49 protein-coding genes and 1 pseudogene (2 of these 50 running past the window's edge) are annotated in these 56,246 nt (G+C 70.3%); 10 read left to right on the plus strand and 40 right to left on the minus strand.

All coding sequences use genetic code 11. The features are described from left to right. From ACFYXH_RS29635 to ACFYXH_RS29645, 3 genes are all read left to right on the plus strand, one after another. Positions 1-3,224: the 3' portion of an SAV_2336 N-terminal domain-related protein gene (locus ACFYXH_RS29635; RefSeq protein WP_389569162.1), read on the plus strand. Its footprint begins 595 nt before the window's first position; 3,224 of the gene's 3,819 nt are visible here — the last part of the coding sequence; the start codon falls outside the window, past its left edge; its stop codon occupies positions 3,222-3,224. Positions 3,225-3,251: 27 nt separating this feature from the next. After that, the gene (locus ACFYXH_RS29640; protein WP_389569165.1) at positions 3,252-3,743 is read left to right on the plus strand and encodes an NUDIX domain-containing protein; all 492 of its coding nucleotides are present in this window, start codon (positions 3,252-3,254) and stop codon (positions 3,741-3,743) included. A 79-nt stretch (positions 3,744-3,822) separates the two neighbouring features. Then, the gene (locus ACFYXH_RS29645; RefSeq protein WP_389569167.1) at positions 3,823-4,560 is read left to right on the plus strand and encodes an NAD-dependent deacetylase; all 738 of its coding nucleotides are present in this window, start codon (positions 3,823-3,825) and stop codon (positions 4,558-4,560) included. A gap of 48 nt (positions 4,561-4,608) precedes the next feature. On the opposite strand, the gene ACFYXH_RS29650 is transcribed toward ACFYXH_RS29645, so the two are convergent. From ACFYXH_RS29650 to ACFYXH_RS29705, 12 genes are all read right to left on the minus strand, one after another. After that, the gene (locus ACFYXH_RS29650; RefSeq protein WP_389569169.1) at positions 4,609-5,103 is read right to left on the minus strand and encodes a methylated-DNA--[protein]-cysteine S-methyltransferase; all 495 of its coding nucleotides are present in this window, start codon (positions 5,101-5,103) and stop codon (positions 4,609-4,611) included. Between the two features lie 12 nt (positions 5,104-5,115). Then, a complete protein-coding gene (locus ACFYXH_RS29655; protein WP_389569172.1) occupies positions 5,116-6,591 on the minus strand; it encodes an AlkA N-terminal domain-containing protein in 1,476 nt (491 codons plus the stop codon). Between the two features lie 50 nt (positions 6,592-6,641). Continuing rightward, positions 6,642-7,175, minus strand: a complete 534-nt coding sequence (locus tag ACFYXH_RS29660; RefSeq protein WP_389569174.1) for an O-acetyl-ADP-ribose deacetylase — start codon at positions 7,173-7,175, stop codon at positions 6,642-6,644. Between the two features lie 19 nt (positions 7,176-7,194). Next, positions 7,195-8,613, minus strand: coding sequence for a phytoene desaturase family protein (locus ACFYXH_RS29665; protein ID WP_389569176.1), 1,419 nt, complete (start codon positions 8,611-8,613; stop codon positions 7,195-7,197). Positions 8,614-9,410: 797 nt separating this feature from the next. Then, positions 9,411-10,232, minus strand: coding sequence for an inositol monophosphatase family protein (locus ACFYXH_RS29670; RefSeq protein ID WP_389569179.1), 822 nt, complete (start codon positions 10,230-10,232; stop codon positions 9,411-9,413). A 41-nt stretch (positions 10,233-10,273) separates the two neighbouring features. Further along, positions 10,274-12,055, minus strand: a complete 1,782-nt coding sequence (locus tag ACFYXH_RS29675; protein WP_389569182.1) for a gamma-glutamyltransferase family protein — start codon at positions 12,053-12,055, stop codon at positions 10,274-10,276. Between the two features lie 337 nt (positions 12,056-12,392). After that, positions 12,393-14,780 (minus strand): glycoside hydrolase family 65 protein, encoded by a 2,388-nt coding sequence (locus ACFYXH_RS29680; RefSeq protein WP_389569185.1) that lies wholly within the window; start codon positions 14,778-14,780, stop codon positions 12,393-12,395. Next, positions 14,777-15,520, minus strand: a complete 744-nt coding sequence (locus tag ACFYXH_RS29685) for an HAD family hydrolase (RefSeq protein WP_389569187.1) — start codon at positions 15,518-15,520, stop codon at positions 14,777-14,779. Before ACFYXH_RS29685 ends, ACFYXH_RS29680 begins: the two co-directional genes overlap by 4 nt. A gap of 156 nt (positions 15,521-15,676) precedes the next feature. Further along, a complete protein-coding gene (gene zwf, locus ACFYXH_RS29690; protein ID WP_389569190.1) occupies positions 15,677-17,134 on the minus strand; it encodes a glucose-6-phosphate dehydrogenase in 1,458 nt (485 codons plus the stop codon). 3 nt (positions 17,135-17,137) lie between these two features. Further along, the gene (gene gnd, locus ACFYXH_RS29695; protein WP_389569193.1) at positions 17,138-18,169 is read right to left on the minus strand and encodes a phosphogluconate dehydrogenase (NAD(+)-dependent, decarboxylating); all 1,032 of its coding nucleotides are present in this window, start codon (positions 18,167-18,169) and stop codon (positions 17,138-17,140) included. An 80-nt stretch (positions 18,170-18,249) separates the two neighbouring features. After that, entirely contained in the window at positions 18,250-20,313 is a 2,064-nt protein-coding gene (tkt, locus tag ACFYXH_RS29700) for a transketolase (RefSeq protein WP_389569196.1), read from the minus strand. A gap of 159 nt (positions 20,314-20,472) precedes the next feature. Further along, positions 20,473-21,351, minus strand: a complete 879-nt coding sequence (locus tag ACFYXH_RS29705; RefSeq protein WP_389569199.1) for a universal stress protein — start codon at positions 21,349-21,351, stop codon at positions 20,473-20,475. 397 nt (positions 21,352-21,748) lie between these two features. Between ACFYXH_RS29705 and ACFYXH_RS29710 the strand changes: the two genes are divergently transcribed. Continuing rightward, positions 21,749-23,053, plus strand: coding sequence for a WD40/YVTN/BNR-like repeat-containing protein (locus tag ACFYXH_RS29710; RefSeq protein ID WP_389569201.1), 1,305 nt, complete (start codon positions 21,749-21,751; stop codon positions 23,051-23,053). An 80-nt stretch (positions 23,054-23,133) separates the two neighbouring features. Here ACFYXH_RS29710 and ACFYXH_RS29715 read toward each other — a convergent pair whose 3' ends face one another. Then, the gene (locus ACFYXH_RS29715) at positions 23,134-24,531 is read right to left on the minus strand and encodes an FAD-binding oxidoreductase (RefSeq protein WP_389569204.1); all 1,398 of its coding nucleotides are present in this window, start codon (positions 24,529-24,531) and stop codon (positions 23,134-23,136) included. Between the two features lie 25 nt (positions 24,532-24,556). Continuing rightward, entirely contained in the window at positions 24,557-25,534 is a 978-nt protein-coding gene (locus ACFYXH_RS29720; protein ID WP_389569206.1) for an antibiotic biosynthesis monooxygenase, read from the minus strand. An 80-nt stretch (positions 25,535-25,614) separates the two neighbouring features. Here ACFYXH_RS29720 and ACFYXH_RS29725 point away from each other — a divergent pair, with 80 nt between their 5' ends. Further along, the gene (locus tag ACFYXH_RS29725; protein WP_385307206.1) at positions 25,615-26,181 is read left to right on the plus strand and encodes a nucleoside deaminase; all 567 of its coding nucleotides are present in this window, start codon (positions 25,615-25,617) and stop codon (positions 26,179-26,181) included. Positions 26,182-26,200: 19 nt separating this feature from the next. On the opposite strand, the gene ACFYXH_RS29730 is transcribed toward ACFYXH_RS29725, so the two are convergent. Continuing rightward, positions 26,201-26,656 (minus strand): N-acetyltransferase, encoded by a 456-nt coding sequence (locus tag ACFYXH_RS29730; RefSeq protein WP_389569209.1) that lies wholly within the window; start codon positions 26,654-26,656, stop codon positions 26,201-26,203. A 32-nt stretch (positions 26,657-26,688) separates the two neighbouring features. On the opposite strand from ACFYXH_RS29730, the gene ACFYXH_RS29735 reads away from it, so the two are divergent. Next, positions 26,689-27,480: a TIGR02569 family protein gene (locus tag ACFYXH_RS29735; RefSeq protein ID WP_389569212.1), complete on the plus strand. Its 792-nt coding sequence runs from the start codon at positions 26,689-26,691 to the stop codon at positions 27,478-27,480. A gap of 89 nt (positions 27,481-27,569) precedes the next feature. On the opposite strand, the gene ACFYXH_RS29740 is transcribed toward ACFYXH_RS29735, so the two are convergent. Both ACFYXH_RS29740 and ACFYXH_RS29745 read right to left on the minus strand, forming a co-directional pair. Then, positions 27,570-28,157: a TetR/AcrR family transcriptional regulator gene (locus ACFYXH_RS29740; protein WP_389569215.1), complete on the minus strand. Its 588-nt coding sequence runs from the start codon at positions 28,155-28,157 to the stop codon at positions 27,570-27,572. A gap of 5 nt (positions 28,158-28,162) precedes the next feature. Then, positions 28,163-29,593 carry an amidase gene (locus tag ACFYXH_RS29745; protein ID WP_389569218.1) on the minus strand — a complete coding sequence of 477 codons (1,431 nt, stop codon included), beginning with the start codon at positions 29,591-29,593 and terminating at the stop codon, positions 28,163-28,165. 55 nt (positions 29,594-29,648) lie between these two features. On the opposite strand from ACFYXH_RS29745, the gene ACFYXH_RS29750 reads away from it, so the two are divergent. Next, a complete protein-coding gene (locus ACFYXH_RS29750) occupies positions 29,649-30,443 on the plus strand; it encodes an SDR family NAD(P)-dependent oxidoreductase (RefSeq protein WP_389569221.1) in 795 nt (264 codons plus the stop codon). A 244-nt stretch (positions 30,444-30,687) separates the two neighbouring features. Here the strand turns inward: ACFYXH_RS29750 and ACFYXH_RS29755 are convergent, their stop codons facing one another. The 8 genes from ACFYXH_RS29755 to ACFYXH_RS29790 form a co-directional block, all read right to left on the minus strand. Continuing rightward, on the minus strand, positions 30,688-32,235 hold the full coding sequence (locus tag ACFYXH_RS29755; RefSeq protein WP_389569224.1) for an NCS1 family nucleobase:cation symporter-1: 1,548 nt from the start codon (positions 32,233-32,235) through the stop codon (positions 30,688-30,690). Between the two features lie 14 nt (positions 32,236-32,249). Further along, entirely contained in the window at positions 32,250-33,251 is a 1,002-nt protein-coding gene (locus tag ACFYXH_RS29760; RefSeq protein WP_327326919.1) for a TIGR03842 family LLM class F420-dependent oxidoreductase, read from the minus strand. Positions 33,252-33,329: 78 nt separating this feature from the next. Next, a complete protein-coding gene (hydA, locus tag ACFYXH_RS29765) occupies positions 33,330-34,736 on the minus strand; it encodes a dihydropyrimidinase (protein WP_389569228.1) in 1,407 nt (468 codons plus the stop codon). Positions 34,737-34,788: 52 nt separating this feature from the next. Beyond that, the gene (locus ACFYXH_RS29770; RefSeq protein ID WP_389569231.1) at positions 34,789-36,069 is read right to left on the minus strand and encodes an aspartate aminotransferase family protein; all 1,281 of its coding nucleotides are present in this window, start codon (positions 36,067-36,069) and stop codon (positions 34,789-34,791) included. Then, complete coding sequence (locus tag ACFYXH_RS29775) at positions 36,066-36,908, minus strand: nitrilase-related carbon-nitrogen hydrolase (protein WP_389569234.1); 843 nt, start codon at positions 36,906-36,908, stop codon at positions 36,066-36,068. The genes ACFYXH_RS29770 and ACFYXH_RS29775 overlap by 4 nt, the downstream gene beginning before the upstream one ends. Before the next feature lie 158 nt (positions 36,909-37,066). Continuing rightward, positions 37,067-38,959 carry a hypothetical protein gene (locus ACFYXH_RS29780; RefSeq protein ID WP_389569237.1) on the minus strand — a complete coding sequence of 631 codons (1,893 nt, stop codon included), beginning with the start codon at positions 38,957-38,959 and terminating at the stop codon, positions 37,067-37,069. A gap of 84 nt (positions 38,960-39,043) precedes the next feature. After that, positions 39,044-39,424 carry a PPOX class F420-dependent oxidoreductase gene (locus tag ACFYXH_RS29785; protein WP_389569240.1) on the minus strand — a complete coding sequence of 127 codons (381 nt, stop codon included), beginning with the start codon at positions 39,422-39,424 and terminating at the stop codon, positions 39,044-39,046. 52 nt (positions 39,425-39,476) lie between these two features. Further along, the gene (locus tag ACFYXH_RS29790; RefSeq protein ID WP_327326913.1) at positions 39,477-39,731 is read right to left on the minus strand and encodes a helix-turn-helix transcriptional regulator; all 255 of its coding nucleotides are present in this window, start codon (positions 39,729-39,731) and stop codon (positions 39,477-39,479) included. 55 nt (positions 39,732-39,786) lie between these two features. On the opposite strand from ACFYXH_RS29790, the gene map reads away from it, so the two are divergent. Further along, complete coding sequence (gene map / locus ACFYXH_RS29795) at positions 39,787-40,554, plus strand: type I methionyl aminopeptidase (protein ID WP_389569243.1); 768 nt, start codon at positions 39,787-39,789, stop codon at positions 40,552-40,554. Between the two features lie 59 nt (positions 40,555-40,613). Here the strand turns inward: map and ACFYXH_RS29800 are convergent, their stop codons facing one another. Together ACFYXH_RS29800 and ggt are read right to left on the minus strand one after the other, a co-directional pair. Then, on the minus strand, positions 40,614-41,324 hold the full coding sequence (locus ACFYXH_RS29800; RefSeq protein WP_389569246.1) for a glycoside hydrolase family 75 protein: 711 nt from the start codon (positions 41,322-41,324) through the stop codon (positions 40,614-40,616). Positions 41,325-41,472: 148 nt separating this feature from the next. Continuing rightward, entirely contained in the window at positions 41,473-43,290 is a 1,818-nt protein-coding gene (ggt, locus tag ACFYXH_RS29805) for a gamma-glutamyltransferase (protein WP_389569249.1), read from the minus strand. Between the two features lie 104 nt (positions 43,291-43,394). Here ggt and ACFYXH_RS29810 point away from each other — a divergent pair, with 104 nt between their 5' ends. After that, on the plus strand, positions 43,395-44,138 hold the full coding sequence (locus ACFYXH_RS29810; RefSeq protein ID WP_389569251.1) for a hypothetical protein: 744 nt from the start codon (positions 43,395-43,397) through the stop codon (positions 44,136-44,138). Here ACFYXH_RS29810 and ACFYXH_RS29815 read toward each other — a convergent pair. The 5 genes and pseudogenes from ACFYXH_RS29815 to ACFYXH_RS29835 form a co-directional block, all read right to left on the minus strand. After that, positions 44,135-45,400: a cytochrome P450 gene (locus ACFYXH_RS29815; RefSeq protein WP_389569254.1), complete on the minus strand. Its 1,266-nt coding sequence runs from the start codon at positions 45,398-45,400 to the stop codon at positions 44,135-44,137. The two genes, ACFYXH_RS29810 and ACFYXH_RS29815, sit on opposite strands and share 4 nt — an antisense overlap. Before the next feature lie 19 nt (positions 45,401-45,419). Beyond that, positions 45,420-46,196 (minus strand): alpha/beta fold hydrolase, encoded by a 777-nt coding sequence (locus ACFYXH_RS29820; protein ID WP_389569258.1) that lies wholly within the window; start codon positions 46,194-46,196, stop codon positions 45,420-45,422. Between the two features lie 88 nt (positions 46,197-46,284). Beyond that, complete coding sequence (locus ACFYXH_RS29825) at positions 46,285-46,842, minus strand: hypothetical protein (RefSeq protein ID WP_389569260.1); 558 nt, start codon at positions 46,840-46,842, stop codon at positions 46,285-46,287. 148 nt (positions 46,843-46,990) lie between these two features. Further along, positions 46,991-48,631: a murein biosynthesis integral membrane protein MurJ gene (murJ, locus tag ACFYXH_RS29830; RefSeq protein ID WP_389569262.1), complete on the minus strand. Its 1,641-nt coding sequence runs from the start codon at positions 48,629-48,631 to the stop codon at positions 46,991-46,993. Then, a pseudogene (locus tag ACFYXH_RS29835) lies at positions 48,628-48,917 on the minus strand (peptidoglycan bridge formation protein FemAB); the annotation flags it as partial. The pseudogene ACFYXH_RS29835 and the gene murJ, both read right to left, overlap by 4 nt. 114 nt (positions 48,918-49,031) lie before the next feature. Here ACFYXH_RS29835 and ACFYXH_RS29840 point away from each other — a divergent pair. Further along, entirely contained in the window at positions 49,032-50,633 is a 1,602-nt protein-coding gene (locus ACFYXH_RS29840; RefSeq protein WP_389569265.1) for a CocE/NonD family hydrolase, read from the plus strand. A gap of 36 nt (positions 50,634-50,669) precedes the next feature. Here the strand turns inward: ACFYXH_RS29840 and ACFYXH_RS29845 are convergent, their stop codons facing one another. The 8 genes from ACFYXH_RS29845 to pcaC form a co-directional block, all read right to left on the minus strand. Beyond that, on the minus strand, positions 50,670-51,527 hold the full coding sequence (locus ACFYXH_RS29845) for an amino acid ABC transporter permease (protein WP_389569268.1): 858 nt from the start codon (positions 51,525-51,527) through the stop codon (positions 50,670-50,672). Continuing rightward, positions 51,524-52,168, minus strand: a complete 645-nt coding sequence (locus ACFYXH_RS29850) for an amino acid ABC transporter permease (protein ID WP_327326902.1) — start codon at positions 52,166-52,168, stop codon at positions 51,524-51,526. Before ACFYXH_RS29850 ends, ACFYXH_RS29845 begins: the two co-directional genes overlap by 4 nt. Before the next feature lie 7 nt (positions 52,169-52,175). Further along, the gene (locus ACFYXH_RS29855) at positions 52,176-53,081 is read right to left on the minus strand and encodes a glutamate ABC transporter substrate-binding protein (RefSeq protein WP_389569272.1); all 906 of its coding nucleotides are present in this window, start codon (positions 53,079-53,081) and stop codon (positions 52,176-52,178) included. Between the two features lie 32 nt (positions 53,082-53,113). After that, positions 53,114-53,857, minus strand: a complete 744-nt coding sequence (locus ACFYXH_RS29860; RefSeq protein WP_389569274.1) for an amino acid ABC transporter ATP-binding protein — start codon at positions 53,855-53,857, stop codon at positions 53,114-53,116. A gap of 152 nt (positions 53,858-54,009) precedes the next feature. Further along, entirely contained in the window at positions 54,010-54,462 is a 453-nt protein-coding gene (locus ACFYXH_RS29865) for a DUF6278 family protein (RefSeq protein ID WP_327326899.1), read from the minus strand. Positions 54,463-54,520: 58 nt separating this feature from the next. After that, complete coding sequence (locus tag ACFYXH_RS29870; RefSeq protein ID WP_389569276.1) at positions 54,521-55,300, minus strand: exodeoxyribonuclease III; 780 nt, start codon at positions 55,298-55,300, stop codon at positions 54,521-54,523. A 74-nt stretch (positions 55,301-55,374) separates the two neighbouring features. Further along, positions 55,375-56,007, minus strand: a complete 633-nt coding sequence (locus ACFYXH_RS29875; protein WP_389569279.1) for an MBL fold metallo-hydrolase — start codon at positions 56,005-56,007, stop codon at positions 55,375-55,377. Positions 56,008-56,020: 13 nt separating this feature from the next. After that, positions 56,021-56,246, minus strand: the 3' end of a protein-coding gene (pcaC, locus tag ACFYXH_RS29880) for a 4-carboxymuconolactone decarboxylase (protein ID WP_389569281.1). 1,055 nt of this gene lie beyond the right edge of the window; 226 of the gene's 1,281 nt are visible here — the last part of the coding sequence; its start codon lies beyond the right edge, outside the window; it ends in the stop codon at positions 56,021-56,023.

Genomic DNA, 56,246 nt, shown 5'->3' on the forward strand with positions numbered 1-56,246 from the left:
GGCTCGCGACCGAGACGCGGCTGCTGATGGAGCGCAGCGGCGCCTTCCGCGACGTACGGGTGTACGGGCTGGACAGCCGGGGCCCCTCCGCTCCCCTGCTGGGCCGCCGTCCGTACGAGCAGGACACCGCCCCGCTGCCCGCGTCCGCAGTCACGGACCCGGCGGGCCACACACTGCTGCTGGCCATAAGCGACGGCGTGGGCGCGGCCTGGCGGGACGGCCGGATGCACGCCGCGCTGGAACGCGCGGCGCGGATCGGTCCCACAGCCGTGCTGCACGCGCTGCCCGAGCGGCTGTGGGAGGGCTCCGGCATCCGCGCCGAGGAGTGGGAGGTCACCACCCGCAGGCGTGGCGCGCCCAATCACACCTGGCAGGTCGCGGACCCTGTTCTGCCGCCCGAACTCGCTCCGTACGACGGGGTTCCGGTGCCGGTGCTGGCCCCGACCCCCGAATCCCTGGGCGCCTGGGCCCGGTTGGTCGGCTCGCCGGGCACATCGGCGGTGCTGCCACTGCTCGCGTCCCGTAGGCCTGCCCGCCCGTACGCGGCGACGCGCGCGCCCGGCGGGGACGGTCTGCTGCGATTCCGCAGGGCGGCCTCCCCGCAGGCGTACCGTCTTGCTGCCCATCTCGCGGCTGTCGCCCCGGTCTCGGTGCCGGCCATGCGGCTGGTCCAGGACGCGCTGGGCCCCGAGGTCGACACGGGGCATCTCGCGGAGGTGTTCCTGGGCGGGCTGATGCGGCGTACGGGTGGGGAGGATCTGCTGCCGCAGCACCGGGGTTTCGACTTCGCGGAGGACACCCGGCGCATCCTCCTGGACACGCTTCCGGCGGGCGATCTCGTACGCACCACCCGCGCGGTCACCGCACGCCTCGCCGAACTCGCCGACCGCCCGGCGGACTTCCCCGCCTGGCTGCCGCATCCCTCGGGGACGGACCTGCTGCCGGCGGACGGGCGCCCGTTCGGGTGGATGGACGAGCGGCTGCTGCGGCGGCTGGGGGTTCCGCGGATGGTGGAGGGGCCTCCCGCGGTCCCGCTGCCGTCGTTCGTCGACGCTCCCAACTCCAACTGGCAGTCGCTGGCCCCGGGAAACCCTCGGACGCTGGGTCCCTTCCGGCTGCTGGCCCGGAATCGGTACGGCTGGCCGCAGATGGGGCTGTATCTGGGGACCTCCGAGCAGCATTCGGGGATCGCGGTGATCCGTACCCCGGAGATGGCGCGGTCGTGGAGCGCCGCGCTGATCGCGACGGAGGCGGAGGCCCTGTCCCGGATGAACGGCGTGTACGCACCGCGGCTGCTCGACCATGACGCCACCGCTGTGCCCGCCTGGATCGCCGTCTCCTACGCACAGGACAAGCGCTCCTCCGGTCCGGCACCCAATCTGCACTCCCTGGTACGCCGCCAAGGCGCGCTCCAGGGAATGGAGTTCGTGTCGGTGGGGAGGCAGCTGGCGAACGGAATCGCACGAGCACACCGCAAGGGCATCATCCATGGTTCACTGATCCCCGCCTGCGTTCTCGTCGCAGGCCAGGAGGTGGAGATCACCGGGTGGATGACCGCCTCCCTCGACGGTGTGCACAACCCCCACCGGGTCATCCTGCGCCAGCAGCCGGAGTACCAGGCGCCCGAGCTGTGGGGCGACGACGAACCGCCCAGCGAGGCGTCCGACATGTACGCGGTGGGACGGATTCTGCTGGCGGCGGCGGCCGGTGACTGGGCCTACGATCCGGCCCGCGATCCGGCCCTGAGCGCGGCGGAGCCGGACGAGACGGGCAGTGTCCGCGCGCTGCTGCGCCGCTGCGTCGCGGCGGATCCCTCGGGCCGGCCCACCGCGAAGAGGCTCCTGGACGCCCTCGACGCCCGAGCCCACAGGGAGACCCTCCCTCAACTCCGCCCGGCTCAGCTCGGTGTGGGCGAGGACGACGGCCGACCATTGCTCCTGGACCTCAACGAACGGGCGTACGGCGGCGACGGCCCGCACGCGCTGCTGACCAGCTCCGACGTCCGGAAGAGGCATCGGACGCTCGCTACTCTCATCCGCGGCCTGGCGGAGGCGAACCCCGTGGATGCCCTCAGCTTTGTCTGCGCCTGGCACGGCGACTCGGAGCACCTCTCCGCCCTCGCAGCGCTGCCGCAGGTGAAGTGGGCCCAGGACCTGACCTCACGGTCGGACGCGGTGGGTGAACTGCGCGAGCTCCTGCGCGAGCAGCTGGACGAACGAAACTGGCTGCCCGCCCGTCCCCGGCTCGTGGTCGTCGTGGACGATTACGACCGGATCCGGCGCTCCGGCTCGGAGCTGAACATCGTCGGGGCGATCACGGCCGTCAGGTACATGGGCATTCACATCCTCGTCTCTGACCATTCCGGCAGCTCCGAGATCGGCCGGGGGTATCCGACCTGCCGCATCGACCTCGCCGGACCTCACGGCCAAGGTCTCTTCCACGACGGCGTGTCCCAGCCCATCCCATTCCGCACCGCCCCGCTGTCCGCCGACGAGCAGGCGGCCGAACTCGACGCCGAGCACGCCCGCGGGGTTCAGCAGCTGCGGCGGCGTGAGTGGGCGGAAGCGCATGCGGTGCTCAGCAGTGTCGCCTCCGCGCGGCTGGCGCTCCTGGGCCCCGGCCATCCGGCCACGCTCATGTCACAGTACGAAGCGGGCTTCGCGCTGCTCGGGCTCGACCGGTTCAGGGAGGCGCTGGCCCAGTTCCAGAGCGTCGAGCGGGGCAGGTCGGCGGCCTTCGGCCCGCACCACCCCGACACGCTGGACGTACGCCAGCAGGGTGCCTTCACCCTCGGTCTGCTGGGCCGGCACCGGGAAGCCCTGTCGCTCTACAACGAGGTGCTGGCGCGGCGTATGCAGGTACAAGGGGCCCGGCACCCCGACACCTTGCGCTGTCAGCACAAGGTGGCGTTCACCCTGAGCGCGCTCGGTCGGCACCGGGAGGCATACGACCTGGCCGGCAAGGTCCTCACCGCCCGGATCGGGGTGCTCGGCGCCGAGCACCCCGACGCTCTGGTGACCCGCCACGAGATGGCCCACTTCCTGCTCCGCATGGGCGAGCGGATCAGCGCCCTGGAGATGTACGACACCGTGGCCAGGTCCCGCGCGCGAGTCCTGGGAGCCGACGACCCCGACACCCAAGCCGCTCAGCGCGATGCCGACCGGGTCCGTACCCAGCTCGGCACACCACCCTCCGGCGAACGCCCTCCTCGTCCCAAGGGCTGAGCCCTGCATCCCATTACGCTTCCCCGAGTGACTACTCCTGACTACGCCACGTACATCGCCTCCCTGCCCCGCATCCTCGCCGGCGCCGCCGCGCTCATCCGTGACGGCCAGGGGCGGGTACTGATCGTCGAGCCCAACTACCGTGACGGCTGGGCACTGCCGGGCGGGACCATTGAGTCGGACCGGGGCGAGACCCCCCGGCAGGCGGCGCGGCGGGAGACGCTCGAAGAGATCGGGCTCGATGTGGAGCCGGGCGCGCTGCTTGCGGTCGACTGGGTGCCTGGCGAATCGCGGCCACCCATCGCAGCGTATGTGTACGACGGCGGGGTGCTGACCGAGGCGCAGTTCGCGGCGATCCGGCTGCAGGAGGAGGAGCTGATTTCCTGGCGGCTGGTGTCCCGTGACGAGATCGGCGAGCACCTGCTGGGGGCACTGGGGCACCGTGTGCTGGCCGCTCTCGACGCGCTGGAGAGGGGCAGCGGGACGGTGGAGCTGGAGAACGGGCAGCCGCCCGCCTGACCGCGCGGACCGTCGGGCCGGTCCAGGGGCGGGCCAAATCGGCTCGCCGCCGCGGGGGACCGCTGCGTAGGCTCGCCGCATGACTCTCGTCGCAATCCTCAGCGGCGCCGGCATCTCCACGGACTCCGGCATTCCCGACTACCGCGGGCCCAACGGCCTGTGGCGGCGCGATCCGGAAGCCGAGAAGCTCGTCACGTACGACTACTACATGGCCGATCCGGAGATCCGCCGCCGCTCCTGGCTGATGCGGCGCGACAGCACGACCTGGCGCGCCGAGCCGAACCCCGCGCACCGTGCCGTCGCCGAGCTGGACCGGCAGTCCGGGTTCGCCGTGCGGGTGATCACCCAGAACGTCGACGGACTGCACCAGCTGGCCGGTATGCCCGACCGCAAGGTGCTCGAACTGCACGGCACGGCACGGACGGTGGTCTGTACGCGCTGCCATGTCCGCTCGTCGATGGAGGACGCGCTGGTACGGGTCGAGGCGGGCGAGGAGGACCCGCCATGTCTGGCATGCGGTGGGATCCTGAAGTCCGCGACGGTGATGTTCGGGCAACGGCTCGACCCGACGGTGCTGGCCGAGGCGATGGCGATCGCGAAGGCCTGCGAGGTCTTCATCGCAGTCGGTACGAGCCTGCAGGTCCAGCCCGCCGCCTCGCTGGCGGGCATCGCGGCGGAGCACGGGGCGCGGCTCGTCATCGTCAATGCGGAGCCGACGCCGTACGACGAACTGGCGGACGAAATAGTGCGCGAGCCGATCGGCGAGGCGCTCCCGGCACTGCTGAAGCGGCTGATTCCGAGCCCCGCCGGCGATTGAGGCGTGGGGTCCTGGGCGGATCCCCGGTTCCTGGCACAGCGAGTCTCCTCAGAACAGCGCGTCGTCCGGCGTGCCGGACTCGAACGCCAGCAGACGCTGCTTACGGTCGAGCCCGCCGCCGTAGCCGACGAGTCTGCCCGTCGAGCCGATGACCCGGTGGCACGGCACGATGATCCCGATCGGGTTCCTGCCGTTGGCCAGTCCCACCGCGCGGGATGCGGCGGGATTGCCGAGCGACTCCGCCAGCTCGCCGTACGTACGTGTCTCGCCGTACGGGATCTGCCGCAACTGGTCCCAGACAGCTCGCTGGAAGGGCGTACCGTCCAGCCGCATCGGCAGGTCGAACTCCGTCAGCTCGCGGGCGAAGTACTCATCGAGCTGCCGGATCGTCCCGCCGAACGGGGCGGCGTCGGGTTCACCGAACGTCTCCTCGTCCGGGCGGTGGCGCTGCTGGACCATGTAGAGGCCACTCAGCACCCCGTCGGTGGCCACGAGGGTCAGCGGGCCGTAGGGGCTGTCGACGACCGTGTGCTGCCTGGTCATGGGTGAACTTCCTTACGCGGGGAGGCGGTTGATGGCGTGGTCCTCGGTGGCCCAGAGGTACTGGACGGCGTATGCCCGCCAGGGTCGCCAGGCCGCGGCGCGCCCGGTGAGCGCGGCCGGAGTCGAGGGCAGACCGAGTTCGGCTGCGGCGCGCCGCATCCCCAGGTCGCCGGGCAGGAAGGCGTCGGGGTCGCCGAGGGCGCGCATCGCGATCACCTCGACAGTCCAGGGGCCGAATCCGGGCAGCGCGGTCAGCTGGGCGCGCGCCTGCTCCCAGTCGCTGTCCAGGCCGAGCTGCAGCGAGCCGCCGGCGAGCGCGCCGACCAGGGTCGTCAGCGTGGTGCGGCGGCTGCGCGGCAGCGCCAGGGTTTCCGGGTCCAGTGCGGCCAGCGCCTCGGAGGACGGGAAGAGATGGGTGAGGCCGCCCTCGGGGTCGTCGATCGCCCGGCCGTGCGCGGTGACCAGCCGGCCGGCGTGGGTACGGGCGGCGGCCGTCGAGACCTGTTGGCCGAGCACCGCCCGTACCGCGAACTCCGCGGCGTCCACAGTCCTCGGCACCCGCCGGCCGGGGGCCTTGTCGACCAGCGGGGTGAGCAACTCGTCCGTACGCAGCTGGTCGTCGACGGCTACCGGGTCGGCATCGAGGTCGAGCATCCAGCGGCAGCGGCTGATCGCGATGGTGAGGTCGCGCGGATCGGTGAGGGAGAGCCGGCAGGCGATGTGGTCGGGCCGCGGGGTGAGGGCGACGATGCCGTGTCCGTACGGGAGGCTCAGGGTGCGGCGGTACGCGCCGTCGCGCCACTCCTCTACGCCGGGGACCCCGGTCGCGGCGAGATGCCCGAAGAGGTTGCTGGGGTTGAGCGGCACGCGGTACGGCAGGCGCAGTGCGATCACGCCGGGAGTCTGCGGCGGTGCGGACCTGCTGTGCGCGGCGCGGGTGCGCAGTTCGCTCGGGGCCAGCGCGAACACCTCGCGGACGGTGTCGTTGAAGGTGCGGATGGAGGAGAAACCGGCCGCGAAGGCGACCTCGGCCATGGGGAGGCCGGTGGTCTCGATGAGGAGGCGGGCGGTCTGGGCGCGCTGGGCGCGGGCCAGGGCGAGTGGGCCCGCGCCCAGCTCGGCGAGGAGCTGGCGCTCGATCTGGCGGGTGGAGTAGCCGAGGCGGGCGGCGAGGCCCGGCACGCCTTCGCGGTCGACGACCCCGTCACGGATGAGCCGCATGGCGCGGGCGACGGCATCGGCGCGGGCGTTCCACTCCGGCGAGCCGGGGCTGGTGTCCGGGCGGCAGCGCTTGCAGGCCCGGAATCCGGCCTGCTGGCAGGCGGCGGCGCTCGGGTAGAAGGTCATGTTCTCGACCTTCGGCGGCACCACCGGGCAGCTGGGACGGCAGTAGATCCGCGTGGTCAGTACGGCCGTGAAGAACCAGCCGTCGAATCGGGCGTCCTTCGACTGGACGGCGCGTACGCAGCGCTCGGTGTCGGTGTGCATGGCTCAAGCATCAGGGATGCCGAACGGCTGGAGCTAGCGAGAAAACGACATCAGCCTTGCGCTGCCAGGGCCGTCTCGAACTCTGTATACGCCTGCTCGTCGAAGAGCACGAACCGTACCTCGGTGACGGGTGCCGCGGCCGCCTCGCGCACCGTACGGATCGCGATGCGCGCCCCGTCGTCCATCGGCCAGCCGTAGATGCCGGTCGAGATGGCGGGGAAGGCGACGGTCTCGGCTCCCAACTCGGCTGCCACGCGCAACGATTCGCGGTAGCAGGAGGCGAGGAGGGCGGACCGGTCCTCCTGGCGGGACCAGACGGGGCCGACCGTATGGATCACATGGCCGGCATCGAGGTTGCCCGCGGTGGTGGCGACGGCCCGGCCGGTGGGCAGGCCCTTGCCGTAGTGCGAGGCGCGCAGGGCGCGGCACTCGGCCAGGATCTCCGGGCCGCCGCGCCGGTGGATCGCCCCGTCGACGCCACCGCCGCCGAGCAACGAGGAATTGGCGGCGTTGACGATGGCGTCGACCTGCTGCTGGGTGATGTCGCCGCGTACGAGGGTGATGGCCGGGTGGTGCTGTGTCATACGGCCATGATGCGCCGTCTCAGCGGGCGGCGCGGAGGCGGCGCCACACCGCCTTCGCCGCGAGGTGGCCGGACATGCCGTGCACCCCTGGGCCCGGCGGGGTCGCGGAGGAGCAGAGGAAAACGGCGGGGTGCGCGGTCGCGTACGGGACCCGGGCGAGCTTGGGGCGGATCACCGTCTGGAGTCCCGCGTAGGCACCGCAGGCGATGTCACCGCCGATGTAATTGGCGTTGCGCTGGGCGATCTGGGGCGGACCGGCGACGGCGCGGGCCAGCACGAGATCGCGGAAACCGGGCGCGAAGCGCTCCAGCTGCCGCTCGATGACCTCGGTGGCGTCGCCTTCCCAGCCGGCCGGCACATGGCCGTACGCCCACAGGACATGCTTGCCGGCCGGGGCCCTGGAAGGGTCGATCACGCTCGGCTGGGCGGTGATCAGGAAGGGGACCCTGGGGTCGCGCCCCCCGACGGCGGCGGCCAGGGCCGCCTCGATCTCACCGGCCGTGGGGCCGATATGGACGGTGCCTGCAGCGCGGGCCTCCTTCGCGGTCCAGGGCATCGGTCCCGACAGCGCGTAGTCGATCTTGAAAGCGGCGGCGCCGTACCGGTAGTGCTTGTATGCCTGGCCGAGACCGGCGATCCGGGCGAGCGCGGTCGGCGAGGTGTCGAAGATGTACGCGCGGGCCGGAGGCAGCTCGTCCAGCCGCTTCACCTCCGTGCCGGTGTGGATCACGCCGCCCTGTTCTCGCAGATACGAGGCGAGCGCGTCGGAGATCGCCTGCGAACCGCCACGCGGCACCGGCCAGCCCACCTCATGGGCGGCCAGCGCGAACATCAGGGCGATGCCGCCGGTGGCAAGCCCGCTGATGGGGGCGATGGCGTGGGCGGCGAGCCCGGCGAACAGGCCGCGCGCCCGCTCGCCCTCGAAGCGGCGCGAGAGCCAGCTGGCCGGCTGCAGCGCGGTCAGCCCGAAGCGGGCGAAGCGGTACGGGTCTCGGGGCAGCCCGTCCCAGGGCGCGCGCAGCAAATCGGCGGCGAGGGTGTCCCAGTGGCCGATGTAGGGGGCGACGAGGCGTCGGTACGCTCCCGCGTCACCGGCACCGAAGGACATGGCGGTCTCGCCGACCGAGCGGCTCAGCACGGCGGCCGTGCCGTCGGGGAAGGGGTGAGCGAGCGGTAGTTCGGGATGCAACCACTCGAGGCCGTGCCGCGCCAGGGGCATGGCGGAGAAGGCGGGCGAGCCGACGCCGAGCGGGTGGACGGCGGAGCACGGGTCATGGCGGAAGCCGGGGAGGGTGAGCTCTTCGGTCCTCGCTCCCCCACCGACCGTGTCCATGGCCTCGTACACCGCCACCGAGAAGCCACGGCGGGCCAGTTCGACAGCGGCGGTCAGTCCGTTGGGTCCCGCCCCCACGACGACGGCATCGAGCATCGACGGCACCTTCGGACTCCTTTGTCAGCCGATGGCCAAGGTCCCCAGGATATTCCCGGGCACCGACAGCGGGCGCGGCGGTGGGCTCCGCCGTGATGAATTGCACGATCGAATCGATGGCGCAGCAGCTCACCGCGGGTCTTGTTGCCCGGGCCCGGGGTCGTCCGGTCTTGTCGGGTGCGGGTTGCCTCCGGCGAGGCGCGGGTGCTTGTTGCCCGGGCTGCGGGGTGCGGGTTCTTGTCGGATGCGGGCTCCGGTGCCCCTCCGGGCTCGACTCCTCGGGGTCGGCGGCGTACAGGGTCTTGGTGCGTGACCCCGGATTTGCCGCCAATCCCCCCACGGTTCGCCGGAGGAAACCACCCACGAAGAGCAACCACCAACGCCCCCGGCCCACGCTCACCACATGACCGGGCGACTGGCGGGGCCGACACTGCACGGCCCCTCCCCACCCGAACGAGACAAGACCGCTCACCGCGGGGGTACAGCGGTTCGCCGGAGGAAACCACCCACAGACAGCAACCAGCAACGCCCCCGGCCCACCCCGACCACATGACCGGGTGACTCCACCAACGTCCCCGGCCCACCCCGACCACATGACCGGTCGACTGCCACCAACGTCCCCGGCCCACGCTCACCACATGACCGGGTGACTCCGCTCCCGGGGGTGTGGGGGCGTCAGCCCCCACACGACCCTTCCCCCGGCAGGGGTTCTGGGGGCAAAGCCCCCAGTTTCGGGAAGGGGCAGGGAGGGGAATCGCCGCCGGTCACCCCACACCTCTCGGCCGGGGTGGGGGAAAGCACCCCCGTCACCCCAGCAGCAGGCTCCGGACCCGGCGTGCCGTCTCCGCGTCGCGCGCCGCCGTGAACGGGAGCGCATTGCCTCCCCCGATACGGAACCGCTCACCCGCCACCGTCATATGCGCCCCGCCCGCCTCCGTCACCAGAAGGAGCCCCGCCGCGTGGTCCCATGCGTTCTCCCAGGAGAAGGCCACCGCGTCCAGCTCGCCCCGGGCCACGGCCAGATACTCCAGGCCCGCCGAACCGCAGGGACGACCACGCACTCCGGGCACGTCCAGGCCCAGGAGGGCGCGCTTCTGGTCCGGGGTCGTGTAGTCCGGGTGGGACATGGCCACCTCGAGCACCGCCTCGGGCGCGGGCGAACCCGACCGTATCGGCGCGTCGTTGAGCCGGGCGCCACCGCCACGTACCGCGATCGCCATCTCCTCCAGCACCGGCGCGTACGTCCAGGAGGCGAGCACCTCGCCGTGCTGGGCGAGGGCGACCAGCGTGCAGAAGCCCGCCTCGCCGCGGACGAACTGCCGGGTGCCGTCGACCGGGTCGACGATCCACACGGGCGCGTCGCCGTGCAGCGCCTCGTACACGGACGGATCCGCGTGCACCGCTTCCTCGCCGACCACCACGGAGCCGGGGAGCAGCGCCGTCAGGGATTTCGTGAGGTGCTCCTCGGCGAGCCGGTCGGCGATCGTCACCAGGTCGTGCGGGCCGCTCTTCTCGACGATCTCGTGCGCGGCAAGCTGCCGGAAGCGCGGCGTGATCTCGGTGGCGGCCGCCTTGCGGACCGCCTCCTCGACGTCGGAAAGATCACCGTTCAGGAAGTCATCGATCATGTTGCCAGCTAAGCACGGCCCGCTGACATCGGGCTGTCCGCTCAGCGCCCCACCGCGTAACCCTGCATTCCCCTCGGGTTCGCCGCGGCCGACAGCACGCCCGTCCGCGGGTCCCGGGCGACCGCGCACAGCCGGCCCTCCGACCAGCCGTCACCGACCGTCACATCGTGACCACGGAGACGCAGCTCGGTGATCACATCCGGGTCCGTACGGGATTCGACAGTCAGGCTGCCCGGCCGCATACCGCGCGGGTAGAAGGAGCTGGGGAAGCTGTCGTTGTGCCAGCCCGGCGCGTCGATCGCGCCCTGGAGGTCGAGCCCGCCGCGTACCGCCGGGCGCAGCGCCACGGCCAGGAAGAAGTGCAGCTGCCACTGGTCCTGCTGGTCACCGCCGGGCGTTCCGAAGGCCATCACGGGCACGCCGTCGCGCAGCGCGAGCGAGGGCGTGAGGGTGGTGCGGGGCCGGCGGCCCGGCGTGAGGGTGTTGGGCAGGCCGGGGTCGAGCCAGGCCATCTGGAGGCGCGTGCCGAGCGGGAAGCCCAGCTCGGGGACGACGGGGTTGGACTGCAGCCAGCCGCCGCTCGGTGTGGCGGCGATCATGTTGCCCCAGCGGTCGACGATGTCGAGGTGGCAGGTGTCGCCGCGGGTCGCGCCATCCTTGGCGACGGTGGGCTCGCCCACCCCCATGGGGCTGAATTCGGGCTCGTCGTCGGCCACGTCCCCGGCGTGCGTGCTCAGTACGGGCGTGCGGCCGCCGGGGCTGCCGGGGCGCAGTTCGTACGAGGCCCTGTCGCCGATGAGCGCGCGGCGGGCTTCGTTGTACGGCTTCGACAGCAGCGTGTCGAGGGGCACTTCGGCCGCGTCCCCGTACCAGGCCTCCCGATCCGCCATCGCCAACTTGCAGCCCTCGACCAGCAGATGGATGTAGGCGGCCGAGCCGTACTCCGGCAGCTCGTCGGGGAGCAGCGCCAACTGCTGGAGGAAAGCGGAACCTTGGCTCCAGCCGCCCGCCTTGCACAGGGTCCAGCCGTTCCAGTCGTACGTCGCCGGGGCTTCGTAGGATGCGGACCAGTCCGCCAGGTCGGCCGCCGTCAGCGTGCCTGTGTGGCGTTCGCCGCTGGTGTCCAGTGTGGGGCGGGCGGCCTGGCGCACGAGCGCCTCGGCGATGAAGCCCTCGCTCCATACTTTCCGCGCGGCCTCGATCTCGGCGACGCGCCCGCCGCCGGACGTCTCGGCGATCAGCCGCCGCCAGGTCGCGGCGAGCGCCGGATTGCGCAGCAGCCCACCAGGGGCAGGGGTGTTGCCGCCCGGCAGATACACCTCGGCGGACGACGTCCACTCCGTCTCGAACAGCTCGCGGACGCTCTCCACGGTCTCGCCGATCCGCTCGACGGGCGCGTGTCCGTCCTCCGCATATCCGATCGCGTAACGCAGCACGTCGGAGAGGGACTTGGTGCCGTGGTCGCGCAGCAGCACCATCCACGCGTCGAACGCCCCGGGCACGGCGGCGGCCAGCGGTCCCGTGCCGGGCACGAGGTCGAGGCCCAGGGAGCGGTAGTGGTCGACGCTCGCTCCGGCGGGTGCGGGCCCCTGCCCGCACAGCACCCGCACCTCGCCGCCCGCCGGCGCGAGGATGATCGGCACCTCGCCGGCGGGACCGCACAGATGCGGCTCGACGACATGCAGGACGAATCCCGCGGCGACGGCGGCGTCGTAGGCGTTGCCGCCGTCCTCGAGGACAGCCATCGCGCACTGCGAGGCGAGCCAGTGGGTGGAGGACACCATGCCGAAGGTGCCCTGGAGGGTCGGCCGGGTGGTGAACATGCCATGTGCCACCTTGCTGTTGGGGCGAATCCATCGGTCCGGTCAGCCCCAGATCCTCCTCCTGCTCGACGGCAGCGTGGGCGCTGCTCGGCCCCCCGGCACCTTGCTCTTCCTGCCGGACCGGTTCGTGCTCCGCATCCCCCACGGCTCGATCGGGCCACCGACCGCGGCATCGCCACGCCCGGCCGACGACCAATACTCCGCCTGGCCCCCCGTCATCCCCCGAAGGTTTTCCGGAGCCGACCACCAAGCATTACAAGCCCACTGGGGATCGTGCCAGGCTGCCGCGTGGTCGTGTCACATCCCGCCTCTCTGGAGCGGACGGCGGGCTGACAGGTCAGCCGACCGCCTCCCCGCCGATCATCGCCGCGCGGTCGGCAGGGCGATGGCCCCTGGGCTGCTGCGGTTCCGGTTGTACGGGCACCGGTGGCAGGGGACGCTCCACGGGCCGGGACACTCTGACGGTGAGCGGCTCGCCGTGGTGCATGATCTTCAGCGGGTCCCCCTCCACCAGGGTGTAGACGGCTGCGGAGCTGCGGATGTCCACATGCAGCCTGCGCCCCCGCACCAGCACGGTGAACCGAAGGCCGGAGAGACGCTCGGGCAGCCGCGGGGCGAACCCCAGATCGCCCGCACCGCTCTCCCCGTCGTACTGGCGCATTCCTCCGAGCCCGAGCACCAACGCCATCCAGGTGCCCGCAAGGGAGGCGATGTGAAGACCGTCGCGAGTGTTGTGCTCCAGGTTCTCCAGGTCCATCAGGGCCGCCTCGCCCAGATAGGCATAGGCCAGCCGGAGGTGTCCCGTCTCGGCGGCCATGACGGCCTGGCAGCACGCCGACAGCGAGGAGTCCCGTACGGTCAGCTGCTCGTAGTAGGCGAAGTTGCGGGCCTTCTCCTCGGCGGTGAAGGCGTCGCCGCAGGTCAACATGGCGAGGACCAGGTCCGCCTGTTTCACGACCTGCTTGCGGTAGAGGTCGAAGTACGGGAAATGCAGCATCAGCGGGTACTGCTCCGGGGAGGTGTTGTCGAAGTCCCACCGCTGGAAGCCCGTGAACCCGGCCGACTGCTCGTGCACACCGAGCATCTCGTTGTACGGCACGGCGATCCGGGCGGCGGCGTCCCGCCATGCGGCGGTCTCCTCGTCGTCGACCCCCAGTTCCTCCGCGCGTTCGACGTGGCGCACCGCCGCCTCCGCGGCAGCCACCAGATTCCGGCGCGCCATCAGGTTGGTGTAGAGGTTGTCGCGGGCGATGGCGCTGTACTCGTCGGGGCCCGTGACGCCGTCGATATGGAAGACGCCCTCCGCGTCGTGGTGGCCGAGCGAGTGCCAGAGCCGCGCGGTGTGCACCAGCAGTTCCAGTCCCGGCCCCCGCTCGAACGCCTCGTCGCCGGTGGCGGTCACATACCGCAGCACGGCGTCGGCGATGTCGGCGTTGACATGAAACGCGGCCGTGCCCGCCGGCCAGTACGCCGAGCATTCCGCGCCGGTGATGGTCCGCCACGGGAACGCCGCTCCGGCCAGCCCGAGCTGATGGGCGCGGTCCCGGGCCGCGGGCAGGGTCGTGTGCCGCCAGCGCAGGACCGGGGCGACGGACTGGGGGGCCGTGTAGGTGAGCACCGGGAGGACGAAGGACTCCACGTCCCAGAACGAGTGCCCGTCGTAGCCCGTCCCCGTCAGCCCCTTGGCGGGGATCGCCCGTTCCTCGCCGCGGGCCGCGGCCTGCAGCACATGGAACAGCCCGAAGCGCACGGCCTGCTGGATCTCCGCGTCCCCGTCCACCTCTACGTCCGCGCCGGACCAGAAGTTGTCCAGATAGGCCCGCTGCTCGGCGAGCAGCCCGTCCCAGCCGGTGCTGCGGGCGGCGGCGACCGCGCCGTCGACCTGGTCGCGGACGGCGGGCAGCGACCTCTCCGCGGACCACCCGTACGCCACGAACTTCACCAGCCGCAGCCGCTCGCCGGGCGCCAGGGCGGCGGTGACCGTGAGCCTGCTGACGTCGGGCTCGCTCTCGGCCGACCAGGCCGTCCCCTCGGGGCCCTCGACGATGTGGTCGGCCGCGGCCGCCACCCGCTGGGCGCTCCTCGTGGTGCAGTGCACCAGGCGCAGCCGCGTGTCCTGGGCGAAGTCCTCCTCCGCCTCGAGCGGGGACTCGACCGCGGCCGCGACCCGCGGGTCGCCGGTGTCGTGCGGCATCTGCTCGTTGGCGACCAGCTCGGACTGGACGGCCACGGTGGCCCCGGCGTCCAGCGGCTCCACCTCGTACGCGATCGCCGCGATGGCGCGCTGGGTGAACGACACCAGCCGGTACGAGGTGATGCGGACGGCGCGGCCGCCCGGGGAGGTCCACTCCGCGGTGCGGCGGAGGACTCCTGTACGGAAGTCCAGCACCCGCTCGTGTGCCGTGAGTTCGCCGTACCGCAGGTCGTAGGGGTGGTCGTCCACCAGCAGCCGGATGATCTTCCCGTCGGTGATGTTGATCATCGTCTGACCGGACTCCGGATAGCCGTAGCCGCCCTCGGCGTACGGCAGCGGGTGCAGTTCGTGGACACCGTTGAGATAGGCGCCGGGAAGCCCGTGCGGTTCGCCCTCGTCGAGATTGCCGCGCCATCCGATGTGGCCGTTGGCGAGCGCGAACACGGACTCGCTCTGGGCGAGGACGTCGAGGTTCAGCTCGGTCTCGCGCAGGCACCACGGTTCGACCAGATAGCTGGGATGGGTGATCATCGTGACTCCAGCAGTTCGGCGAGATCCTTCACCACGATGTCCGCGCCGTGCCGCCGGAGCTCCGCGGCCTGCCCAGTCCTGTCGATGCCCACGACAAGGCCGAACCTCCCTGCCCGGCCGGCTTCCACGCCCGCCAGGGCGTCCTCGAAGACCGCCGCGGCCCCCGGTTCGACGCCCAGGGCACGGGCGGCGGCCAGATAGGTGTCCGGTTGCGGCTTGCCCCGCAAACGCTGCTCCCTGGCGACGATCCCGTCGATGCGCTCCTCGAAGAGGTCCTCGATGCCCGCCGCGGCCAGCACATCGCGGCAGTTGGCGCTCGAGGAGACCACGGCACGCCGCAGACCCGCGTCCCTGGCGGCGCTCACATACGCCACCGAACCCTCGTAGGCCTCCACACCCTGCTCACGGATCTTACGGAGCACCAGCGCGTTCTTACGGGTGCCCAGGCCGTTCACCGTCTCCGTGTCCGGCCCGTCGTCGGGCGCACCCTCGGGCAGCCGGATCCGCCGCGAGGCGAGGAAGGTGCGCACCCCGTCCTCGCGCGGCCGGCCGTCCACGTACTCGTCGTAGTCGTGCACGGCGTCGAACGGCTCGAAGGGAACGCCTTCACGTTCGGCGCGCCTGCGGAGGTAGTCGTCGAACATCTCCTTCCATGCCGCCGCGTGCACCTTTGCGGTGCGCGTGAGGACGCCGTCGAGGTCGAACAGGCAAGTGCGTACGTGATCCGGAAGCCCGAGCATGCCGTCGAGGCTAGAAGGGTGAGGCGGTCGCCGGGGGCGGCAGATGCCGCCCGCCGCGCCATGCGTAGCCCGTGGGGATGATGTACCGGTGTCATACGGAGCAGCCGCGGGCGCGGCCGGGCACCGGGCCCGGCCGCACGGAGTCACTCGCGGGTGTCAGTGAGCGTCCGGCAGGCTCCACCGGTAGGGCGCGATGAGCCGGTCGACCGACTCCGGGCCCCAGGAGCCCGGTGCGTAGCGCTCGACCGGCTGCGGGTTCTCCAGCAGCGGGGCGGATGCCTCCCAGAGCCGCTCGATCCCGTCGGAGCGGGTGAACAGGGACTGGTCCCCGAGCATCGCGTCCAGGATGAGGCGCTCGTATCCCTCCAGTGCGTACATCGAGTTGACGGAGTCGGCGTAGTTGAAGACCATCTCGGCCTCGCTCAGGCGCATGGCGGGTCCTGGCTCCTTCACCAGGAAACGGGCGGCGATCCGGCCGGGGTCAGCGAAATCAATCACCAGTTCATTGTTCCGGGATTCTGTGCCGCACTGCACGGCCAGGGGGAACATGCGCAGCGCCGGTTCCCGGAAACCGAGCGTCACGACGTGCCGCCCCTGACCGAGCGCCTTTCCCGAGCGCAGGTAGAAGGGCACTCCGGCCCACCGCCAGTTGTCGAGTTCGACGCGCAGCGCGACGAAGGTCTCGGTGTCCGACCGCGGGTCGACGCCCGGCTCGTCGCGATAGCCCTCGTACTGGCCGCGGACGACCTGTGCCGGATCCAGCGGCCGCATGCTCTCGAAAACCTTCTCCTTCTCGTCCCGCAGGGGCTTCGCCGCAAGGGCGGTCGGGGGTTCCATCGCCACGAACCCCATGAGCTGGAAGAGGTGAGTGACGATCATGTCCCGGAAGGTGCCGGTCCCTTCGAAGAACTGTGCGCGGCCCTCGATGCCGATCTTCTCCGGCACGTCGATCTGCACATGGCTGATGTGGTCGCGGTTCCACACGGGCTCGAGGAGGCCGTTGGCGAAGCGGAGGGCGAGGATGTTGTCGACGGACTCCTTGCCGAGGAAGTGGTCAATGCGGAAGACGCGGGACTCGTCGAAGACCGCGTGGATCGTCGCGTTGAGGGCCTGGGCCGAGGGGAGGTCCGTGCCGAAGGGCTTCTCCACGATGACACGGCCGTTGTCGGCGAGGCCGGTCGTGCCGAGCAGCTCCACAACGGAGCCGAAGGCCTTGGGCGGCACGGCGAGGTGGAACAGGCGCCGGGGGTTGCCGCCGACGGCCCGCTCGGCCTCCCGTACGGCCTCCAGGAGCGGCTCGGGGGCGTCGGGGTCGGCCGCGCCGAAGGACAGCGCGTCCTCGAACTCCTGCCACGCCTTGCCCTCGGGCTTGGACCTTCCGAACTCGGCGACCGCCTCCCGGGCCCGCTTGCGGAATTCGTCGTCGCTGAGCGCGACCTGGGAGGGCGCCGAGCCGATGACACGGAAGCGGGGCGGCATCAGCCCCGCCTTGGCCAGGTGGAAAAGCCCCGGCAGGAGCTTGCGCCGGGCCAGGTCGCCGGTCGCGCCGAAGAGCACGATGACGTGGTCCTCCGGGACCGGGGGACGGCTTTCCGGCTGGGAAGGGCCGGCCACGGTTCACCCCGCCTTCTCGGCGTGACCGCCGAACTCGCCGCGCATCGCGGACAGCAGCTTGTCGGTGAACTCGCCCAGCCCGCGCGATTCGTACCGCTGTGTCAGCGCAGAGATGATGACCGGGGCGGGCACGCTCTCGTCGACCGCCGCCAGGACCGTCCAGCGGCCCTCACCCGAGTCCGAGACGCGGCCGGTGAACGTGTCGAGCTCGGGCGAGCGCGCCAGCGCGTCGGCGACGAGGTCGACAAGCCATGAACTGACGACCGAGCCCCGGCGCCACACCTCGGCGACCTCGGCGACGTCGATCTCGTACTGGTAGGCCTCCGGCTCGCGCAGCGGGGCGGTCTCGGCGTCGACGGCCCTGCGGCGCAGGCCCGCGTCCGCGTGCTTGATGATGCTGAGCCCCTCGGCGACGGCGGCCATCATCCCGTACTCGACTCCGTTGTGCACCATCTTCACGAAGTGGCCCGCGCCGCTCGGGCCGCAGTGCAGATAGCCCTCGGGCGCGGTCCCGTCGGCGCGGGTCCTGCCCGGGGTGGGCTCGACGCTCCCGGCGTCGGGGGCGATGGTGCGGAAGATCGGGTTCAGCCGTGCCACCGCGTCGTCCTCGCCGCCGATCATCAGGCAGTAGCCCCTTTCGAGGCCCCAGACGCCGCCCGAGGTCCCGCAGTCGACGTAGTGAATTCCGCGGGGAGCGAGCTGCTGCGCCCGGGCGATGTCGTCCCGGTAGTACGAGTTGCCGCCGTCGACGACGGTGTCATCGGGGTCGAGCAGCGCGGCCAGCTGGTCCAGTGTCGGCTGCACCACCCCGGCGGGGAGCATCTGCCAGACGTTCCTGGGCTTTTCCAGCTTGTCGACGAAGTCATGGAGCGAGGTGGCGGCCGTCGCCCCCTCCTTCTCCAGCTCCTGCACGGCCTCCCGGTCGAGGTCGTAGACGACGCATCGGTGACCGTCACGCATCAGCCGGCGCACGAGATTGGCGCCCATCCGGCCGAGTCCGATCATGCCGAGCTGCATGGGTGTGTCAGTGGTCATGTCCGGCTTCCCCGTTCTTCAGAGCGCGATGATGATGACGGATGAGGGCGTTGGTGGACGGCTCGTGGCCGAGGTCCGGCTCATGTCCTCGCCTCCTGCCGGGACTCCACCAGCTCCCGTGCGACCTCGGCCACCCGCTGCGGGGTGAACCCGAACTTCGTGAGCAGTTGTTTCAGGGGCGCCGAGGCACCGTAGGTGTGCATGCCGACGAGAGCGCCCCCGTCTCCCACGTAGCGGTCCCAGCCGAACGTCGATGCCTGCTCGATGCCGACCCGCGCGGTCACCGCCGGCGGCAGGACCTGGTCGCGGTACTCCCGCGGCTGACGGTCGAACAGCTCCCAGCACGGCATGCTGACCACCCGGGCCCCGATGCCGTCGGCTGCGAGTTCGTCCCGGGCGGCCAGCGCCAGGGACACTTCGGATCCGGTGGCGAGCAGGATCACCTGTGGCTCGCCGGAAGGCGGGTCCGCCAGCACATAGGCACCGCGTGCGACACCCGAGGCGGCGGCCAGCCGCGTTCGGTCGAGCGTGGGCAGCGCCTGGCGGGAGAGGACCAGTGCCGCCGGCTCGTGGCGCAGGCCGGCGACCAGCCGCCAGGTCTCGACGACTTCGCCCGCGTCGCCGGGGCGGAACACCAGCAGTCCCGGCATCGCGCGCAGGCCCGCCAGCTGTTCGACCGGCTGGTGGGTGGGCCCGTCCTCGCCGACGCCGATGGAGTCGTGCGTGAAGATGTGGACGACCGGGATCTCCATCAGCGCGGACAGCCGGATGGCTCCCTTGGCGTAGTCGGAGAAGATGAGGAATCCCGACCAGTACGGCCGCAGCTTGGTCAGGGCCATACCGTTGGCGACGGCCGCCGCGGCGTGTTCCCGGACGCCGAGGTGGAGGTTGCGCCCGGACGGGCTCTCCGGCTGGAAGTCTCCCGCGCCGTCGAAGGTGAGATGGGTCTTGGTCGACGGCGCGAGGTCGGCGGAGCCGCCGAGGAGCCAGGGAATGCTCTGCGCGAGGGCGTTGAGCACCTGGGCCGAGGAGTCCCTGGTGGCCAGGCCCTTGGGGTCGGCGGGGAAGTCGGGAATCTTGCTGTCCCATCCGTCCGGGAGTTCGCGGCGCTGCATGCGCTCCAGCTCGTCGGCGAGTTCGGGCCAGGCGGCGCGGTATGCGTCGAACCGTTTCTCCCAGGCGGTGCGCAGTTGTGAACCGCGCGCACCGATGCCCTGGCCGAACCAGTCACGAACCTCTTCGGGAATCCAGAACTGCTCGTCCTCGGGTATGCCGAGGAAGCGCTTGGTCGCCCGGACGCCGTCAGGTCCGAACGGTGCTCCGTGGGCCTTCGGTGAGTCCTCGACGGGAGAGCCGTAACCGATGTGGCTGTGGACCAGGACCAGGGTGGGGCGCTCGGTCTCGGCCCGGAAGGTGTGGAAGGCGCGGGCGACGGAGTCGAGGTCGTTGGCGTCGGCGACTGTGGTCACGTTCCAGCCGTACGCGAGGAAGCGGGCGGCGACGTCCTCGGTGAAGGTGATGCTGGTGTGGCCCTCGATGGTGACCCGGTTCGAGTCGTAGATCCAGCACAGGTTGGACAGCCGTTGATGCCCTGCGAGCGAGGCGGCCTCCGAGGCGACGCCCTCCATCATGCAGCCGTCCCCGGCGAGCGCGTACACATCGAAGTCGAAGAGGGGGAAGTCCTCCCGGTTGTACCGCGCGGCGAGCCACCTGCCGGCCATCGCCATCCCGACGGAGTTCGCCACCCCCTGGCCGAGCGGCCCGGTCGTGGCCTCGACACCGCTCGTCCAGCGGTACTCGGGGTGACCGGGGCAGCGGGAGCCGAGCTGACGGAACGACTTCAGGTCGTCGAGCGTCACCGCCGGCCGCCCCAGCACCTCGTAGTCCGGGTCGACGGCACGGACGCCGGTCAGATGGAGCAGGGACCACAGCAGCGTCGAGGCGTGCCCCTCGGAGAGCACGAAGCGGTCGCGGTTGGGCCAGATCGGGTCCTGGGGATCGAACCGCAGGAACTGCTGCCAGAGGGTGTAGGCGACGGGAGCGATCCCCATGGGCGTGCCCGGGTGGCCGGACTGGGCCTTCTGGACGGCGTCCATACAGAGACCACGGACAGTGTTCACCGACAGCGTGTCCAGGTCGGTCATGAGCGTTCCCCGATCTCGGTGGGTTCAGGTCGGTCCGCCGCCCGGCGCGCCTGGGCGACGGCAGTCCGGCGCCGGGTGGGCCGCGCAGCGTTGGGGATCCTGCTCGGAGGATGCCGGGAGCTCCCGCTGCGATGCGTCACCCGCGACGGGTGAAATGCGTCAGGCGTGCGGAACGACGGCGACGGGACAGGAAGCGTGGTGGATCACCGCGTGGGTGACCGAACCCATGTGCGCGCCCGACCTGCGTCGGCCGACAACAACAAGTCCCGCATCGGACGCGGCCTGGACGAGGTGGCTGGCCGCCCGCCCGGGAGCGGTCTCCTCGGACACCTTCACGCCCGGGAACCTGTCCCGGTAGGGGCGCACCGCGCCCGACAGCGCCGACTCCCGCTCCGCCTTGGTCCCCGGGTCGGGGCCGCCGTGCCCGGCAGCCGCGGCATGGTGGTGAAGGCCCGGAAAGTGCCAGGTGTGCACGATGTGCAACGGGACGGCGTGTCGTTCCGCGAAGTCGAACGCGAAGTCGAGAAGTTCGTCCTTCACATCGCGTACGTCCAGACCGAGGACCACTTTTCGGCGTCCATCGCCACCGGGGGCGCCGGCGCTTGCCTCGCGGTCGCCGTAATCCGGCCGTACGAGCACCACCGGGTGCTTCGCCTCCGCCACGACCTCCTGCCCCACCGAGCCGACGATGAAGCCGCCGACGGTGCCGAGTCCGGGCGACCCCAGGACGAGCAGGTCCGCGTCGGAGCCTGCGGCCAGCAGCGCCCTGGCGGGGGCGTCCTCGACCTCCTCCGTGGCCATGGCGACCCCCGACTGACGCGCCCGGACGCGCTCCTCCATCGCACCCAGCAGACTCTGCTCCCGGTCGGTCCGGGTCTCGCGGGACGGCTTCACGGCCTGAAGCTGGTGCTCCTGCCACTGCGAGGCGTTCACCAGCCGGAGGCCGGCGCCGCGCGCCGCGGCCTCGTCCGCGGCCCAGTCCACTGCCGCCAGGCTCTCATCGGAGTCGTCCACTCCCACAACGACGGGTCGGGACATGCTCTCTCCTTGCCTTGGGCTCTTGCGTGGACCGTCACGAGGGCCGTCACGAGGGCCGTCACGGGCATCCGCGCAAGAGGGCGCCTGATCAAGAAATTACCCATACACCGGAAATGCCGCTATTCGGGGCATCACAGACAGTGAACCGTGCCCTCCGCGGGCGGCAGGCACCGGTGGCCCGTGCGCGGACAGCCGGCCCGGTCCCGTACGGAGCGGAGCGGCTGGCGGTACGGAGGTTCGCTCGGCTGACTCGCTGAAGGAGTTCACGCGGTTCGGGCTGGAGCGGAACCCGGAGCCGGTTCGCGGTGTATCAGAGGCAGCACGGTCTCCCGTGCGCCGGTTCACCGCGGACCGGTCGGCCGAGGGCAGGAGAAGCTCAATGCGCAGGTGTACGGGGATGACTGCGGGCGTGATCGGGTTACTGACCGCGCTGCTGCTGACGGGCTGTTCGGCGGACGAGCTGTCGCGACCGCCGGACCGCGGGCAGAATCGGGAGCGGGCCGGGGAGTTGGGGCCAGGTGTGGACTTGGGGCCGGGCGGGGAGCGGTCGGTTCCGCTGCCTCGCATACCGTCCGCGCCGGGTCTGCCGGGCTGGGCTCACCAGGTGCGGTTCGCCGCCGACGGGAGCGGCTTCGCGCTGCTCGCCCAGTGTGTGGAGGACGCGGCGACGCCCGACAACAACTTCTGCAGGCAGTATGTCGCGGTACTCGACCGGGGCGGCTCGACCTGGGCCGTGCGCCGATCGCCGCTGCCTGTGGTGCGCGGCAGCGCGGGCATAAGCGCCGACCTCCATGTCCTGGGCCCGGCCCGTGCCTGGATCCGGGAGAACAGCGACAAGCGGCCACGCCGCACCTGGTTCACGGTGGACGGGGGCAGGTCCTGGCGGGCGGGTGACTGGAAGGCGCGCGGCACGGTGGCGGCGATAACGAAGGGCGCTGTGCTGTCCACCGAGTGCGTGTCTTCGCTCGACCCCGAGGAGCAGGAGTGCACCCAGTACCGAATCGCGGTGCTCTCGCCGGAGGACGGTCGGCGCCGGTTCCTCAGGCAGGGGCCGTCGCTGCTATGGGGCCTGCCCGCGAAGGCACCGATCGGGCAGGTACCACCAACTGCCCCTGGCCCACGGCAACCACGGACCGGGGTGACTCCCGTCCCGGTGCCCGCGAGTGTGGCCGAGCCGGACGGTTCCTGGTGGGTGTCGGGCAGCGATCCGGTCTCGGGCGCGGTGGCGGTCGCCGTATCCGGTGACGCGGGCCGCCATTGGTCGGTCAGCAAGCTGCCGAGCCCCACGAAGAAGCCCGGGCGCCATGTTGCGGTTTCAGTCGGCCGCGACGCGGTCTACGCGGCGGAGATGGGCGAGCTGGAGGGTGGCGAGCCCGTGAAGAACCCGATGCGTGCCCTGCACCGCTCGCGCGATGGCGGCCGCACCTGGGAGCGGATGTGGACGACGGGCCCCAAGGCGGAGCCCCGGACGCTGCTCGGCCAGGTGGTGCCCAGTCGCGGCGGCGAGCTCGTACTGCACGGGGAGAAGGGCGCCTATGCGAGCAAGGACGGCGGTCGCACCTTCACGCGAACGGACCCCGGCCTGTTGTACGCCCAGCGGACCCCGCTCGGTCTCCTGGTCGACCAAGGCGGATGCATCCACCGGATAACCCCGGACGGCGTGCGGTGGACCGAGTTCCGGCTGGCGTGCGCGTCCCCGTAGGGCAAGCCGCACGGCACGCCCGTAGGGAGTCCCCATACGGCACGCCCACGGCGGCGCAACACAAATGCCGCTTGTGCCCGTCAAGCGGCCCAGGTTGTCGATCGCCCGAGGTAGGAGAAGAAGACGTCCTCGGGGTCGTAGCGTGCCTTCAGCCGGCCCAGGCGGTCCCAGTCGGACGGGCTGAAGGAGCGGCGGGCTCGGGAGGGGTCGGCCGTGAGGTCGGCTTCCGCGATGTAGTGGCCCGTACCGAGGGGTTCGACGATACGCATGGCGTCCCGCAGCCAGCTGATGTTGGCGTCGTCCTGCGCCGCGGAGTCCCAGATCGCGAACGGGACGACGTAGCTGTCGCCGAGCACCGAGAAGGCCATGTCGTGCTGAAGTGCCTTCTCCTGTGAGACCGGTGACACGGGGGCGAGTACGAGGGACTTCTCCGAAGGGGCCACCGCGACCACAGGGGCGAGCCTCGACAGCAGGGTTTCGTAGTCCGCGCCCGACCACAGGGTGTCGGCGCCACAGCGGTGACTCGCCGGCCACACGGTCCCTGACGTCTCGTAAAGGACCTCGAGGGTGGTCGGCTCGTCGGCCTGCTGGAAGATGGCGTGGTCGGCGAGCGGGCAGACCCGCAGCGGCCCGAGGGAGCGGATCGCCTCTTCCTGGCTGTCCGCGAAGGCGGTGGCAGCGACGATGACGACCTTGGGCCTCGGTGTGGCCGCCGACATGGCCGGGTCGGCGGTGCCCAGTACGAAGGACAGCTCGACGGTCGGCGGAAGTTCGGTGGCGGCCTCGGTGACCCAGCGGGTCACGGGTACGACGTCCGCCAGCGGAAAGGCGTACGTGGTCGTGACGATTGCCGCCGGGCGCGGGTACAGGGCGAGGCGGAAGCCGGTGACAATCGCGAAGAAGCCGGGGCCGGCTCCCCGCGCCGCCCAGAACAGGTCGGAGTTCTCATCCGTGTCGCAGCTGACGACCTCGCCGGCGGCGGTCACGGCTTCTATCTGCCGCACGCTCGCGCAAGCCGGTCCCAGCGCGCCGGAATTCCAGCCGAGACCGCCGCTGAGGAGATATCCGCCGAGGGCGACGGATCCGCAGTGCCCGGTGGGGAAGGCCAGGCCGTGCCGGGAGAGTTCGGAGGCGAGTGCGCGGCCGGTGGCGGCGGGCTGGACAGTCGCCGTGGCGGAGTCCGGGTCGATATGGATCCGGTTGAGTGCGGAGAGGTCGATGAGCATGCCCCCTTCGCGCAGTGGCGAGCCGCACCAGCTGTGCCCGCCCGACCGTACGGCGATGCGCAGACCCTCGGAGCGGGCCAGTGCGACGGCTTCCGGGACATCGCGTTCCGAGGCGACGCGGACGATCACATCCGGGAACCGCGGGGGCTTGACGCCGTTCCACAGGATGCCCTGCCAGGCGTGCTCGTATCCGGGGTCGCCCCGCCGGACGATGTCTCCCTCGATACGCCGCGCCCGCGCCTGTCCGCCCATAGTGACCCCATTGGTCGACTCGTCGTCAGCCCGTGGTCAGGCCGAATATCAGGAGGAAGATCGCCCAGCACACCATTACGACCAAGGCGCCCGCCGCATTCGTACGCACGGAACGTGCCCGGTCGGGCAGCAGCCAGAATGTGAGGGCTCGGTTGACCAGCGGCATCAGCACCCAGGTCAGGATGGAGACGCTCAGCACATTGGAGAGGAACAGGCTCAGATACCCGGGTATGCCCCAGCCGGCGAATACCTTTCCCACCGTCAGATTCAGGACCACCACGGTCGGATACAGAGCCAGGACGACGGACATGGCCTGTTTCCAGTTGGACGGAATCCCTTCCTCGTCGCCCTCCCCGAAGCGGAACCAGCCGCTGAACGCCGACCCGATCTTGCGTACGTCGTACGAGGAGAAGTACTGATGCCCCTCTTCGAGCAGCTTTTCGCGGTCGGCGGAGGCGAGCCAATCGTCGAGATTGTCACGGGTGTCAAAACGGAAAGCGACCACCCACTTGTCCTGGATTCCCTCCACCGGCTGGAACAACTCGGTCCCCATGAAGCCGGGATGCTTTTCCTGCACCTTCCGGACTTTGTCCTGCCACCGCACAAAGTCGGGCTCCTTCCCCGGCCGCACAGAATGGGAGATGACCGCAGTGACAGCTTCCTGCTCCCGAGGGGCAGGCGCCCCGCCGGCCAGCACCTCTTGCGTCGGGGCACCCTCGAACAGCGGGCGCGCCTCATTCAGTAGCTCGCGGCGCGCGCCGGAGTCCAGCCATGTGGTCAGCTCATCGACACGGGAGAACCGGAAGACCGCCACCCACTCGTTCTCCTCGCCGGAGCCCGGTGGATACACCTCCGCGCCCTCGAAGCCGTCAAAGCCCTCGGCAACGTGGTTGGTCTTCTCCTGCCAGCGCTTATAGGCGTCAACCCGGCCCTCCCGGACTTTCTGGGAGGTCACGACGGTCGCGCCGTCGCCGCCCGGGACACGGCTTGCAGCAACACCCATACGGAGTAGCCTACTACGCAGGGGAGTTATCGGACAATTCGGTGATTACGCCGCAGTGAGCAGTGAAGCGGAGGTTCGTCATGGGGCACAAGGAGTTTCTGGCCGAGGCGGTACGGCTGGCCACCGAGTCCGTGGAAGAGGGATGGGGCGGCCCTTTCGGGGCGGTCATCACCCGTGACGGCGAGATCCTGGCCCGCGGGCAGAATCGCGTGCTCCTCACCGGCGACCCCACCGCGCACGCCGAAGTGGAGACCATTCGCAAGGCGGTTCAGCGGCTCAATCCCGAGGCGCCATCCATATCGCAGGAGCACCAGAACGAGAGCACGCTGGAATACGTGCAGCGCCCGGAAGGATCCCCCGATCGAGTACCGGAGAGGGCCCGGATGCTCAAAGGGTGCTCGATCTACATCAGCGGCGCCCCGTGCCCGATGTGCATGAGCGCCATTTACTGGTCGCGGATCGACAACGTCTATTTCAGCTGCGATTTGAAGGCCACGCGTGAGATCGGATTCGATGACGCCTTCCAGTACGAGGACTTCATGAAGCCCCTCGACGAGCGCAGGATCCAGATCGAGCAGATCCATCCCGAGTTGGGCGCGAAGGCCTACGAGGCGTGGAGCTCAAAGCCCGACCGGCACCCGTACTGAAGAATCTCGGCACTGAACCTCAGCGGTAGCGGACCTCGGCGAACGGCCAGTCGGCGGTGAGCCAGGCGCTGACCGCCTCGTACAGCGGCTGGTCGAGACTCCCACGGTCGGCCCGTACCCACGAACGCACTGTGGTGACGGCCGGGTCGTCCCGGTCCGGGTAGATGTAGACGCAGCCGACGACGACATCGGTCCCGGTCCCGGTCTCGAGGACGGTGTACGTGAAGCCCCGCCGCTGCTCGAAGTCCCCGGCGTGCCCGACCAGATCAGCCAGATTCTCCTCCGCCGTCATCCCTTCGGCCGGTGGCCAACTCCGGGTGAAACCAGGAGTCTTGCGGATGTGCTCGATGCTCGACGTCCACGCGGCGAGGTCGGCCTCGTTGTGCTCGGGCCCCAGCGGTTCAAGACGGAATGGCCCGCAGTCGAGTTCGCGCGGCACCACGAATTCATCGGGCACGAAGAGAGTGTTCGACATCTGTGCAGGGTAGCCGCCTACGCTCCCCGTCCATGAGCCAGTCCTCCGCCTCCGCGGCCCCGCCTTCTGTTGTGCTCACGGCGTTCGGCGCAGCCGAAGCGCCGGCCCTTCTCCCCGGCTGCCGGGGCTCGGCCTGGCGCTCCGGCGCGCTGGTGCTCAAGCCTGTTGCGACGGCGCCGGAGACCGCGTGGCGCGCGGGCGTGCTGCACCATCTGCCAGAGACCTCCGCCTTCCGGGTGGGCCGGCCGGTCCCGGCCGCCGACGGGTCCTGGGCGGCGCACGGCTGGGAGGCCTGGCGGCTGATCGGTGGATCAAGCGATCCACACCGCGCCGACGACGTCATCCGGGCGGGCGAGGCATTCCACGCGGCACTGGCGGACCTGCCCCGGCCGCGCTTCCTCGGCCTACGCGACAATCCCTGGTCACGCGCCGAGCGACTGGCCTGGCAGGAGACCGAACAGGCCCCGGACTACCCGCTGCTCAAACCGCTCCTCGCCGCGCTCCGCCCTGTCTCGGCCCCTGCCCAGATCATCCACGGTGATCTGCTGGGCAATGTCCGCTTCGAACCCGGCCTGCCGCCCGCCATCATCGACTGGCCGCCCTACTGGCGGCCCGCAGGCTGGGCCTCGGCGGTCGTCGCCGTCGACGCGCTGTGCTGGTACGAGGCCGAGCCCGCACTGCTCGACCGGTGGGCGCATCTGCCCGACTGGCGTCAACTGCTCCTTCGCGCCTTGGTCTTCCGTATCGCCACCCACGCGACACTTGGCGGCGCGGAGGAGTACGCGTACCGCCCGGTCGTGGATCTCGTCCTCGACCGCGGCTGACACGGTTGGGCAGGCCGCGTGCCACCTGCGCCTCGCCCGGTCGGCTGGCGGGCGGCCGCTCCCGCGAGCCGGTAGCGGGGTGTGGGTGGTTACCGCCCGGCGTCCTGGCTGACCGCGCCCCGCGCGAGCAGCAGCAGCGCGTCGACCAGGTCCTCGGCCGGCCCGCCCGTTGCCAGTCTGCGCAGTTGCAGGCCCATCACCAGCGCCACGGTGGTCGCGGCGAGTCGCTCGGCGTCCGGGACGCCGAGGCCGGTGAGGATCTGCGCCGCCAGCCGGTCGTATGCCGCGAAGGCCTCGGCGGCCGCCTCCCGCAGCCGCTCGTCGCGCCCGGCCTCGACATACAGCTCGAAGGGCGCGATGTGCTCGCTGTCGAAGGACGTGCCGCCCGCCACCTGCCCGGCCAGGGCGGCGGCGCCCGCGATGTCGACGCCGTCGCTCTGGCACTGGTCCGCGAGCTCGGTGAAGCGGCGGGTCTCCTCGCGCACGAAGTGCAGCAGGCTCTCGCGCAGCAGCTCGTGCTGGGTCTCGAAGTGGTACGTGACCGAGCCGAGCGAGACGCCCGCCTCCTTGGCGATCCGCCGGTTGGTGACCGCCGCGACGCCGTCCTTGCCGATGATGTGCAGGACGGCGGTGATGATGCGCTGCCGGGTCGGGGCGGAGCGGGCGGGGTTGGACATGACGGTCATTGTTCCACCGGCGCGCTCCCCCTGATCACCGGGGCAGGCGGCCGCTTCTCGTGCCACCGCTGGTCCGCCTCGAGTTGGGCGGCGAGTGAGATCAGGCGCTCCTCGCTGCCGGCCGGGCCGAGCAGCTGGGCACCGACAGGCAGTCCGTCACCGGTGAGGCCGGCCGGGACATTGACGCCGGGCCAGCCCAGTACGTTCCAGGGCCAGGCGTACGGGCACGCGGCCGCCATCGTCGAGTCGGTGCGCCAGGCGCTCATTCCGTCGAAGGTGCCGATGCGCGGCGGCGGCGCGGCGGTGGTCGGGGTGATCACGACGTCGTAGGCGTCGAAGATCGCGCCGATCCTCTGGTGCTGACGCGCCTCACGGGCGCGGGCGGCCCGCACCACACGGCCGCCGAGCCGTCGGCCGTTGCGCATGGCGCTGCGCGTGCGCGGGTCGAGGAGGGCGGGATCGGGGTGCAGGGCTGCGACTTCGGCGATCCCGGCGGTGGCGCGCGGCACGAAGGCGAGGCCGATCAGCCCGTAGCGCGGTCTGGCTTCCTCCACCTGGTGGCCGAGGCGGGCGAGGGCCTCGGCAAGTGCGGTGACGGCGCGGCGCACTTCGGGGTGGGGCATGGCGCGGGTGAGGGTGAGCGGGGGGCGCCAGGCGAGCGCGATGCGCAGCCGGCCCGGATCGCGGCGGGCGGCGGCGGAGGCGTCGATCGCGTCCGGCTGGTGCAGATCCTCGGGGTGCGGGCCCTGCACCACATCGAGGAGCAGGGCGGCGTCGGCGACGGTGCGGGCGAGCGGGCCGTTCACGGCGAGGCCCTGGAAGGCGTCGGCGTAGGGATGCAGGGAGACGCGTCCGCGCTGTGGCTTGATGCCGACGAGATGGGACCAGGCGGCCGGGATGCGGACCGATCCGGCGCCGTCCGAGCCGAGCGCCGCGGGTACGAGCCCCGCGGCGACGGCGGCCGCGGAGCCGCCGGAGGAGCCGCCCGGGGTGTGGTCGGTGGACCAGGGGTTACGGGTCGCTCCGAAGGCAGGTCCCTCGGTGAACGGCCACTGGCCGAGTTCGCAGGAGTTGGTCTTGCCGACGATCACGGCGCCGGCCGCGCGGAGGCGGCGTACCGCTTCACCGTCCGCGGCGGCCGGGGCGAGTTCACCGTTGCAGCCGAAGAGAGTGGGCAGCCCGGCCACATCGGTGTCGTCCTTGACGGCGAGCGGCACGCCGAGGAGCGGCAGCCGGTCCCCCGCCGCCAGTCGCCGGTCCGCGTCACGGGCTTCGTCGAGCGCCCGTTCGCCGCGCACCCAGCGGAAGGCGTTGATGGTGCTCTGGCTGGCCTGGATGCGCTCGATCGCGCTGGTCACCAGCTCCTCGGACGTGGTCCGACCCTCCCTCAACTGCCGTACATGTTCTGTCAGTCCGGCGAATTCATCTGTGGACACGACCGCCCCGCCTCCCTATTGTTCGTTCGAACGAACAGAACTGGAGGGTAACCAGATGCGCATCACCGGAGCAACCGTTCTGCTGACCGGGGTCACCGGCGGTATCGGCGGCGCACTCGCCGCCGAACTCGCCGGGAAAGGCGCCAAGTTGGTGCTGACCGGGCGCCGGCCCGACGCGCTGGAACCGCTTGCCGACCGGTACGGGGCCCGCACGATCGTCGCCGACCTCGCGGACCCGGCGGATGTGGCACGGCTCGCCGCCGAGGCCGCCGGCACGGACATCCTGATCGCCAATGCCGCGCTGCCCTCCAGCGGCGACCTGCTGGACTACACCCCGGAGCAGATCGACCGCGCCCTGGCGGTGAACCTTCGCGCCCCCGCGATGCTGGCCCGGCTGCTCGCCCCCGCCATGGTCGAGGCGCGACGGGGACATCTGGCGTTCGTCGGCTCGATGTCGGGCAAGACGGCGACGAAGTACTCCGCGCTGTACGACGCCACCAAGTTCGGTCTGCGCGGCTTCGCACTCTCGCTGCGCCAGGATCTGCACGACCACGGGGTCGGCGTATCGATCGTCCAGCCCGGGTTCGTGAGGGACGCAGGCATGTTCGCGGCAACCGGCGCGGAGGCCCCTGCGGGCCTGCGCACGGTCTCGCCCCGGCAGGTCGTGGCGGGCGTCTTCCGCGCCATCGAACAGGACCGGGCCGAAGTGAACGTCGCCCCGGTCGAGATGAAGGTGCTCACCGCGATCGGCGGTCAGTTCCCGGGCTTCTCCGAGCGCGTCCAGCGCCGCGCGAGCGGGGCGGACCGCACGGTCCGCGACATTGTGGAGGCGCAGCGCGACAGCCGCTGAGGGGAGCTGCCCCGCCGGCGATTGAGGCCCGGGGGCTCGGGGCGAAGCCCCGACCAGACCGCCCGGCCGCCGGGTTCGTCCTCAAACGCCGGACGGGCTGGACCTTCCCGTGAGCCGGTTCGTCCTCAACTACCGGACGGGCTGGATCTTCCGCCCGACGGGAGCAAAAACCAGCCCCGCAGGCGATCGAGGCGCGTGGTTCGGGGCGGAGCCCCGACAAGGCCGCCGGGCAGCGGGTTCGTTCTCAAACCCCGGACGCGCTTGAAGACGCCGCACGGCCCCGCTCCGGCAGCATCAACACCACATAAAGCACCAGCGACGCCGCCAACCCCACCGCCCAGCCATAGTCCGCGAGCGGCTTCAGGAAGGGGATCAACCCGTCCTCGGGGAACGGCCCCTTCCCCTCCGCCGAGTGTGAACCGCCCACCGACAGCAGCCCCCCGACCACGAACGCCGCCACCGCGCGCAGATTCCAGCCGGAGGTGTACCAGTAGCGGCTCCCCGGCGTGTAGAGCCCCGCCAGATCGAGGACCGTACGGCGGACGATCCAGTAGTCGGCGATGAGGATGCCCGCGACCGTGCCGAGCAGTCCGCCGACCAGACCGAGCCAGGTGAAGATGTAGAGCTCGGGGGTCTCGGTCAGCTTCCACGGCATTATCAGGACGCCGACAACGCCCGTTATCAGCGCACCTGTACGGAAGTTGACGATTTTCGGCGCCAGATTCGCAAGATCGTACGCGGGCGATACGACGTTCGCCGCGAGGTTCACCGAGATCGTCGCGATCAGCACCGTGACCAGCGCGAAGAGCAGACCGAAGACATTGTCGGTCTTGGCGGCGAGCTGGACCGGGTCCCAAACCGCCGCCCCGTACACCGCCTGGGAGCCGGAGGTGACGAAGACCGACAGCAACGCGAAGAGCGTCATCGTCGTCGGCAGACCCAGCGACTGCCCCCAGATCTGGGCGCGTTGGCCGGCCCCGAAGCGGGTGAAGTCGGGGATGTTCAGCGACAGCGTCGACCAGAAGGCGATCATCCCCATCAGCGAAGGGAAGAACACCGGCCAGAAGTCCGCGCCCCAGCCGAGCTCGGAGGGCTGGTCGAGCAGCGGTCCGAGTCCACCTGCCTTCGCGGTGATCCACACCAGCAGCACCAGCGCGCCGACGATGACAAAGGGCGCGGCCCAGTTCTCGAACCGTCGCAGCGTCTCCATCCCCCGGTAGATGATGGCGAGTTCGAGTACCCAGAAGAGCAGGAAGCAGACCCAGAGCGTCCACGGCTGCCCGCCGATCTCCGAGGCCTTGGCCCAGCCACCGAAGATCTTGCCGAGCAGTACGAAGATGCCCTGACCGCCGATCCAGGTCTGGATGCCGAACCAGGCGCAGGCCACCCCGGCCCGGATCAGCGCCGGCAGATTCGCGCCGCGCAGTCCGAAGGACGCCCGCGCGAGCACAGGGAAGGGAATGCCGTACTTGGGCCCCGCGTGCCCGGTGAGCAGCATCGGCGCCAGCACGATCAGATTGGCGAGGCCGATGGTGAACACCGCCTGCTTCCAGTCCATCCCCAGCGCGACCAGACCCGAAGCGAGCAGCCAGGACGGGATGTTGTGGGCCATGCCGACCCACAGCGCGGCGAAGTTGTATGTCGTCCAGCGGCGCTTCGCGACCGGGACGGGCAGCAGATCGTCGTTGACGAAGCGATGGTCGGCGGGGACCGCGCCGGGCGCGAGCTCGACGCGGCCCGACAGGTCCACTATCGGTCCTTCGGACGGGGCGGGCGGGACGGTCGCGGTCATTGCTGCTGGACCTTTCAGCGGTTGAGTGCCGGGATGATCTCGGAGCCGTACGCGTCGATGGTCGCTTCCTTCGCGTCGTGCATGTTGTAGACCGCGAACTGGTCGACGCCCAGCTCGCGCAGCGCCGTCAGCTTTTCGATATGCGCCGCTGCGGGCCCCAGCAGACAGAAGCGGTCGACGATCTCGTCCGGGACGAAGTCCGTGGACGGGTTCCCGGCGCGGCCGTGGTGGCTGTAGTCGTAACCCTCGCGTGCCTTGATGTACGAGGTGAGGGCCTCGGGCACCAGGTCGGAGTGCTCGCCGTAGCGGGAGACCAGGTCGGCGACGTGGTTACCGACCATTCCGCCGAACCAGCGGCACTGTTCGCGGGCGTGTGCCAGGTCGTCACTGACGTACGCGGGCGCGGCAACGCAGATGGTGATGGAGTCGGGGTCACGTCCGGCGTCGGAGGCGGCGGTGCGTACGGCCGTGACCATCGACGCGGTCAGATACGGGTCGGCGAGCTGGAGGATGAACCCGTCGGCCTGCTGGCCCGCGAGCGCCAGCGCCTTGGGCCCGTACGCCGCCATCCACACCGGCAGCTTTCCGTTTCGCACCCAGGGCAACTGCAGCGGCTGGCCGTCGACGACGGCTTCCCGGCCCTCGGCCAGATCGCGGATGACGCCCATCGCCTCGCCGAGCCTGGCCAGGGTGTTGGGCTTGCGTCCCGCGACCCGCATCGCGGAGTCGCCGCGCCCGATACCGCACACGGTGCGGTTTCCGTACATGTCGTTCAGCGTCGCGAAGGTGGAGGCGGTGACCTCCCAGGTCCTGGTGCCCGGATTGGTCACCATCGGGCCGACGGTGAGCTTCTCCGTGTGTTCGAGAATGCGGCTGTAGATGACGAAGGGCTCCTGCCAGAGCACCGCCGAGTCGAAGGTCCAGCCGTAGCGGAAGCCGTTGCGTTCCGCGCGTCGCATCAGTCCGACGACGGCCGAGGCCGGCGGGTCGGTCTGCAGGACAAGTCCGAAGTCCATGGCCTGGCCGCTCCTAGATGAGGTTCCTGGACGAGGTGCCCGGATGAAGTTCCTGGACGAGGTGCGTGGATGAAGTGGCTAGCTGAGGTACTGGCAGGTGCCGCGCGGGGTGTACTGGCCGTGTCCCGCCCGGCCGGTGAACTCCCGCCCGTCGATGACCACTTCGCCGCGCGACAGCACGGTCTCCACCTGGCCGGTGACCCGCTTGCCCTCGTACGCGGAGTAGTCGACGTTCATGTGGTGGGTCTCGGCCGAGAGGGTCTGTTCGGCGTGCGGGTCGTAGATGACGACGTCGGCGTCGGCGCCGGGAGCGATGGTGCCCTTCTTCGGATAGAGGCCGAACATCCGGGCCGGTGTCGCGCAGGCGATCTCGATCCAGCGGCGACGGGTGAGGTGTCCGTCGACGACCGCCTGGTGGAGCAGATCCATCCGGTTCTCCACGCCCGGCAGCCCGTTGGGGATCTTGGAGAAATCGCCGCGGCCGAGTTCCTTCTGGCCCTCGAAACAGAACGGGCAGTGGTCGGTGGAGACGACCTGCAGGTCATTGGTCCGCAGCCCGCGCCAGAGCGCGGCCTGGTGCTCGCGCGGCCGCAGCGGCGTGGAGCAGACATACTTCGCGCCTTCGAAGTCCGGCTCGGCGAGGTTGTCGGTGGACAGGAAGAGGTACTGCGGACAGGTCTCGCCGAAGACATTCAGCCCCTTGTCGCGGGCGGCCACCAGCTCGGCGACGGCTTCCTCGGCCGACACATGGACGACGTACAGCGGAGCTCCCGCGACCCGCGCCAGCTGGATGGCGCGGTGCGTGGCCTCGGCCTCCAGCAGGACCTTGCGCACCTCGCCGTGGTAGCGCGGATCGGTGCGGCCCTCGGCCAGCGCCTGCTCCACCAGGACGTCGATGGCGATGCCGTTCTCGGCATGCATCATGATCAGCCCGCCGTTGGTGGCGGAGCGCTGCATGGCGCGCAGGATCTGGCCGTCGTCGCTGTAGAAGACGCCGGGGTAGGCCATGAAGAGCTTGAAGGAGGTGATGCCCTCCTCCACCAGCTTGTCCATCTCCTTCAGCGACGACTCATTGACGTCGGAGAGGATCATGTGGAAGCCGTAGTCGATGGCGCACTTGGCGTCGGCCTTGGCGTACCAGGCGTCCAGGCCTTCGCGCAGGGCGCGGCCGACCGACTGCACCGCGAAGTCGATGATGGTGGTGGTGCCGCCCCAGGCCGCGGCCCGCGTCCCGGTCTCGAAGGTGTCGGAGGCGTGCGTGCCGCCGAAGGGCAGTTCCATATGAGTGTGGGCGTCGACGCCGCCCGGAATGACGTACTTGTTCGTCGCGTCGATGGTGCGGCCGACGGTCCAGGCCTCGGACACGGCGGAGCCATGGGCGGCGAGGGCCGCGATCCGGCCGTCCTCGATCAGTACGTCCGCGTGGATCTCGTCCGCGGCGGTGATGACCAGACCGCCGCGGATCAGGGTGCGGGTGCTGCTCATGCTGGTGCGCTCCCTCTCGTACGCTGAACTGGAGGATGAACTGAGTCCTCGACTAGACGCTGTGCAGGGCCCGTTCGAGGATCGAGGCGCCCTCTTCCGCCTCCGCGACGGTCAGCGACAGCGGCGGGGCGATGCGCAGGACGCTGGTGTTGTGGCCGCCGCCCTTGCCGATCAGCAGCCCGCCCTCGCGAGCCGCCTCCAGGACGGCCGAGGCCGCCTCGGGGTTCGCCTCGTCCGTGCCGGGCTTGACCAGCTCGACGCCGATCATCAGGCCTCGGCCGCGTACTTCCCGTACGGACGCGGCACTCGCTCCGATGGCCCGCAGCCGCTCGATCAGCAGACCGCCGACGCGGCGGGCGTTGCCCTGGAGGTCGTGCTCCAGGAGATACGAGAGGTTGGCGGCGCCGGCCGCCATGGTGACCGGGGAGCCGCCGAAGGTCGAAATGGAGTTGGCGTCGAGGGAGTTCATGATCTCGGCGCGGGCGACGACCCCGCCGATGGACATGCCGTTGCCGATGCCCTTGGCAAAGGTGAGCATGTCCGGCGGCCCGTTCTCAGCGTGCGCCTGCCAGCCCCAGAAGTGCTCGCCCGTGCGACCCCAACCTGTCTGCACCTCGTCGGAGATCCACAGGATGCCGTGCCGGTCGAGGACCTCGCGGAAGGCCGCGTACAGACCGTCGGGCGGCGAGGTGAAACCGCCGACGCCCTGGATGGGCTCGGCGATCAGCGCGGCGACGCCGCGGGTCTGCCCGAGCAGATCCTCGAGGTCGGCGACGCATTCCTCGATGAACTGCGCGTCGGACAACCGGGCGTAGGGGCCGCGGGTGCGGACGCCGCCGTGCACGTACAGCGTCTGCAGCGGGGAGAGGCTGGTGGGCGACCAGCTGCGGTTGCCGGTGATGGAGACCGCGGAGAAGGACCGGCCGTGGTAGCTGTTGCGCATGGCCAGGATCTGGTTGGAGCGGCGGTATGCGGTCGCGAGCAGCAGGGCTGTGTCATTGGCCTCGGTGCCCGAGGTGGTGAAGAAGACCCGCGCGTCGGGGATGCCGGAGAGGGTCGCGACCCGCTCGGCAAGCTCGACCATCGGGCGGTTGAGATAGAGCGTGGAGGAGTGGATGATCCGCCCGGCCTGCTCGCTCACCGCCTTGGTGACCTCGGGGAGAGCGTGAGCGGTCATGGTGGTGAGGATGCCGCCGAAGAAGTCGAGGTAGCGGTTGCCGTTCGCGTCCCAGACGTGGCGGCCCTCGCCGTGCGTGATCTCGATCGGCTGCTGGTAGTAGAGGGCGACCCAGTCGGGGATGACGGCCTTGTGGCGGTCGTGCAGGTTGGTCACGGCTGCACCAGCCCGTCGTAGGCGTCCGGGCGACGGTCCCGGTAGAACGCCCACTGCTGTCGTACGACATCGATCAGGTCGAAGTCGAGGTCCCGTACGAGCAGCTCCTCCTCCTTGTCGCTGGCGACCTCACCGACGAACTGGCCTCGTGGATCGACGAAGTAGCTGGTGCCGTAGAAGTCGTTGTCGCCGTACTCTTCCTGGCCGACGCGGTTGATGGCGGCGATGTAGTACTCGTTGGCGACGGCGGACGCGGGCTGCTCCAGCTGCCAGAGGTACCCGGAGAGCCCGCGCGAGGTGGCGGACGGGTTGTAGACCAACTGAGCACCGTTCAGGCCCAGTTGACGCCAGCCCTCCGGGAAGTGACGGTCGTAGCAGATGTACACCCCGACCCTGCCGACCGCCGTGTCGAAAACCGGCCAGCCCAGATTCCCCGGCTTGAAGTAGTACTTCTCCCAGAAGCCCTTGACCTGCGGAATGTGGTGCTTGCGGTACTTGCCGAGATAGGAGCCGTCGGCGTCGATCACAGCGGCGGTGTTGTAGTAGAAGCCGGCGCCCTCGATCTCGAAGACCGGGACCACGATCACCATGCCGGTCTCGCGGGCGAGCTCCTGCATCCGGCGGACGGTCGGGCCGTCCGGGACGGGCTCGGCCCAACGATAGTGCTCCGGCTCCTGGACCTGGCAGAAGTACGGCGCGTTGAAGACCTCTTGGAAACCGATGATCTTGGCGCCCTGGCGGGCCGCCTCGCGGGCGTGTTCCTCATGTTTGGCAATCATGGATTCGGTGTCGCCGGTCCAGGTCGCCTGGACGAGTGCGGCGCGTACGACATTGGCCATGAGTTGCTCCTTCGACGGCGCGTCAGAGAGCTTCTACGCACGTAGATGCGGTGCGTAGGAGGAGAACGTAAGCCCCGTCACACGGCGGGGCAAGACCATCGTCGTTAACCCGCAGAGTCGATCATGTTTCACACCCGAGCGGTCCACTCCGAACCGCTTCAGCCGCTGAGGTGACCCGCTACGCGCAGCGCGTGGACGAGATCGCGCTCATGCGCCGCGGACTGGGCGCGTGCGGCATCGAGCAGCTGCGGCACAAGGCGGCGCGGATCCCGTTCGGCGATTCTGGCCGTGTCCTCGGCGGTGTGCACCTGTACGTAGGCGGTCAGCAAAGCCCTTGCCTCCGCATTCCGGCTCTCGTCCTCAAGGGCGAGTACGGCGGCGGCGATGTCGTCGGCGGGGCGGGCCACGCCCTGGCGCAGCAGCTGTCGGCTGTCCTCGGTCCGGCCGGCGGCGGCGAGTGCTCCGGCGGCCGACGCGAGCCGCAGGGCGGGCTGCGAGGCGGCCTCCCACAGCAGGGTGGCCCAGTCGGCGTCGAGGCCGGCGCGGTGCAGTTCGGCCGCCAGGAGGGGCAGCCAGGAGGCGGGCCGGACGGCGGCCTCGCAGATCAAGGCATGCGCCTCACCACTCAGCCCCTGGGCCCGGAGCCGGCTGAGCGCGGCAACGGTCTCCCGCGCGGCCCTGCGCGCGCCGTCCGATGCGGCGGGGGCGGCGGGGGTTTCCTGACTGGGTGCGGCGCCGCCGTATCTGGCACCGCGCGGCACGTCGTCGGTGACGGGCAGCACGGGCACGGCGGCGATCTCGTCCCCGCTCCCCTCGACGCCGGCGAACCGGGCGCCCCCACGGGGCCGCCGTTTCTTGGCGGAACGGGTCTCGGGCTGAGCGGGCGGGGCGACCAGGGGGTCGGGCTGCACCTCGCTGCGGGTGCCGGCGGGCGCCACTGGACCGGGAGGGGTTGGACCGAACGCGGTCGGACGGGGCGACGCCGGGTCGCCGGGCTCGGCCGCGGCGGGCTCCGGCCGGAACCAGTCGTCGGGCAACGAGGGCCTGCCCGGCCGGCGAGTGGCATCGCTGTCCGGACGGGAGTACGCGTCGTACGCCGGGTCCGCACCCGGTCGTTCCCGGAGGGCGTCCCAGCCGTCGGCGACGGCCGCCCGGGCCTCGGCCGTGGTGGGCCGTTCGTACCGCCGAGCGAAGCCGGACCAGTCGTCCGCCTCCCGGCCGTGCTCCGCTCCACCGCCCGGTCCGTGCGGCCTGCCCGGTCCGTTCGGCTCGCCCTGTCCGTCCGCCGGGCGCGCGGGTCCGCCGAACACCGGGGCAGATCCGGGCCCCTCGGCCGTCTCATGGCCCCACCGGGGCCGGCCGTCCGCAGGGGCGGCGGGCGCATACCCGTCCGGCGCGGTGGACGTCTCCTGGTCCGCGGCCCACCCCACGCCCGAGCGCGCGCGTCCCTCCTGCACCCATGCCGACCCGGGGCCCGCCGAGGTGTCCGCCCGGCTGTACCAGCTGTCCGGCAGCACGGACGTCTCCTCGTCCGTGCCGAGCCCGTCAGGTACCGCCGCAAGCCGGCTCCGCAGCTCCCTCACCCGGGCGGTCGCCCTCGCGTGGTCGTCACGTGTCCAGGCCAGTTCGTTGGCGAGTTGCTCCGACGCCGGTGTGCCCTCCGGTTCCCCGGCCAGGCGCCGCACCAGCTCTTCCGCCCGGCCCGTCGCGTACACCTGCTCGCGGCGCATCAGTTCGAGCCGTTCCGCCAGCGCCTCGCGGCCGCCCGGCTGCCGGTCGTGCACCGCCGCCGAGGCCGTGTGGAGCCGTCTCGCGCGCACGGTTTCGGGCTCGGCGGACTGCGCCCCGCGCCCCGTCGCGAGGTCCTGGAGCAGCGACTCCACCACGTCCCAGGGCGGGATCTCGACACCGTCCAGGCAGGCCCGCATCCCCTCGGGGTCCCGCTGGCAGAAGATCCCGTACCAGCCGTCACCCGGGTCGAGCAGCGCGGTCAGATCTCTCAAGTACCGCGCGAACGTCCCGGCCTCTACCGGAAGTTGATGCACCGTCATCGCCGCCCCTGCGCCACTGCCCGAAAGCATCCGGTCCGGAGGCATTCGACCGCAGTCGTGTTACGGCTCTGCTACGGACAGTTTTCAGATGGTCACCGCGATGCCGGTGTGCGGCCGCTTCCCGCGTCGCACGATCGTCGCGGGCCAGTCGACCAGCCAGAACTGCCAGGTGTACTTGCGGGCGAGGAGTTTACGGATCGCGCCCATCGCGTCCCCCTCCAGCAGCCGCGCCGTGCCCTCCGCGCTCGGGGCGCCGTCCGCGATCCGGCCGCGTACGTCGCAAACCGTGACGACGACGCGGCTGTTGTTGCGCAGGCGCTTGACCTTCCAGGAGTCGGAGCGGGTCCAGAAGAAGATCTCACCGCCGTCCACCGCAAACCACACGGGTGTGGCGACGCCCGTCCCGTTCTTGCGGAACGTGGTCACGCTGATGTACTTGGCTTCGGCGAAGTCCTCGGGAGTCACGACGCGAGAGTACGCCGCGCCGGGGTCCGAGGCGTGCGCCAGGGGGTCCGGTTCAGGCGGCGGGCGCCAGCGCGCAGCTTGCGACCAGTTCGTCCATGGACAGGCCGAGGACCGCGGCGAGTGCCGCGACGGTGAAGAAGGCGGGGGTCGGGGCGCGACCCGTCTCGATCTTGCGCAGAGTCTCGGCGGACAGTCCGGCGGCCGCGGCCACTTCCACCATGCTGCGGTCGCCGCGCGCCGTGCGCAGCAACCGGCCGAGCCGTTCGCCGCGTTCACGCTCTTCGGGAGTGAGAGGAGTGCGCACCATGGCGTTATTCTAATGCCGGTATTAAAATACCGGAAGGACCGGTATAGTAATTGGCATGGTGGAGATCAAAACCGATACATCGATCGACGCGATGCGGGAGGCCGGCCGCATCGTGGCCCAGGCACTGACGGCGGTCCGGGAGGCCGCGGCCGTCGGCATCAGCCTCCGCGATCTCGACCGGGCCGCCCGCGCGGTCCTGGGTGAAGCCGGCGCCGCGTCGCCCTTCCTCGACTACCGCCCCGAGTGGGCACCGACCCCCTTCCCCGCCGTCATCTGCGCCTCCGTCAACGACGCGATCGTGCACGGCATCCCCGGCGACTACCGGCTGCGCGACGGAGACCTGGTGAGCATCGACTGCGGCGCGATCCACGGCGGCTGGGTGGGCGACGCGGCCGTCAGCTTCACCGTCGGCCGCGCCCGCGCCGAGGACACGAAGCTGATCCGTACCGCCGAGGAGGCGCTGGCGGCGGGCATCGCGGCGGCCGTCGTCGGCAACCGCATCGGCGACATCGCCCATGCCGTCGGCCGGGTGTGCCGGAAGGCCGGGTACGGGATCCCGGACGGCTTCGGCGGCCATGGTGTGGGCCGCCATATGCACGAGGACCCGGGCGTCCCCAACGAGGGACGCCCGGGCCGGGGAATGCCTCTGCGGCACGGCATGGTGCTGGCGATCGAGCCGATGGTGATCGGCGGCGGCACCGACAACCACTACACGGCACGCGACGGCTGGACGGTGCGCACCGCGGACGGCAGCCGTGCCTCCCACGCGGAGCACACGGTGGCCATCACGGACGACGGCCCGCGCATCCTGACCGCGCTCTAGAGCGGGTTCTGGAAGTCCCGCCGAGCAGGCCCGCCCGACCACCCCGCCCCACCATCCGCCTAGTTGTCCTGCAGGAACTTCTCGGCGAGGGAGTCACCGAGGCTCACCGCGGCACTGTGGCTCTCGATCGGAGAGACCTTGGAGTTCTTGAACAGGATGTACGTGACACCGGACTCGGCACCGCCGGTCTCCGGGTCCGGGTCGATGCCCAGCGCCTTGGCAGTGGCGTAGGACGCCTCGCCGATGATCTTGTTGGGGCCGGTGTCCCCGACGACGGCGTACTCCACCTTGTCGTTGTAGATGACGGCGACGACACCGCCGCCCTTGATCCCGGCGCTCGAGTAGTTCCAGATGCCGCTGCTGCTCGGCACGACGACATACGGCAGCTTCTCGGCGTTCAGCGGTTTGCCGTTGGACTGATGGAAGGCCGTGTCGTCCTGGAACCAGGGGTCGGTGTCGGCATTGCACTTGCTGGTGACCTGGCCGTCGCAGTCGACGTCCATGTCAGCCTTCCAGAACACGGCTCCGTTCTTCCCGCAGACCGGAATGTTCGCCGAAGTCTCGGTGTCCGACTTGTACTTGCCGTTGGAGATCTGCGAACAGTTCTTCACCTTGGCCAACAGGTCGGCCGCGCTGACCGAACCTTCCTTCACGCCGGCGGCCTTCGGAACGGCGGCATGCTGCGCCGAGTGGGCGGTGGCAGGCAGCGCCGCGGCCGCGAGGAGGGCGACGCCGGAAGCAGCGGCCAGCGCGAGCGTACGAGTGCGCATGGGGGATGGCCTTTCTGTTAGGAAAGTTTCCTTACCCGTTCGCGACCAAATGTGAGCCCTCTGCATGACCGCGTCAACCCCTGGCAGCACAACGCCCGCGACCCGACCGACCATTGAGGCCGGGGCCGCGGGCGTTCGCCTTTTTCGGTCAGCCGCCGGACTGAGTACCGCTCGGGTGGACGACCATCGCGGAGCCACCGCCCCGCCGTACCTTCTCGGCAGCCGCGAGCCACCGCCCGTCGGGCAGCCGCTCGATGCCCGTCGCCGCGCCGATCTCCGGGTTCTGCCGGAAGGCATGGCCGATTGCCTCCAGCTCGGCGCGGAGCGGGCTGTTCCACAGCGCCGGTTCGAGCTCCGTCGTCGCCTGGTTGCGCTGGCTCGCGCGTGGCGCCGCGATCGCGTCGACCAGCGGCAGACCCCGGTCCAGACGGCCCGTGAGCGTCTGCAGCACCGTGGTGATGATCGTCGCGCCGCCCGGGGAACCCACCGCAAGCACCGGACGGCCGTGGTCGAGCACGATCGTCGGAGAGATGGACGAGCGCGGACGCTTGCCCGGGCCCGGCAGATTCGGGTCGTGGACGGCCGGGTCGGCCGGAGCGAAGGAGAAGTCGGTCAGCTCGTTGTTGAGCAGGAAACCGCGCCCCGGCACGGTGATTCCGCTGCCACCCGTCGACTCGATCGTCAGGGTGTACGCGACGACATTGCCCCACTTGTCGGCGGCGGTCAGATGGGTGGTGTTCTCGCCCTCGTATGTGGTGGGGGCGGCCGTTCCCGACGACCCGCACGCCGCGGGCCTGCGCGGGTCACCCGGCGCCAGCGGGCTGGTGAGCACCGCGTTGTCCTTGATCAGGCATCCGCGCGAGTCCGCGAACCGCTGCGACAGCAGCTCCTTCGTCGGTACGTCCTCGAAGGCCGGGTCACCGACCCACCGCCCGCGGTCCGCGAACGCGATCCGGCTCGCCTCGATGAAGCGGTGCAGATACTGCGCCTGCGTGGCCTTCGAAAGGTCGCTCCGCTCCAGGATGTTGAGCGCCTCACCGACGCTCGTACCGCCCGACGAGGAGGGCGCCATGCTGTACACATCAAGACCCCGGTAGCCGACCTTGGTCGGAGCCCGGCGCTCCGTCTCGTACGACTTCAGATCCTCGGCCGTCAGATCGCCGGACCGCACGACCCGCGCCGCGCCCGGGGCCACCGGAGGCTTGCGCACCGTACGGACGATGTCCTGGGCCAGCTCACCGCGGTAGAGGGTGCCGACGCCCTTGCGTCCCAGTTCCTTGTACGTACGCGCCAGATCGGGGTTCTTGAAGACCGAGCCGACCACCGGCAGTTTCCCGCCCGGCAGGAAGAGCTTCGCCGTGTCCGGGAAGTCCGCGAAGCGCGCCTGGTTGGCCTCGGTCTGCGAGCGGAAGGTGGCGTCCACGGTGAAGCCGTCCTTCGCCAGCCGCTCGGCGGGCCGCAGCAGTTGCCGCAGCGGCCTGCTGCCCCAGGCGTCCAGCGCGGTGTCCCAGGTCGCCGGGGTGCCCGGTGTGCCGACGCCGCGACCGCTCGTCATGCCCTCCTCGAACGGGATCGGCTTGCCGTTCTCGAGGAAGAGAGAGGCGTCCGCGGACCGGGGCGCGGTCTCGCGGCCGTCGATGGTCTGGACCGTACGGGATGTGGCGTCGTAGTAGACGAAGAAGCCGCCACCGCCTATGCCCGCGGAGTACGGCTCCGTGACGCCGAGGGCGGCCGCGGTGGCCACTGCCGCGTCCACGGCGTTGCCGCCGTGCCGCAGCACCTCTATGCCGGCGGCCGAGGCATCCGCGTCGACGCTCGCGACGGCGCCGCCGTAGCCGGCCGCCACGGGCGTCTTGACCGGGGGCGTTACCGGCGGCGAGTGGCTCGGCGGCGCCGCGGCGCCGATCGAGACCACGGCCGCGGCAACGGCCAGAACCGACACATTCCGTGCGGTAGAGCGACGCATCCGTACCTCCAGTCAACGTACGTCCGCGCAGCGTAACTTTACCGCGACCGCCCCGTCAGGCCCGTCTCGAACAATGGTCCGCAAGACCGCTAGCATGCGCGCCCATGAATGACGACGTACGCAATATCGTGCTCGGCGTGATGGCCGCCGGGGTCAGCGCCACACTCGGCTGGCTCACCCGCACGTACCTCTGGCGGCGCAGACTCCACCGCAAGCAGGCCTTCTTCGGGCTGCCGGGGAATTCCGAGTCCCTGCTCGTTGTCAACCGCGAGGCCGGCCGCGACGGGTCCGTGCACCGCTTCGACGTCTTCGCGCTGCTCGAGCTCTCCGCGCTGATCAAGGACTGCGGTTCGCATGCCCAGATCATCTGGCACGACATAGCCCAGCAGGGCTTCGGCGAGCGTACGGAATTCTGTGTGGGCGGCCCCTTCTCCAATCGCCGGATGGCCGCGCATCTGCAGTCGCTGCTCCCCGGTGTGAAGGTCAACACGGACCCTGAGCCGGGCCCCGACCAGGGCTCCTTCCAGATCGGCCCGGAGCGCTACCGCATGGAGCCGGGCGTCGCCGAGTACGTCATGCTGGCGCGGCTCACGGCGGGGCAGGACGCGCGGCCCGTCTTTCTCTTCTGCGGCCAGCGCGCGATCACCAACCAGGCGGCCACCCGCTATCTGGCCCGCAACCACGAGAAGCTCGCCCGCAAGCACGGCGGGAACTCCTTCTGCCTGCTGCTCAAGGTCGTCAACTCCCAGGCGTACGGCCCCGATGTGGTGGAGCTGGTCGCCGATGTGACCCGGACGGCGCAGACGCCCGCCCCGGCCACGCGCAACTCCCACCGCGCCGCAAGCTAGGCCACGGTCAGCGGCAGCGACTTGATGCCGTTGATGAAGTTGGACACCAGTCGGCGCGGCGGGCCCGCGGTCGTCAATGGCGGCAGCACATCCAGCGCCTCCTCGTGCAGAACGCGCAGCTGAAGCCGGGCGAAGTGGGCGCCGAGACAGACATGCGGGCCGTCACCGAAGGAGACGTGCGGATTCGGGGAACGGGAGAGGTCGAGCCCGTGCGGGGCCTCGAAGACACGCTCGTCGTAGTTGGCGGAGGCATGGAAGACGACGACCTTGTCGCCCTTGCGGATCTGCTGCCCGGCGAGGCGGGTGTCCCGGGTGGCGGTGCGGCGGAAGCTGAGGACGGGCGGCTGGCGGCGCAGCAGTTCGTCGACGGCGCTGTCCGGAGCCACCTCTCCGGCCCGCAGCCTGCGCTGCTCGTCCGGGTGCTCCGCCAGCGTCAGGAAGCCGCCGGGAGCTGCGCTGCGAACGGTGTCGTTGCCCGCCACCGTGAGCAGGAAGAAGAACATCTCCAGCTCGGCGTCGGAGAGTTCCGACTCCGCGAGCGACGTCATGACGTCGTCTGCAGGCCGGCGCCGTTTGTACGCGGCGAGCTGCTGGGCGTAGCTGAACATCTCCTGGAGCATGGCGGGTGAGCGCGGGTTGACGGGCGTGCCGTCGGGTCCGAGCACCGGCGGCTCGTCCGGGTCCTGGTAGGCGATGACGCGCTCGGTCCACTTCAGCAGCAGTCCCCGGTCGCTCTCCGGGACGCCCAGCAGATCGGAGAGGTTGAGCAGGGCGTAATCGTCGGTGACGGCGCTGACCAGGTCGATGACAGGGCCCATGTCCCGTGCCACGGTGAGGAGTTGACGAGCCCGGATCCGGGCCGCTCCGGTGAAGCGGTCGATACGTCCCGGCGTGAAGGCGCGGCTCACCAGCCGCCGCAGCCGCCCGTGGTCCGACGGGGTCTCCCCCGCGAAGCGAGGGGAAGGGTCCTGGTTGAGCATCATGCGGCGGATGAACGGCAGATCGGCCGGGTCGGGGTCGCGGATCTGAGTGGCGCCGAGGTGGGACGAGAAGGTCCCGGCGTCCTTGAGGACCCGCACGACGTCCGCGTGGCGGGTGACCGCCCAGAAGCCGGGTCCGGCGGGCCAGCCGAGGACCTCGTACTCCTCCTGCCAGACCACGGGGTGGTGGTCGCGCAGCTCGCGGAAGGCGTCGTGCGGCAGCCCGGCGGCGTAGATCCGCGGATCGAAGACATCCGGCACGGTCCGGTCGGGCCTTGTCATACGGGCATTGTCATACGTCTCATACGCGGCCGTCCGCCCGAAGGAAGTCCTCGACCGTACGGATGAGCTGGAGCGGGGTCTCGTCCATCGCGTGGTGTCCGGCGCAGGCCAGCTCGGCCAGCTTCGCGCGTGCGTAACACCGCAGCCAGGTGCGGCGCATGAAGTCCGCGCTGATCGCCGGGTCGAGGGCCCCGGTCACCGCGAGCGCCGGCGTCGTCGAGCCCGCCACCTCGTCATGGAAGTCCTCCTCCGCCCAGGAGTCGAGCCAGGCACGGAAGGCGTCGGGGTCGCTGCGGTCCACGGACCGGTCGACCATCCGGTCCAGCCAGGCGTCCGGCCGCACCGACCCGGTGGTGAAGTCGATGATGGCGCGCCGGCTCTCCGGCTTCGTGGCCGCGGAGGCGAACAGCTCCCACTGCTCCGGCGGCATGTGCAGCCCGCTCGCGGGCACCGGCGAGATCCCGACCAGCCGCCGTACCCGGTGCGGGGCCGCGGCCAGGACGCGCTGGACGACCGATCCGCCCATCGAGTGCCCGATGAGCGAGAAGGAGTCCCAGCCGAGCCGGTCGGCGAGCGCGAGGATGTCGGCGGCGCCCTCTGTGGTGGTGTACGCGCCGGGGGCTTCCCGCGCCTCGCCGTAGCCTCGCAGATCGACGAAGACATAGGTGAAATTGTGCCGGTCGAGGTCCGGCAGCATCGCGGCATAGTCGGCACGGTCGGCGAGCCAGCCGTGCACGGCGATGATCCGGTGCGGGCCCGATCCGTACAGTGAATGGGGCAGGAGGAAAGGGGCCACGGCTGCTCCGATCGCCGAAAGAGGCCTACACCACTACGGTGGTGTCAACTGCCCCGCCAGGCAAGGGCGGAGAGAGGCTTGTGGAGGCCTACTGGCGCGTTTCGTCCGTCACCGTGAGCCCCACCGGCGCATACTGCCTGATGGCGTCCAGCAGTTCGGCCGGATCCAGCTCGAATACCAGTGTCTCGAAACAGAGCCCTTGGCCGCTCGCCGTACTGTCAGGGGCGGGAGCGAGTCTGCGGTACGCGGCGCGCAGCCGACAGGTCCGCGGCAGTTTGCCGACCGGCGCGCGACAGCCGACGACGACGTACTGCGGCAGTGCGGTCACCCGCGAGATGCCGGACCAGGGCACTGTTCTGGCCGGCCAGACCGGCAGCCGCACGGTCAGCCCGGCCGCGTCGGCACTCACCCGCAGCGGCCGCACCAGATGGCCCACGCAGCTGACCGCGAGGACGGCGATCGGCACCCCAATCACCGACATGGCGATCCCGCCGGCCGTCCCATTGGGACCGTCGACGATCGCCCCGGCGGCGATGGCCCAGACGACGGCCAGCACGAGCGCCGCGACGGGCACCCACTCGACCTGCCGTCGCAACCGGAGGGTCACCAGCGCCGCCGGCGGGGTGTCGCCCTTTGGATTCTCCACACCGAGAGCTTGGGACGTCCGCCACGGGAACACCAGAGGTCGGCTGAATTCCGCTCAGCCGGTGGCGAGCGAGCAGCGCTCCGGCCCGAAGGAACCGACGGTGCCGGTGGCGGTCACCTCAGTGTGCCTTCCGGCGATTCGGCGTGGTTCAGCGGCGCAGGCGCCGACGGGCGCCGGTCAGCAGTGCGGTGATTCCGGTGAGGCCCAGCGGACGCGCGAGCAGCGCGACGACCGCGACCAGCGTCAGCGTCCCGGCGCCCGCCGCCGCGAAGTCCCCGGCAGCGTCGGCGAACCGGGCCGCCGCGTATCCGAGCGCGCCCGCCGGCAGGCAGGCGAGCAGCAGCCGTCCGTGCATCCTCAGGCCGGGCGAGCGCAGCAGCGCGGGCCGGCCGCCGGTCGCGAGTCTGCGGTTCAGGGTGTACGCGGTGACGGCGAAGCCCGCGAAGAGCGCGACCGAGTACGCCCCGGCCATTCCGGTCACCGCCCAGCGCGCGGGCAGCAGCAGATAAGCGACCACGGAGAGTCCGGCGTTGAGCCCGACGATCACCAGGTTGAGGAAGAAGGGGGTGCGGGTGTCGGAGAGCGCGTAGAAGCCGCGCGAGAGCACGTACTGGCCTGAGAAGGCGATCAGTCCGGGCGCGAACGCCATCAGCATCCCGGCCATCACCGCGATGTCGTCCGGCCCGGTCCTGCCGTACCCGTAGACGCTCCCCATCACCCACGGCGCCAGCGCGAACATGGCACAGGCCGCCGGGACCACGACCGCCGCGCTGGAGCCGAGCGCATACGAGACATCGCGCCGGACGGCCGGGAGATCGCTGTCGGCCGCGGCCCGGCTCATCCGCGGCAGCAGCGCGGTGACGAGGGAGACGGTGACGATGCCCTGCGGAACGGCCCACAGCACATAGGCATTGGTGTACGCCGTGTACCCGGCCCCGCCCGCGAGTCCCGCCTCCACCGCGTGCTTCGCGGTGGACGTCGACAGCCGGGTCACCACCCAGTACGCGAACTGGTTGGTCAGTACGAGCAGCAACAGCCAGCCGGCCGACCGCAGCGGCCGGGTGAGCCCGCTGCCGCGCCAGTCGAAGCGCGGCCGCCAGCGGAATCCGGCCGCGCGCAGCGAGGGGATCAGCGCGAGCGCCTGGACGACGATGCCGGCCGTGGTGCCCCAGCCGAGCAGCCGGGCCTCGGACTGGCCGAGTGTGCCGCCGCTGCCGGCCGCGACCCCGAGGTACAGCCCGAACACCCCTATGACGACCAGGTTGTTGAGAACAGGCGTCCACATCATCGCGCCGAAGCGGCTGCGGGCGTTGAGTACTTGCCCGAGCAGGGTGAAGAGACCGTAGAAGAGGATCTGTGGCAGGCAGTAGCGGGCGAGGGCCACGGTGAGACCCGCCTGCGCGCCCGTGTAGTCGGTGTAGAAGGCGACGAGCGACGGCGCGGCGAGGACGGCCGCCGCCGTGATGAGCAGTAGTGCGACGGTGCAGGCGGTCAGCAGCCGGTCGGTGTACGCGGCTCCACCGTCCTCGTGTTCCTTGGCGGCCCGGACCAGTTCGGGAACGAAGACCGCGTTGAGCGCTCCGCCGATGAGCAGGGTGTAGAGGACGTTCGGGACGGTGTTGGCGACCGTGTAGCCGTCGGCGAGGAGTCCGGTGCCAAGGGCCGCGACGACGACGGCGGACCGTATGAATCCGGTGGCCCGGGAGACGATGGAACCGGCGGCCATCGCCGCGCCGCTGCGCAGTACGGACGCGGGCCGCGCGGCCGGCGCCTCGACGGTGGCCGTCATCGGCGGGCCGGACACGCCTGGAAGGCGCGGTACAGCGCGTTGTCGGTGGCTCCGCCCACTGGTCTCTCCCACTCGCCGAGGGTCTCGACGACCTGGCCTCCGGTACCGAGCCTGCAGCGCGCCGGCCCGGAAAGACGATCATCGTCGTCAAGGGTGGAGGGTACCCCTCGCATGTCGTGGTCGTCGGTGCCGAGGTCGTGCGCACCGCACATCATCAGCCACTGCAGGGCGTGTTGGGGTGAACCTCGCGGCGATGGCCGGCGCAGGCGCCGGACTCCACTCCCACTGACACGACGTCCAATAATCGTTACCCTCGCGTAACTTACCGAGTAGTTACCTCAAGTAAGTCCCCCAGGTTACCGTCGGGTCACTTTGCATTGACACGAGTGAGGAGTGACCCGTGGGACAGTCGCGCAAGGCTCTGCGCACGACCGCGATCGGTACGGTCTCCGTGGCGCTTCTCGCCGGACCGGCCGTAGGGGCGGCCGCCGGGGTGGCGCCCGCCGCCCGGACGGCCGGTGTTCAGGCCCAATCCGCCGCCCCGGACGTACAGTTCGTCGACATCGAGGGTGATGGCGGCACCGTACTCAAGGCCAATGTGGTTACGCCCGCCGACGCTGACGGCACACGGAAATACCCCGTGATCGTGCTGCCCACGAGCTGGGGCCTGCCCCAGATCGAATACCTCGCCCAGGCCAAGCAGCTCGCCGACTCGGGCTATGTCGTGGTGAGTTACAACGTCCGCGGCTTCTGGCAGTCCGGCGGCAAAATCGAGGTGGCCGGTCCGCCCGACATCGCGGACGTGTCCAAGGTGATCGACTGGGCGCTGGCGAACACCCCTGCCGACCCCGCCAAGGTCGGCATGGCCGGGATGTCGTACGGCGCCGGCATCTGTCTGCTGGCCGCCGGCCACGACAAGCGGATCAAGGCGGTCGCGGCGCTCAGCGGCTGGGCCGACCTCGTCGAGTCCATCTACAGCCGCCGCACCCAGCATCTGCAGGCAACGGCGATGCTCGCCGGAGCGGGGTATCTCACCGGCCGGCCGAGCGAGGAGTTCCAGCGGATCACGGCGGACTTCTTCTCCACCGACGTCAGCAAGGAACCGGGACTGATCGCCTGGGGGAAGAAGCGCTCTCCCCTCACCTATCTGGACCGGATCAACGCCAACGGCGCCGCCATCATGCTCGGCAACGCCTGGGGCGACACGATCTTCCCACCCAACCAGTACGCGGACTTCTACGAGAAGCTCACCGGCCCCAAGCGGCTGGAGTTCCGCCCCGGTGACCACGCCACGGCCGAAGGCACCGGACTGTTCGGCCTGCCCAACGACACCTGGACCAGCGCCCATCGCTGGCTCGACCACTACCTCAAGGGGGTCGACAACGGCGTCGAGCGCGAGCAGCCGGTCCGCCTCAAGTCCCGTTCCACCGGCGCGTACGAGAGCTATCCGGACTGGAAGTCGGTGGCGGCGACGGAGCGGAAGATCGACCTGGACGGCACCAAGAAGATCCACGCCAATATCGACTCGGGCGCCGACGGCGGGATCATCTTCCTCTCCAGCATCCTGGACCAGTTCGTCAAGGTGCCCCCGATGGCGTGGATCCCGCTGCTGCCGCGCCCTTTCGCCGCCGTCTGGCAGTCGGAGCGGTACGGCTCCGAACAGCGGGTGCGCGGCACCACGAAGCTGCACACCACGGTCACCGGCACCAAGGAGAGCGGCACCCTCGTCGCGTATCTCTACGACGTGGGCCCGCTCGGCCTCGGCAAGCTGGTCAGCAACGCGCCGTACACCTTCCACGGCGAGACACCCGGAAAGCCGTTCACCGTCGACCTGGAGCTGTTCTCCACCGCCTACGACGTACCGGCCGGCCACCGTCTCGCCCTGGTCGTCGACACCGTCGACCCGCTCTACATCGAGCACAACCCGTCCGGCGCGCAGCTGACCTTCTCCTCGTCCGCAGCCGACCCGTCATATCTGTCGGTCCCGCTGCACGAGAAGTGATCACCGGCTGCTGCCGGGCGGGCCATTGCCCCTGAGCTACTGCACACCCGGCAGCAGCGTCCCTGGTTCGGCCGGGGCGACATCCGCGGCCTCTGTTTTCGGGTTGCGCCGCTGTCGCCTGGCCATCCAGTTGGCGAACCAGGAGAGCAGCATGCACATCCCGATGTAGATAGGCGAGATCACCATCACCACAGGGATGAACGGCAAATCGTAGTCGAGATTCGAGGCGATGAGCTTGCCCGCGTGGAGGAACTCCTCATAGGTGATCAGATAGCCGAGCGAGGTGTCCTTCAGAGTCACCACCAGCTGGCTGATGATCGTCGGCAACATGGCGCGAACTCCCTGTGGAACCAGGACGTATGACATGACCTGGGTCTTGCGCATCCCCAGGGTGTACGCGGCCTCCCGCTGTCCGCGGTCGACCGAGTTGACGCCGGCCCGGAACACCTCGGCGAGCACCGAGCCGTTGTAGAGCGTCAGTCCGGCCACCAGCGCGGGCAGCGGCTGCACCTTCAGCGCCACGAAGATGAAGAAGATCATCACCAGTACGGGCATGGCGCGGAAGAACTCGACCACCGCGGTGGCCACCCAGCGCACCGGCCGGTGTTCGGAGAGCCGGCCGGTGGCGAGGACTCCGCCGAGGGCGAGCGAGAGCACCGCAGCGTAGGCGAAGGCCATGAGTGTGTAGCCAAGTCCGCGCAGCAGCAGCTCCTGAATGCCCTTGTACTCGAACGGAGTCCACTTGGTCGCGGTGAACTGTCCGGTGTCGAAGAGCAGATAGACGATCCAGCCGAACAGCGCCACGACCACGACGGTCGAGACGACACCGTAAGTGCGGTGGCGTTTGCGGGTGTTGGGACCCGGGATGTCGTAGAGGGCGGTGGAATCGGTCATCGGGCGACTCCATAGCGCTTCTCCAGCACATTGAACAACGCACTGATGGTCAGGGTGATGATCAGGTAGCCGACGGCGATCCAGACGAAGGTCCAGATGATGCTGTAGCCCAGTTCACTGAGGGGTTTGTAGGTGCCGAGCAGCTCGGTGACGCTGAACGCGCCGGCGATCGCGGAGTTCTTGGCGAGCGCGATGAGCGTGGAGCCGATCGGCGGGATGACGCTCCTGAATGCCTGTGGCAGGACGACGTTGTTGAGGGTCTGGCCGAAGTTCATGCCCAGGCTGCGGGCCGCCTCGCCCTGTCCTTTGTGCACGGTGTTGATGCCGGCGCGCAGTGCCTCGCAGATGAACGCGGAGGTGTAGCAGCCCAGCGCGATCACCGCGAAGAGCTCGAAGGGCAGGACGAGTCCGAAGCGCGGCAGGCCGAGCAGAACAGCGAAGAAGAGCAGCGTCAGCGGGGTGTTGCGCAGCACGGTCACCCACACCGTGCCCAGCACCCGTAGGGAGCGGACGGGCGCGATCCGGAAGGAAGCCATGATGAAGCCGAGGACCAGGGCGAGCAGCGAGGCGTAGACCGTCAGCTTGACGGTGCCGAAGAAGCCCTTGGAGTACAGGGAGAAGTTGTCGATCAGTACGTACACGGTGTCCTCAGCTCGCCGGGTAGCGGTCGATCGGTGGCGGCTGTGGGGCCGGCACTCCGGAGAGGCCGAGTGTCGCCTCGTAGGCCTTCTTCCAGTTCCCGTTCTTCTCGTTGGCCTCGAGGGCGTCGTCGATGGCGAAGCGCAGGGCGTTGTCGCTGCGCGGGACGCCGATGCCGTACGGCTCCTTGGAGAAGGGCTTGCCGACCACCTTGAGCTCTTCAGGCACCTTGGCCGCGTAGCCGGTGAGGATGGCGTCGTCGGTGGTGACGGCGTCGACCTGATAGGTCAGCAGGTTGTCCACGCAGATGGAGTAGGTGTCGTACGCTACGAGGTCGGCCTTCGGGTAGTCGGCCGCGATCCGCTGGTACGGCGTCGATCCGGCGGCCGAGCAGACGCGCTTGCCGGCCAGGTCCTGGGGGCCTTTGATGTCGTGCTCGTCGGTCCGTACGAGGAGGGACTGGCCGGCCAGGTAGTACGGGCCTGCGAAGCCGACGAGCTTCTTGCGGTTGTCGTTGATGGTGTAGGTGCCGACGTAGTAGTCGATCTGCCCGTTCTGCAGGGCGGTTTCGCGGTTCGCCGAGGCGATCGTCATGAACTGGACGGTGTTCGGGTCGAAGCCCAGTGAGGCGGAGACCATTTTGGCGATCTCGATGTCGAACCCGGTGTAGCGCCCGCTCGCCGGGTCCTTCTCGCCCAGGTAGGGCTGGTCCTCCTTGGCGCCCACGACAAGATGGCCGCGCTTTCTGGCCTTGTTCCAGGTCGGTGAGTCGGGCAGCCGAAAGCCGGTGGCCACGGTGTACCGCGGCAGCCGGTCGGTCTGCGGGCCCTTGACGGGCGGGCTCCCCTCCTTTCCGCAGGCCGCGGTGGCGGCGACGGCCAGGACGAGCGCCAGCGCCGCGAGAGCACGTCTCATACGTCTCGTACGCATCTGAGTCCTCACCCCCGTCAGTGCTTGAGGATCTTGGAGAGGAAGTCCTTGGCGCGGTTGCTCTCGGGGTTGGTGAAGAAGTCCTCCGGGGTGCGGTCCTCGACGATGCGGCCGTCCGCCATGAAGACGACGCGGTTCGCGGCGGACCGGGCGAAGCCCATCTCATGGGTGACAACGACCATGGTCATTCCGTCGCGGGCGAGCTGCTGCATGACCTCAAGCACCTCGTTGATCATCTCCGGGTCGAGGGCCGAGGTCGGCTCGTCGAAGAGCATGACCTTGGGGTCCATGGCGAGCGCGCGGGCGATGGCCACACGCTGCTGCTGACCTCCGGAGAGCTGGGCCGGGTACTTCTCGGCCTGGTCGGCGAGGCCTACGCGTTGCAGGAGTTCGCGGGAGCGCCTGTCCGCCTCCTCCTTCTTGCGGCGGCGGACCTTGACGGGCGCGAGCGAGACATTGTCCAGCACGGTCTTGTGGGCGAAGAGATTGAAGGACTGGAAGACCATGCCGACGTCGGCGCGGAGCTTGGCGAGCGCGCGGCCCTCCTCGGGCAGCGGCTGACCGTCGATGCTGATGCGACCCGACTCGATCGTCTCGAGCCGGTTGACCGTACGGCAGAGTGTTGATTTGCCGGAGCCGGAGGGGCCGATGACCACAACAACCTCACCGCGTCCGACGGTGAGATCGATGTCCTGGAGAACGTGCAACTGTCCGTAGTGCTTGTTGACGTTACGCAGCTCGATCAACGGATCGACGGCCATACGATGCCCCACCCACTCTCAGCTGTGTCGAGGTCAGCGCAAACTATCCAGCCCGATAAGAGACTTCGCACTCGACACGCATAAATGGGGCATAAGCCGTATTAAGTACGGCCGTCCATGATCGGCGCCGGGCCGGCGAGCCCGGCGCGACGTCAGGCCTCGGCCGCTTCCGCGTACACCTGGGAGAGCTCGGGCGCTCCATTGACCGCCCAGTCAAGACCCGCCTCCACCACGCCGATCTCGCGGCCGGAGACGAGCCGCACCACGGGATGGCCGGCCGGCCAGATGTGCCAGGTCGCGCCGGGGACCGTACGGACGATCACGGTGCCGAGGTAGAGACCCGCGTCGTTGCCCAGCCAGGGCAGCTCCTCCGGGTCGTCACGCCAGCGTGGAGGCAACTGGTCGAGGGCGGTCAACGAGGCCGGGGAGTCGTCCAGTTCGAGCCCGGCCTGCCCCGCTCGGACACGCAGCAGCTCACACTCGGAGAGCAGCTCGGCGATGGCCGCCGCTCTCTCCGGGTCGTTCTCGGCTCCGGCGGTGACCGCCATCTCCTCCAGGTCACCGCCGTGCCGCTTGAGCCAGTTGTCCAAGAAAGGGATGTTCATACTGCTCAGCCTCGCATCCCCGCGGCCGTACGCACCACAGGGCGCGCGTCAACCGCCGTCAGATGTCCAGATCGACAACAACAGGTGCGTGGTCCGAGGCACCCTTGCCCTTGCGCTGCTCGCGGTCGACATAGCTGTCCTTGACCGCCTTGGTGAAGGGTTCGTTGCCGTAGACCAGGTCGATACGCATGCCCTTGTTCTTGGGGAAGCGCAGCTCGCGGTAGTCCCAGTAGGTGTACGGACGGTCGTACTTCAGCGGGCGGGGCATCACATCGGACAGCCCGGCCTCTCGCAGCGCGGCGAGCGCCGCACGCTCGGCCGGGGTGACATGCGTGGCGCCCTCGAAGAGCGCAGGGTCCCAGACGTCCTCGTCGGTCGGTGCGACATTGAAGTCGCCGAGGACCGCGAACGGGCGCCCGCCCGCCGCGTCCTCGGCCACCGAGGCCTTCAGCGCCTCCAGCCAGCGCAGCTTGTAGGCGTAGTGGTCGTGGGCGATCTCTCGGCCGTTGGGCACATAGACCGACCAGACGCGGACGCCGTCGCAGGTCGCGGAGATCGCCCGCGGCTCCTGCGCACCCCCGTAGTCCGGTCCGCCGGGCAGGCCCTTGACGACCTCGTCCAGGCCGACCCGGGAGACCAGGGCCACTCCGTTCCACCTGCCGTTGGCGTTGACCGCGGAGTCGTAGCCGAGCTCTCGCAGCTCGTCGGCGGGGAACTGCTCCTCGGTGCACTTGGTCTCCTGGATGCACAGCACGTCCGTGCCGGTGCTCTCCAGCCAGGCCAGCAGCCGGGGCAGCCGAGCGGTGATCGAGTTGACGTTCCAGGTGGCGATGCGCATGCCCGACAGCCTATCCGGGGGGTCTGACAGTGAGCGGTGCGGCGGTCAGGGGGTGGCAGTCAGGGTTGTGGCTGTCACAGATCGGTCGCCTCGCCCGGGACCAGCCGGCCGTGCTCCGCGCCGCCCAGGGCGCCGATCTGGTTGTCGTAGATGGGCCGCGCGAGATCGGTGAGCAGCGCGTCGTGGATGTCGATGGCGCGCTGCGGCTTCACTTCGCGTACGTAGTCGATGACCTCGGAGATCTTGTTCCAGGGGGCCTGTACCGGGATCATCAGCGTCTCGACCGGGTGGTCCGGGACGGTGAGCGCGTCGCCGGGGTGGAAGACCGAACCGTCCACCAGGAAGCCGACATTGGTGATCCGCGGGATGTCCGGGTGGATCACCGCGTGCAGCTCGCCGTGGACCTGTACGTCGAAGCCGGCCGCGCTGAAGGTGTCGCCGTGGCCGACCGTGTGAACGCGGCCCGGGAAGGCCGCCGAGATCTTCTCGGCGACGCTCCGCAGGGTCCAGATCCCGGCTGCCGGGTTCGCCTCGAGGGCGGCGCGCAGCCGGTCCTCGTTGAAGTGGTCGAGGTGCTCATGGGTGACCAGGATGACGTCCGCGCCGATGGCCGCGTCCTGTTCGCTGAAGGTGCCGGGATCGATGACGAGCGTCTGCCCGTCCTTCTCGAGCCGGATGCAGGCATGCGTCTTCTTCGTGAGCCTCATGCTCCCCATCCTGCTACGCCTTGGGGGTGGTCTCCTGCTGGATCACGGCCTGGGCCACCTTGAAGGCGGAATTCGCCGCGGGGACGCCGCAGTACACGGCCGCGTGGATCAGGACTTCCCGGATCTCGGCGGGGGTCAGTCCGTTGCGCAGCGCGGCGCGGGTGTGGAAGGCCAGCTCGTCCAGATGTCCGCCCGCGACCAGTGCGGTCAGCGTCACCACGCTGCGGGTGCGTCTGTCC

This window comes from Streptomyces sp. NPDC002730 (assembly GCF_042888805.1).
Taxonomy (GTDB): domain Bacteria; phylum Actinomycetota; class Actinomycetes; order Streptomycetales; family Streptomycetaceae; genus Streptomyces.

What these genes read in the sequence shown, in the direction of transcription:
- ACFYXH_RS29865 (WP_327326899.1), bottom strand. Translation starts at nt 54,462, where the DNA reads ATGAACATCCCTTTCTTGGACAACTGGCTCAAGCGGCACGGCGGTGAC.
- ACFYXH_RS29650 (WP_389569169.1), bottom strand. Translation starts at nt 5,103, where the DNA reads ATGACCAGGCAGCACACGGTCGTCGACAGCCCCTACGGCCCGCTGACC.
- ACFYXH_RS29760 (WP_327326919.1), bottom strand. Translation starts at nt 33,251, where the DNA reads ATGGACTTCGGACTTGTCCTGCAGACCGACCCGCCGGCCTCGGCCGTC.
- ACFYXH_RS29810 (WP_389569251.1), top strand. Translation starts at nt 43,395, where the DNA reads ATGAATGACGACGTACGCAATATCGTGCTCGGCGTGATGGCCGCCGGG.
- ACFYXH_RS29725 (WP_385307206.1), top strand. Translation starts at nt 25,615, where the DNA reads ATGGGGCACAAGGAGTTTCTGGCCGAGGCGGTACGGCTGGCCACCGAG.
- gnd (WP_389569193.1), bottom strand. Translation starts at nt 18,169, where the DNA reads ATGACCACTGACACACCCATGCAGCTCGGCATGATCGGACTCGGCCGG.
- ACFYXH_RS29845 (WP_389569268.1), bottom strand. Translation starts at nt 51,527, where the DNA reads ATGACCGATTCCACCGCCCTCTACGACATCCCGGGTCCCAACACCCGC.
- ACFYXH_RS29775 (WP_389569234.1), bottom strand. Translation starts at nt 36,908, where the DNA reads ATGGCCAATGTCGTACGCGCCGCACTCGTCCAGGCGACCTGGACCGGC.
- ACFYXH_RS29790 (WP_327326913.1), bottom strand. Translation starts at nt 39,731, where the DNA reads ATGGTGCGCACTCCTCTCACTCCCGAAGAGCGTGAACGCGGCGAACGG.
- ACFYXH_RS29705 (WP_389569199.1), bottom strand. Translation starts at nt 21,351, where the DNA reads ATGTCCCGACCCGTCGTTGTGGGAGTGGACGACTCCGATGAGAGCCTG.
- ACFYXH_RS29730 (WP_389569209.1), bottom strand. Translation starts at nt 26,656, where the DNA reads ATGTCGAACACTCTCTTCGTGCCCGATGAATTCGTGGTGCCGCGCGAA.
- ACFYXH_RS29680 (WP_389569185.1), bottom strand. Translation starts at nt 14,780, where the DNA reads ATGATCACCCATCCCAGCTATCTGGTCGAACCGTGGTGCCTGCGCGAG.
- ACFYXH_RS29800 (WP_389569246.1), bottom strand. Translation starts at nt 41,324, where the DNA reads ATGCGCACTCGTACGCTCGCGCTGGCCGCTGCTTCCGGCGTCGCCCTC.
- ACFYXH_RS29735 (WP_389569212.1), top strand. Translation starts at nt 26,689, where the DNA reads ATGAGCCAGTCCTCCGCCTCCGCGGCCCCGCCTTCTGTTGTGCTCACG.
- ACFYXH_RS29720 (WP_389569206.1), bottom strand. Translation starts at nt 25,534, where the DNA reads ATGGGTGTTGCTGCAAGCCGTGTCCCGGGCGGCGACGGCGCGACCGTC.
- ACFYXH_RS29755 (WP_389569224.1), bottom strand. Translation starts at nt 32,235, where the DNA reads ATGACCGCGACCGTCCCGCCCGCCCCGTCCGAAGGACCGATAGTGGAC.
- murJ (WP_389569262.1), bottom strand. Translation starts at nt 48,631, where the DNA reads ATGACGGCCACCGTCGAGGCGCCGGCCGCGCGGCCCGCGTCCGTACTG.
- ACFYXH_RS29855 (WP_389569272.1), bottom strand. Translation starts at nt 53,081, where the DNA reads ATGAGACGTGCTCTCGCGGCGCTGGCGCTCGTCCTGGCCGTCGCCGCC.
- ACFYXH_RS29860 (WP_389569274.1), bottom strand. Translation starts at nt 53,857, where the DNA reads ATGGCCGTCGATCCGTTGATCGAGCTGCGTAACGTCAACAAGCACTAC.
- ACFYXH_RS29655 (WP_389569172.1), bottom strand. Translation starts at nt 6,591, where the DNA reads ATGCACACCGACACCGAGCGCTGCGTACGCGCCGTCCAGTCGAAGGAC.
- ACFYXH_RS29715 (WP_389569204.1), bottom strand. Translation starts at nt 24,531, where the DNA reads ATGGGCGGACAGGCGCGGGCGCGGCGTATCGAGGGAGACATCGTCCGG.
- map (WP_389569243.1), top strand. Translation starts at nt 39,787, where the DNA reads ATGGTGGAGATCAAAACCGATACATCGATCGACGCGATGCGGGAGGCC.
- ACFYXH_RS29670 (WP_389569179.1), bottom strand. Translation starts at nt 10,232, where the DNA reads ATGATCGATGACTTCCTGAACGGTGATCTTTCCGACGTCGAGGAGGCG.
- hydA (WP_389569228.1), bottom strand. Translation starts at nt 34,736, where the DNA reads ATGAGCAGCACCCGCACCCTGATCCGCGGCGGTCTGGTCATCACCGCC.
- ggt (WP_389569249.1), bottom strand. Translation starts at nt 43,290, where the DNA reads ATGCGTCGCTCTACCGCACGGAATGTGTCGGTTCTGGCCGTTGCCGCG.
- ACFYXH_RS29685 (WP_389569187.1), bottom strand. Translation starts at nt 15,520, where the DNA reads ATGCTCGGGCTTCCGGATCACGTACGCACTTGCCTGTTCGACCTCGAC.
- tkt (WP_389569196.1), bottom strand. Translation starts at nt 20,313, where the DNA reads ATGACCGACCTGGACACGCTGTCGGTGAACACTGTCCGTGGTCTCTGT.
- ACFYXH_RS29875 (WP_389569279.1), bottom strand. Translation starts at nt 56,007, where the DNA reads ATGAGGCTCACGAAGAAGACGCATGCCTGCATCCGGCTCGAGAAGGAC.
- ACFYXH_RS29870 (WP_389569276.1), bottom strand. Translation starts at nt 55,300, where the DNA reads ATGCGCATCGCCACCTGGAACGTCAACTCGATCACCGCTCGGCTGCCC.
- ACFYXH_RS29780 (WP_389569237.1), bottom strand. Translation starts at nt 38,959, where the DNA reads ATGACGGTGCATCAACTTCCGGTAGAGGCCGGGACGTTCGCGCGGTAC.
- ACFYXH_RS29750 (WP_389569221.1), top strand. Translation starts at nt 29,649, where the DNA reads ATGCGCATCACCGGAGCAACCGTTCTGCTGACCGGGGTCACCGGCGGT.
- ACFYXH_RS29645 (WP_389569167.1), top strand. Translation starts at nt 3,823, where the DNA reads ATGACTCTCGTCGCAATCCTCAGCGGCGCCGGCATCTCCACGGACTCC.
- ACFYXH_RS29675 (WP_389569182.1), bottom strand. Translation starts at nt 12,055, where the DNA reads ATGTTCACCACCCGGCCGACCCTCCAGGGCACCTTCGGCATGGTGTCC.
- ACFYXH_RS29740 (WP_389569215.1), bottom strand. Translation starts at nt 28,157, where the DNA reads ATGTCCAACCCCGCCCGCTCCGCCCCGACCCGGCAGCGCATCATCACC.
- ACFYXH_RS29815 (WP_389569254.1), bottom strand. Translation starts at nt 45,400, where the DNA reads ATGACAAGGCCCGACCGGACCGTGCCGGATGTCTTCGATCCGCGGATC.
- ACFYXH_RS29660 (WP_389569174.1), bottom strand. Translation starts at nt 7,175, where the DNA reads ATGACACAGCACCACCCGGCCATCACCCTCGTACGCGGCGACATCACC.
- ACFYXH_RS29710 (WP_389569201.1), top strand. Translation starts at nt 21,749, where the DNA reads ATGACTGCGGGCGTGATCGGGTTACTGACCGCGCTGCTGCTGACGGGC.